General features: G+C 72.8%; 56 protein-coding genes (1 of these 56 only partly in view). 32 read left to right on the forward strand and 24 right to left on the reverse strand.

Annotated features, from left to right (window positions below):
• Window positions 1-269 precede the first annotated feature (269 nt).
• The 7 genes from ACZ6CV_RS27025 (at window position 270) to ACZ6CV_RS27055 (ending at window position 7049) form a co-directional block, all read left to right on the forward strand.
• Window positions 270-1082: a SagB/ThcOx family dehydrogenase gene (locus ACZ6CV_RS27025; protein WP_469253246.1), complete on the forward strand. Its 813-nt coding sequence runs from the start codon at window positions 270-272 to the stop codon at window positions 1080-1082.
• Between the two features lie 62 nt (window positions 1083-1144).
• Window positions 1145-2179, forward strand: a complete 1035-nt coding sequence (locus tag ACZ6CV_RS27030; RefSeq protein ID WP_469253247.1) for a TOMM precursor leader peptide-binding protein — start codon at window positions 1145-1147, stop codon at window positions 2177-2179.
• Entirely contained in the window at window positions 2179-3507 is a 1329-nt protein-coding gene (locus tag ACZ6CV_RS27035) for a YcaO-like family protein (protein WP_469253248.1), read from the forward strand. The genes ACZ6CV_RS27030 and ACZ6CV_RS27035 overlap by 1 nt, the downstream gene beginning before the upstream one ends.
• Window positions 3482-4282, forward strand: a complete 801-nt coding sequence (locus ACZ6CV_RS27040; protein WP_469253249.1) for a CPBP family glutamic-type intramembrane protease — start codon at window positions 3482-3484, stop codon at window positions 4280-4282. Before ACZ6CV_RS27035 ends, ACZ6CV_RS27040 begins: the two co-directional genes overlap by 26 nt.
• The gene (locus tag ACZ6CV_RS27045; protein ID WP_469253250.1) at window positions 4279-5154 is read left to right on the forward strand and encodes a CPBP family glutamic-type intramembrane protease; all 876 of its coding nucleotides are present in this window, start codon (window positions 4279-4281) and stop codon (window positions 5152-5154) included. Before ACZ6CV_RS27040 ends, ACZ6CV_RS27045 begins: the two co-directional genes overlap by 4 nt.
• Window positions 5151-6221 carry an LLM class flavin-dependent oxidoreductase gene (locus ACZ6CV_RS27050; protein ID WP_362370228.1) on the forward strand — a complete coding sequence of 357 codons (1071 nt, stop codon included), beginning with the start codon at window positions 5151-5153 and terminating at the stop codon, window positions 6219-6221. Before ACZ6CV_RS27045 ends, ACZ6CV_RS27050 begins: the two co-directional genes overlap by 4 nt.
• Before the next feature lie 117 nt (window positions 6222-6338).
• Window positions 6339-7049, forward strand: a complete 711-nt coding sequence (locus ACZ6CV_RS27055; RefSeq protein ID WP_469253251.1) for a TetR/AcrR family transcriptional regulator — start codon at window positions 6339-6341, stop codon at window positions 7047-7049.
• Window positions 7050-7077: 28 nt separating this feature from the next.
• Here the strand turns inward: ACZ6CV_RS27055 and ACZ6CV_RS27060 are convergent, their stop codons facing one another.
• The 6 genes from ACZ6CV_RS27060 to ACZ6CV_RS27085 form a co-directional block, all read right to left on the reverse strand.
• Window positions 7078-7236, reverse strand: coding sequence for a hypothetical protein (locus ACZ6CV_RS27060; protein ID WP_362370222.1), 159 nt, complete (start codon window positions 7234-7236; stop codon window positions 7078-7080).
• A gap of 47 nt (window positions 7237-7283) precedes the next feature.
• Window positions 7284-8342 (reverse strand): methyltransferase, encoded by a 1059-nt coding sequence (locus tag ACZ6CV_RS27065; protein WP_469253252.1) that lies wholly within the window; start codon window positions 8340-8342, stop codon window positions 7284-7286.
• A gap of 179 nt (window positions 8343-8521) precedes the next feature.
• Window positions 8522-10573 carry an ABC transporter ATP-binding protein gene (locus tag ACZ6CV_RS27070; protein WP_469253253.1) on the reverse strand — a complete coding sequence of 684 codons (2052 nt, stop codon included), beginning with the start codon at window positions 10571-10573 and terminating at the stop codon, window positions 8522-8524.
• A gap of 16 nt (window positions 10574-10589) precedes the next feature.
• Window positions 10590-11495, reverse strand: a complete 906-nt coding sequence (locus ACZ6CV_RS27075) for an ABC transporter permease (RefSeq protein ID WP_469253254.1) — start codon at window positions 11493-11495, stop codon at window positions 10590-10592.
• Entirely contained in the window at window positions 11492-12451 is a 960-nt protein-coding gene (locus tag ACZ6CV_RS27080; protein ID WP_469253255.1) for an ABC transporter permease, read from the reverse strand. The genes ACZ6CV_RS27075 and ACZ6CV_RS27080 overlap by 4 nt, the downstream gene beginning before the upstream one ends.
• Window positions 12448-14289, reverse strand: coding sequence for a peptide ABC transporter substrate-binding protein (locus ACZ6CV_RS27085; RefSeq protein ID WP_469253256.1), 1842 nt, complete (start codon window positions 14287-14289; stop codon window positions 12448-12450). Before ACZ6CV_RS27085 ends, ACZ6CV_RS27080 begins: the two co-directional genes overlap by 4 nt.
• 205 nt (window positions 14290-14494) lie before the next feature.
• Between ACZ6CV_RS27085 and ACZ6CV_RS27090 the strand changes: the two genes are divergently transcribed.
• The 4 genes from ACZ6CV_RS27090 (at window position 14495) to ACZ6CV_RS27105 (ending at window position 18652) form a co-directional block, all read left to right on the forward strand.
• On the forward strand, window positions 14495-15691 hold the full coding sequence (locus tag ACZ6CV_RS27090) for an ROK family protein (protein ID WP_469253257.1): 1197 nt from the start codon (window positions 14495-14497) through the stop codon (window positions 15689-15691).
• Window positions 15688-17262: a M81 family metallopeptidase gene (locus ACZ6CV_RS27095; protein WP_469253258.1), complete on the forward strand. Its 1575-nt coding sequence runs from the start codon at window positions 15688-15690 to the stop codon at window positions 17260-17262. Before ACZ6CV_RS27090 ends, ACZ6CV_RS27095 begins: the two co-directional genes overlap by 4 nt.
• A gap of 78 nt (window positions 17263-17340) precedes the next feature.
• Window positions 17341-18177, forward strand: a complete 837-nt coding sequence (locus ACZ6CV_RS27100) for a transporter substrate-binding domain-containing protein (protein WP_469253259.1) — start codon at window positions 17341-17343, stop codon at window positions 18175-18177.
• Between the two features lie 91 nt (window positions 18178-18268).
• A complete protein-coding gene (locus ACZ6CV_RS27105) occupies window positions 18269-18652 on the forward strand; it encodes a VOC family protein (protein ID WP_362370197.1) in 384 nt (127 codons plus the stop codon).
• Between the two features lie 7 nt (window positions 18653-18659).
• Here ACZ6CV_RS27105 and ACZ6CV_RS27110 read toward each other — a convergent pair whose 3' ends face one another.
• Complete coding sequence (locus ACZ6CV_RS27110; RefSeq protein WP_362370194.1) at window positions 18660-18989, reverse strand: hypothetical protein; 330 nt, start codon at window positions 18987-18989, stop codon at window positions 18660-18662.
• Window positions 18990-19107: 118 nt separating this feature from the next.
• Complete coding sequence (locus ACZ6CV_RS27115) at window positions 19108-20187, reverse strand: NADH:flavin oxidoreductase/NADH oxidase (RefSeq protein WP_469253260.1); 1080 nt, start codon at window positions 20185-20187, stop codon at window positions 19108-19110.
• Window positions 20188-20338: 151 nt separating this feature from the next.
• On the opposite strand from ACZ6CV_RS27115, the gene ACZ6CV_RS27120 reads away from it, so the two are divergent.
• Window positions 20339-20713, forward strand: a complete 375-nt coding sequence (locus ACZ6CV_RS27120; RefSeq protein WP_355813211.1) for an ArsR/SmtB family transcription factor — start codon at window positions 20339-20341, stop codon at window positions 20711-20713.
• Window positions 20714-20773: 60 nt separating this feature from the next.
• Here ACZ6CV_RS27120 and ACZ6CV_RS27125 read toward each other — a convergent pair whose 3' ends face one another.
• A complete protein-coding gene (locus tag ACZ6CV_RS27125) occupies window positions 20774-22138 on the reverse strand; it encodes an FAD-dependent oxidoreductase (protein ID WP_469253261.1) in 1365 nt (454 codons plus the stop codon).
• Between the two features lie 69 nt (window positions 22139-22207).
• Between ACZ6CV_RS27125 and ACZ6CV_RS27130 the strand changes: the two genes are divergently transcribed.
• Window positions 22208-22498, forward strand: coding sequence for a DUF6214 family protein (locus tag ACZ6CV_RS27130; protein ID WP_469253262.1), 291 nt, complete (start codon window positions 22208-22210; stop codon window positions 22496-22498).
• Between the two features lie 42 nt (window positions 22499-22540).
• Here ACZ6CV_RS27130 and ACZ6CV_RS27135 read toward each other — a convergent pair whose 3' ends face one another.
• Window positions 22541-23200: a DUF305 domain-containing protein gene (locus ACZ6CV_RS27135; RefSeq protein ID WP_469253263.1), complete on the reverse strand. Its 660-nt coding sequence runs from the start codon at window positions 23198-23200 to the stop codon at window positions 22541-22543.
• Window positions 23201-23376: 176 nt separating this feature from the next.
• Here ACZ6CV_RS27135 and ACZ6CV_RS27140 point away from each other — a divergent pair, with 176 nt between their 5' ends.
• Complete coding sequence (locus ACZ6CV_RS27140; protein ID WP_469253264.1) at window positions 23377-24879, forward strand: LVIVD repeat-containing protein; 1503 nt, start codon at window positions 23377-23379, stop codon at window positions 24877-24879.
• Here ACZ6CV_RS27140 and ACZ6CV_RS27145 read toward each other — a convergent pair.
• The 4 genes from ACZ6CV_RS27145 to ACZ6CV_RS27160 form a co-directional block, all read right to left on the reverse strand.
• Window positions 24876-25508, reverse strand: a complete 633-nt coding sequence (locus tag ACZ6CV_RS27145; RefSeq protein WP_469253265.1) for a TetR/AcrR family transcriptional regulator — start codon at window positions 25506-25508, stop codon at window positions 24876-24878. The genes ACZ6CV_RS27140 and ACZ6CV_RS27145 overlap by 4 nt on opposite strands.
• Before the next feature lie 183 nt (window positions 25509-25691).
• Complete coding sequence (locus ACZ6CV_RS27150; protein WP_469253266.1) at window positions 25692-26387, reverse strand: HAD family hydrolase; 696 nt, start codon at window positions 26385-26387, stop codon at window positions 25692-25694.
• Between the two features lie 37 nt (window positions 26388-26424).
• A complete protein-coding gene (locus ACZ6CV_RS27155) occupies window positions 26425-27135 on the reverse strand; it encodes a phosphatase PAP2 family protein (protein ID WP_469253267.1) in 711 nt (236 codons plus the stop codon).
• A gap of 70 nt (window positions 27136-27205) precedes the next feature.
• Window positions 27206-28141 (reverse strand): M56 family metallopeptidase, encoded by a 936-nt coding sequence (locus tag ACZ6CV_RS27160; protein WP_362370168.1) that lies wholly within the window; start codon window positions 28139-28141, stop codon window positions 27206-27208.
• A 143-nt stretch (window positions 28142-28284) separates the two neighbouring features.
• On the opposite strand from ACZ6CV_RS27160, the gene ACZ6CV_RS27165 reads away from it, so the two are divergent.
• Window positions 28285-28923: an HAD family hydrolase gene (locus ACZ6CV_RS27165; protein ID WP_469253545.1), complete on the forward strand. Its 639-nt coding sequence runs from the start codon at window positions 28285-28287 to the stop codon at window positions 28921-28923.
• 43 nt (window positions 28924-28966) lie between these two features.
• On the opposite strand, the gene ACZ6CV_RS27170 is transcribed toward ACZ6CV_RS27165, so the two are convergent.
• Complete coding sequence (locus ACZ6CV_RS27170; protein WP_469253268.1) at window positions 28967-29539, reverse strand: DUF5134 domain-containing protein; 573 nt, start codon at window positions 29537-29539, stop codon at window positions 28967-28969.
• Between the two features lie 198 nt (window positions 29540-29737).
• Between ACZ6CV_RS27170 and ACZ6CV_RS27175 the strand changes: the two genes are divergently transcribed.
• Both ACZ6CV_RS27175 and ACZ6CV_RS27180 read left to right on the forward strand, forming a co-directional pair.
• Window positions 29738-31504: an FUSC family protein gene (locus tag ACZ6CV_RS27175; protein WP_469253546.1), complete on the forward strand. Its 1767-nt coding sequence runs from the start codon at window positions 29738-29740 to the stop codon at window positions 31502-31504.
• A complete protein-coding gene (locus ACZ6CV_RS27180; protein ID WP_362370159.1) occupies window positions 31501-32037 on the forward strand; it encodes a MarR family winged helix-turn-helix transcriptional regulator in 537 nt (178 codons plus the stop codon). The genes ACZ6CV_RS27175 and ACZ6CV_RS27180 overlap by 4 nt, the downstream gene beginning before the upstream one ends.
• 68 nt (window positions 32038-32105) lie before the next feature.
• Here ACZ6CV_RS27180 and ACZ6CV_RS27185 read toward each other — a convergent pair whose 3' ends face one another.
• On the reverse strand, window positions 32106-33161 hold the full coding sequence (locus ACZ6CV_RS27185) for an SIS domain-containing protein (protein WP_469253269.1): 1056 nt from the start codon (window positions 33159-33161) through the stop codon (window positions 32106-32108).
• 53 nt (window positions 33162-33214) lie between these two features.
• Window positions 33215-34525: a PTS transporter subunit EIIC gene (locus tag ACZ6CV_RS27190; RefSeq protein ID WP_469253270.1), complete on the reverse strand. Its 1311-nt coding sequence runs from the start codon at window positions 34523-34525 to the stop codon at window positions 33215-33217.
• 231 nt (window positions 34526-34756) lie between these two features.
• Between ACZ6CV_RS27190 and ACZ6CV_RS27195 the strand changes: the two genes are divergently transcribed.
• Window positions 34757-35515 carry a GntR family transcriptional regulator gene (locus tag ACZ6CV_RS27195; protein ID WP_355813152.1) on the forward strand — a complete coding sequence of 253 codons (759 nt, stop codon included), beginning with the start codon at window positions 34757-34759 and terminating at the stop codon, window positions 35513-35515.
• An 86-nt stretch (window positions 35516-35601) separates the two neighbouring features.
• Here the strand turns inward: ACZ6CV_RS27195 and ACZ6CV_RS27200 are convergent, their stop codons facing one another.
• Complete coding sequence (locus tag ACZ6CV_RS27200) at window positions 35602-36951, reverse strand: NAD(P)/FAD-dependent oxidoreductase (RefSeq protein WP_469253271.1); 1350 nt, start codon at window positions 36949-36951, stop codon at window positions 35602-35604.
• A gap of 221 nt (window positions 36952-37172) precedes the next feature.
• On the reverse strand, window positions 37173-37565 hold the full coding sequence (locus ACZ6CV_RS27205; RefSeq protein WP_469253272.1) for a VOC family protein: 393 nt from the start codon (window positions 37563-37565) through the stop codon (window positions 37173-37175).
• Between the two features lie 80 nt (window positions 37566-37645).
• Between ACZ6CV_RS27205 and ACZ6CV_RS27210 the strand changes: the two genes are divergently transcribed.
• The gene (locus tag ACZ6CV_RS27210; protein WP_469253273.1) at window positions 37646-38197 is read left to right on the forward strand and encodes a GNAT family N-acetyltransferase; all 552 of its coding nucleotides are present in this window, start codon (window positions 37646-37648) and stop codon (window positions 38195-38197) included.
• A 9-nt stretch (window positions 38198-38206) separates the two neighbouring features.
• Here ACZ6CV_RS27210 and ACZ6CV_RS27215 read toward each other — a convergent pair whose 3' ends face one another.
• The 3 genes from ACZ6CV_RS27215 to ACZ6CV_RS27225 form a co-directional block, all read right to left on the reverse strand.
• Window positions 38207-38890, reverse strand: coding sequence for a glycerophosphodiester phosphodiesterase (locus tag ACZ6CV_RS27215; protein WP_469253274.1), 684 nt, complete (start codon window positions 38888-38890; stop codon window positions 38207-38209).
• 77 nt (window positions 38891-38967) lie between these two features.
• Window positions 38968-39093: a hypothetical protein gene (locus ACZ6CV_RS27220; protein ID WP_355813138.1), complete on the reverse strand. Its 126-nt coding sequence runs from the start codon at window positions 39091-39093 to the stop codon at window positions 38968-38970.
• Between the two features lie 77 nt (window positions 39094-39170).
• On the reverse strand, window positions 39171-40004 hold the full coding sequence (locus ACZ6CV_RS27225) for a helix-turn-helix transcriptional regulator (RefSeq protein WP_469253275.1): 834 nt from the start codon (window positions 40002-40004) through the stop codon (window positions 39171-39173).
• A 300-nt stretch (window positions 40005-40304) separates the two neighbouring features.
• Between ACZ6CV_RS27225 and ACZ6CV_RS27230 the strand changes: the two genes are divergently transcribed.
• Both ACZ6CV_RS27230 and ACZ6CV_RS27235 read left to right on the forward strand, forming a co-directional pair.
• Complete coding sequence (locus tag ACZ6CV_RS27230) at window positions 40305-40544, forward strand: hypothetical protein (RefSeq protein WP_469253276.1); 240 nt, start codon at window positions 40305-40307, stop codon at window positions 40542-40544.
• A complete protein-coding gene (locus ACZ6CV_RS27235; protein WP_469253277.1) occupies window positions 40541-41950 on the forward strand; it encodes an MFS transporter in 1410 nt (469 codons plus the stop codon). Before ACZ6CV_RS27230 ends, ACZ6CV_RS27235 begins: the two co-directional genes overlap by 4 nt.
• Before the next feature lie 57 nt (window positions 41951-42007).
• Here ACZ6CV_RS27235 and ACZ6CV_RS27240 read toward each other — a convergent pair whose 3' ends face one another.
• Window positions 42008-43558, reverse strand: a complete 1551-nt coding sequence (locus ACZ6CV_RS27240) for a phosphatase PAP2 family protein (RefSeq protein ID WP_469253278.1) — start codon at window positions 43556-43558, stop codon at window positions 42008-42010.
• Between the two features lie 133 nt (window positions 43559-43691).
• Between ACZ6CV_RS27240 and ACZ6CV_RS27245 the strand changes: the two genes are divergently transcribed.
• From ACZ6CV_RS27245 to ACZ6CV_RS27275, 7 genes are all read left to right on the forward strand, one after another.
• Window positions 43692-44069, forward strand: a complete 378-nt coding sequence (locus tag ACZ6CV_RS27245; protein ID WP_469253279.1) for a DUF488 domain-containing protein — start codon at window positions 43692-43694, stop codon at window positions 44067-44069.
• A 109-nt stretch (window positions 44070-44178) separates the two neighbouring features.
• Window positions 44179-44973 carry an SDR family NAD(P)-dependent oxidoreductase gene (locus ACZ6CV_RS27250; RefSeq protein ID WP_469253280.1) on the forward strand — a complete coding sequence of 265 codons (795 nt, stop codon included), beginning with the start codon at window positions 44179-44181 and terminating at the stop codon, window positions 44971-44973.
• A 202-nt stretch (window positions 44974-45175) separates the two neighbouring features.
• A complete protein-coding gene (locus ACZ6CV_RS27255; RefSeq protein WP_469253281.1) occupies window positions 45176-46192 on the forward strand; it encodes an alpha/beta fold hydrolase in 1017 nt (338 codons plus the stop codon).
• A gap of 74 nt (window positions 46193-46266) precedes the next feature.
• Window positions 46267-46755 (forward strand): hypothetical protein, encoded by a 489-nt coding sequence (locus ACZ6CV_RS27260; RefSeq protein WP_469253282.1) that lies wholly within the window; start codon window positions 46267-46269, stop codon window positions 46753-46755.
• Window positions 46752-47300 (forward strand): cysteine hydrolase family protein, encoded by a 549-nt coding sequence (locus ACZ6CV_RS27265; protein ID WP_469253283.1) that lies wholly within the window; start codon window positions 46752-46754, stop codon window positions 47298-47300. Before ACZ6CV_RS27260 ends, ACZ6CV_RS27265 begins: the two co-directional genes overlap by 4 nt.
• A 132-nt stretch (window positions 47301-47432) precedes the next feature.
• On the forward strand, window positions 47433-48221 hold the full coding sequence (locus ACZ6CV_RS27270; RefSeq protein WP_469253284.1) for a formylglycine-generating enzyme family protein: 789 nt from the start codon (window positions 47433-47435) through the stop codon (window positions 48219-48221).
• Window positions 48222-48743: 522 nt separating this feature from the next.
• Window positions 48744-49073 carry an alpha/beta hydrolase family protein gene (locus ACZ6CV_RS27275; RefSeq protein ID WP_469253285.1) on the forward strand — a complete coding sequence of 110 codons (330 nt, stop codon included), beginning with the start codon at window positions 48744-48746 and terminating at the stop codon, window positions 49071-49073.
• 53 nt (window positions 49074-49126) lie between these two features.
• On the opposite strand, the gene ACZ6CV_RS27280 is transcribed toward ACZ6CV_RS27275, so the two are convergent.
• Window positions 49127-49924: a helix-turn-helix domain-containing protein gene (locus ACZ6CV_RS27280; protein ID WP_469253286.1), complete on the reverse strand. Its 798-nt coding sequence runs from the start codon at window positions 49922-49924 to the stop codon at window positions 49127-49129.
• A 426-nt stretch (window positions 49925-50350) separates the two neighbouring features.
• Here ACZ6CV_RS27280 and ACZ6CV_RS27285 point away from each other — a divergent pair, with 426 nt between their 5' ends.
• The 4 genes from ACZ6CV_RS27285 to ACZ6CV_RS27300 all read left to right on the forward strand — a co-directional run.
• Window positions 50351-52096 (forward strand): dihydroxyacetone kinase family protein, encoded by a 1746-nt coding sequence (locus ACZ6CV_RS27285; RefSeq protein WP_469253287.1) that lies wholly within the window; start codon window positions 50351-50353, stop codon window positions 52094-52096.
• Window positions 52097-52152: 56 nt separating this feature from the next.
• The gene (locus ACZ6CV_RS27290) at window positions 52153-53148 is read left to right on the forward strand and encodes a bifunctional helix-turn-helix transcriptional regulator/GNAT family N-acetyltransferase (protein WP_469253288.1); all 996 of its coding nucleotides are present in this window, start codon (window positions 52153-52155) and stop codon (window positions 53146-53148) included.
• 72 nt (window positions 53149-53220) lie between these two features.
• A complete protein-coding gene (locus ACZ6CV_RS27295) occupies window positions 53221-53814 on the forward strand; it encodes a TetR/AcrR family transcriptional regulator (protein WP_469253289.1) in 594 nt (197 codons plus the stop codon).
• Window positions 53815-53910: 96 nt separating this feature from the next.
• A protein-coding gene (locus ACZ6CV_RS27300; protein WP_469253290.1) for a GDSL-type esterase/lipase family protein crosses the window boundary here: on the forward strand, window positions 53911-54651 show its 5' portion. 462 nt of this gene lie beyond the right edge of the window; the window shows 741 of its 1203 coding nt (coding positions 1-741); the start codon lies at window positions 53911-53913; the stop codon falls past the right edge of the window.

Below are 54651 nucleotides of genomic sequence, written 5' to 3' on the forward strand. Positions count from 1 at the left end.
TTTTTTTTTTTTGGTGGCTGATCGCTCCCCAGAACTCCCCCGGCCCTTTCTTTCCCCCCCCCCCCCCCCCCCCCCCCCCCCCCCGGTCCCGCTCCCCACTTCGGTGACGACGGAACGTCGCACACGACGGCGAATGAATGCAAGGAGCGAATTACATGAGCGATGCGGATACCCCTGCGGATTCGCGTCTTGTTCAGGCTTCGGTGGCCGCGAGCGCCTATCGGACGATGAGCCCGCATGTGCAGGGTGTCGGCCTGCAAACAAATTCCATGCGCTTCGAGAATCTTTCGTCGGACGCCGCCGAACGGCTCGCGGAAGAGTTCTTGATTGCCACCAGAATGCGACGCTGGGACCGTTCGTCCCTGCTCTCCATCGGCTATTACTTCTCCGATGTCATGGCGGTCGTCCAGTCCCGCCAGGGCCGCCTGCCGCGGCAGGGCGCCCCACGCACTCCGCTGCCCGAGGGCACGGACACCACGGCACCGCTCGACCACGCCGTCTTCAGCCGGCGCAGCGGCCGTGACTTCTCCGGCGCCCCCGTACCCTTCGACGACCTCGCCACCGTCCTCCGCTTCGCGGGGTGCGTCACGGCCGAGGCCGACATCGAGCTCGCCGACGGCTCGCCCCTGACCATGGGCTTCCGTACCGTTCCCAGCGCGGGCGGCCTCTACCCCGTCGAACTCTGGCTCGCCGCCCTGAACGTCGACGGCCTCGAACGGGGCCTGCACCGCCACCTGCCCGTCGAGGACGCCCTCGCCACCGTGGCGGGGCCGGACGCCCTCGCCCCGCTGCTCGCCTCCTTCGACCCGCAGGACGGCTCGATCGACTTCGAGCGGGCGGCAGCCGTCCTCCTGCTCGTCGGCAACCCCTGGCGCTCCATGCGCAAGTACGGCCCCCGCGGCATGCGTTCGATGTTCCACGAGGCCGGCGGCATCGCCCAGAACGCGCACCTGGCCGCCACCGGACTCGGCCTGAACAGCGTGGACTTCTCCGGCTTCTACGACGACGAGGCGCACGCGGCGCTGCACCTCGACGGAGTGCACCGGACGCTGCTGCACACCGTGCTGCTCGGCGCGGGCTGACCACCCGCACAACCGACCCCGGGCCCCCGGCTCCCGGGCTCCCGTGAAGAGAGGCCCTTTGCATGTCAGACAACCGGCAGCCCCGCGTGCGCCGTTCGTTCTCGGTCGTCGGCCACAGCCCCGACGTGGTCGAGCTGCGCACCGGCGTGTGGAACGCCAAGTCGTACACCCTCACCGACGACTCCCGCTCCGGCAAACTCTTCAACCTCGTCAGCGGACTCGACGGGACGCTCTCCCGGCGCGACCTCGCCAAGCGCGAAGGCGTCTCCCGCGTAGAGGTCGAGGCGCTCGTCGACCACCTCTACGGTCTCGACGCCATCGAGGAGGGCCCGAGCAGCGCCCTCGACGCCTACCTCGACACCATGGCCACCCTCGGCGGCCGCGGCCAGACACCGGTCGCCGAGGGTGTCGTCCTGCTCGGCGACACCGAACTCGCCGAGCGCACCGCCGCGTTACTGCCCCACGACGTGGCCGGCGACGTCCTGATACCCGGCCCCGACCACCCGGTGCGCGCCCGCCTCGACGCCCTCGCCCCCGCCGTGCTCCACGACGGCCTGGCCTTCGACGAGGCCGTCGAGATCCTCGCCCCGTGGCGCGGCCGGTATCTGCTGCTCGCCGAGAGGACCGTCGACCCGGTCCGCGCCCAGGTCCTCAACCGGCTCACCCGTGCCGCCGGGATCAGCTGGACGTACGCCGCCGTCGACGGGCCGTTCCTCTTCGTCGGGCCCACCATGGTGGCCGGACGGTCCGCGTGCTTCGAGTGCTTCGAGACGCGCGTGACGATGAACCTCCGGGAGAGCGCGGGCTATCAGCGCTACAAGGAGGCCCTCGTGCGCTCCGCGGTACACGCCGGCGCCCCGCCCGTCTACGGCCCGGTGCAGGCGCTGCTCTGCTCGCACCTCGCCCTGGAGGCGACCAACTACCTCAGCTGCGGCTCGACGTTCACCATCGAGCAGGTCCTCGGCTGCTACCTGCCGAGCATGGAGATCTCCTACCAGAGCGTGCTGCCGCTGCCCGGCTGCCCCGGCTGCGGCCCGGTGCCCGAACGGGACGACGAGACGCTCCACTTCGACCCGCGCACCTGGCTGGAGGACTGATGCGGCTCACGGTCCACCAGGACGAGAACACCCGCGTCCACCGGCTGCGCCGCCGCATGCACGGGCCGCTGTGCGGGCTCACCACGTCCATGGGGTTCCTCACCCGCTACCCGGGCGGGCCGCGGCTCCTGGTGGGCACCGCCGACATGACGGGCGTGCACGTCCGCCAGGACCAGCCGCCGCCCAAGGCGGGCAGCTACCACATCGGCGGCTACGGCATCTTCCCGTTCGAGAGCCACATCCGCTCGCTGGCAGAGACCTTGGAGCGCTACTCCGGTTACGCGGCCGCCCTGGACGGCAGGTTCACGGCGCGGCACGCCCCGTACTCCCAACTCGCCGCCGAAGGCGAACCGTTGCTGCCGCGCTCCGCCTTCGAGCTCTTCACCGAGGAGCAGTACGCGCGCGACGGCTTCCCCTTCTCGCCCTTCGACCCGGACGCCGCGTCGGGCTGGGTGCGGGTCGGCTCGCTCGTCGACGGCGAACCCTGCTGGGTGCCCGCACAGCGCTTCCTCCTCGGCTACGTGCGCGAGCGCGAGGAGCCCTGGACGCTGCCCGCCGTCACCACCGGCACCGCCACCCACACCACCCCACAAGCCGCCCTGCGCGCGGCACTTGAGGAGGTCGTGCAGGTCGACGCGGCGATGGGGCACTGGTACGGGCACACCGACTCCGTCCTGATCCGCCCCGACGAACGCACCCGGCACGTCGACGGCATCGTCGACACGTACTTCCCGGCGGGTGCTCCGCGCCCCGAGTTCCACGCGCTGCCCAGCCCCGACCTGCCCGGCTTCACCATCGCCTGTCTGCTGCGCCAGCCCCCGGGTCTGGTCCCGGAGGTGGCGATCGGCCTCGGCAGCGGCGCCTCGCTCGCCCGCGCCATGTACCGGGCCCTGCTGGAGGCGGCGGGCGTGCAGTGGCTCGCGGCATGGGTGGCCGTCGAGCAGGCCGTCGAGGGCACGCCCGCGGACGCCGACATCTACGACCTCGAAGGCAACGTCGGCCTGTACGCGACGTCCAACGGCGCCCGGACCGTCGAACGCCGCTTCGCCGCCCACACCGAGCGGCCCGCCTCCGACCTGCCACCGGACGACGACCGCCCCGTCAAGGAGGCGGTGCGCACCCTCGTCGACGCCTTCCGGCTCTCCGGGAAACAGCTCTACTTCGGCGACCTGACCACCTGCGACCTGCGGGCCCTCGGGTTCCATGCGATGCGCGTGTGGTCCCCGGACACCGTGAGCCTCCCCCTGCCCAGCGCCGTACCCGCCGCCCATCCGCGCTTCGCCGACTACGGGGGCTTCACCGATGACGTCCCTCATCCATATCCCTGAGCTGCGCGACACGGCACTGACCGCACTCGTCCTGTGCGCGCTCAGCGCCCTGGCGCTCGCCTCCCACCTGCACGTCCGCTTCTTCGACCGTCGCGGGGTGCACACGCTCCAGGTGTACGCGGCCGTGCTCGCCGCCGTGACCGGGCTCGGCCTGCTCGTGCTCGGCCCCGGCGCGCTCGGCCACGGCCCCGCCTGGGGGCTGCCGGCCGGCCTGGCCCTCGGCGCGGCGGCCGCGCCCCTGGTGGCCGCCGCCGACACGGCGGTCACCCGGCGTCTCGGGCGCCGCGCCGTCGCACGGCCGGCGCCGCCCGCCGCGCCGCCCGCACCCCGCACCCGCGGCACCCGCGCGGTCGGCCCCGCCGCCCGGCTCGCCGGGGCCGCGCCGCCGACGGCGACCGAGCGGCGCTGGACGGCGAACCGCCGCGACAGCGACGTGGCGCTGCCGCTGGCGTGGCTGGTGGCCGTCGGCGCCCTGGAGGAGTGTGTCTTCCGGGGCGCGCTCACCGGCGTGGCGCTGACCCAAGGCGCCCTGGCCGTACGGGCGTTGCTGCTCGTCCTCGCCACGGCGGCGTTCGCTCTCTCGCACATCTTCTTCGGCTGGGCCCAGGTGGCCGCGAAGCTCCCGCTGTCGCTGACCGCGCTCGCCCTCACCCTCCTGACCGGCAACGTCCTGGGCGCGGTCGTCACCCACGCCCTGTTCAACGCCCGCATATGGCGCTACCAGAACACGGTGCGCCCCTCCGGACCCGCCCGCCCCCGGCCGGCCCGCTCATGAGCGCCGCGGCCCAACTGCCCTGGGCGGTCACGGGTGGTGTGCTGGTGGGTGTGGTCGCGTCGGCCTACGGGGTGCTCGCCCCGTGGCTCGCGGGACGGCTCTCGGGAGGGGGCGCCGGAGCGGGCGCCCGGCTCGCGCCGGGCCGGGCCCGTTCGGTGGCCGGAGCGGTCGCCGGGGCCCTGGTCATCGCCGTGGCTCTCGCGCTCGGCGTGCTCCCGGGGGACCTGGGGCTCGGCGGGCTCAGCGGCGTCGACGCGGCGCTGGTGGTCCTCGGACTCGCCCTGGGCTGTGGCGAGTTCGCCGCCGCCGCCTTCCTCGCGGGACTCGCCGCGGACATCGGCGCAGGATTGCGCCACACCGCCGCGGGGCGTGCCGCCCGGCGCCTCGGCGACACCCTGCGCGGCCCCCGCTCCCGGCCGAAGACGGACCCGGCCAGGACGGCCGCCCGGGAGAGCCGCGCCCCACGCCCCGCCTCCGCCGCGGGGCAGACCCACTGGCTCGGCCTCGCGCGCGGGCACGCCGCCGACGAGGCACGCGCACGCGTGAGCGGACCCGGCGCCCGCTGGGCCGTCGCCGCGCTCGCCCTTGCCGTGGCGGGGGAGGAGACCGCCTTCCGGCCGGCACTCATCGAAGCGCTGCGCGGATCGGGCGCGGTGGCCGCCGTCGCCGTGGCGGTCCTCGCGCACGCCGCCCTCCGCGTGCGCGGCGCCCCCAAGGGTCGCCGCCTCACCCCGGAGAGCTGGGTGCCCGCCCTCCTCGTACCGGCCGTCCACGCCGTCCTGTACTGGCGCACCGGGACGCTCGTGCCGCTGCTCGCCGCCGACGCCGCCTTTCTCGCGCTGCTCATCCCGACCGAGAGGAAACGACCATGAAACACGGCATCTCGCTGCTCCCCGACTGCAGGCCGGCGACGCGCGGCGCCCAGGAGTACTACCAGGACGTGCTGCGGATCTCCCGGCTCGCGGACGAGGCCGGCCTCGACTACGTGAAGATGACCGAGCACTACCTCAAGGACTACGGCGGCTACTGTCCCAGCCCGCTGACCTTCCTCGCCGCCGTCGCCGCCCAGACCGAGCGGATCGGCCTGATGACCGGCTGCGTCCTGCCCGCCTTCCACCACCCCATCCAGCTCGCCGCGCACACCGCGATGGTCGACGCCATCAGCGGCGGCCGCCTGGAGGTCGGGTTCGCGCGGGCCTGGATGCCGTACGAGTTCGCGGCGTTCGGGGTGTCCATGGACGAGAGCCGCGACCGGTTCAACGACACCATCGCGGCCGTCCTGCGGCTGTGGACCGAGGAGAAGGTCAGCGAGGACAGCCCGTTCTTCTCCTTCCGGGACGCGACCTCGCTGCCGCGCCCCGTCCAGCGCCCGCACCCGCCCGTGTGGGGCGCGGCGGTCCGCTCCCGGCAGAGCTTCGCCTGGCTCGCCGAACAGGGCTTCGGGCTCCTGGTGACGCCCCCGCCGCGGCAGCAGGACCTCGCGGGCGTACGGGATCTGGTGGAGGTCTACCTCGACACCTTCGAGGACGTGCACGGCTCCGGCCCCGAGGCGCCGCGCCCCCGCGTCGCCGTCTCCATCCCGCTGTACGTCGCCGAGACCGACGACGAGGCGTACGCCACCGCCGACCCGCTGCTGCGCGAGTACCTGACGGTGTGGGCCGAGGCCGCCGAGGCCTGGATGCACACCTCGTCCAAGGACTATCCGACGTACTCCCAGATGGCCCTGACCCTGCGCAACCTCGACATCGCGGACTTCCGCAGCCTCGGCACCGCCGTCGTCGGCTCACCCGCCACCGTCCTCGCCCGCGCCACCGAACTGCGGGACTTCCTGTCCGTCGACACGTTCCTGTGGCAGGTGGACTTCGGCGGCCAGGACGGCGCGACGATGGAACGCAGCTTCCGGCTCTTCCGGGACGAGGTGCTGCCGCACCTGAGGTGAGGACCGGGTGAAGGTGCCGGGCGGGGTGGCGGGACGTACGTCCGGCCACCCCGTTCCTCTAACATGGTTAGAGAACATCAGCGGACCGGGAGACCGGGAACCAGAGGGGGTCGGCGCATGCCAGGCCAGCGAGCCGCCAACACGGCCCGGCGCCAGCCGAGACCGTCCATCACGCTGGAGGCCGTCACCGCGGCGGCGCAGCGCACGCTCCAGCGGGACGGCCTCGACGCCCTGTCGATGCGCCGCCTCGCGGACGAACTGTCCATCCAGGCGCCCTCGTTGTACTGGTACGTCCGCAACAAGGACGAGCTGCTCGACCTGCTCGCCGACTCCCTCCTCGCCGATCTGCGCCTCGACGTCCATGTGCCCGCCGACGACGGCGACTGGCAGACCGGGCTGCGCGAGATGATGCAGGAGTACCGCAAGTACCTGCTGTCCAAGCGGGACTCGGGCCGGGTCCTCGCGGGCCGGCTGCAGCTGGGGCCGCACTTCCTGCGGCACGCGGAGGTCATCCTCGGCGTGGTGCGCGGCGCCGGCTTCGACGACCAGGACACCGCGGACTCGCTCTACTCCCTGACGCAGTACGTGCAGGGCTTCGTGCTGCACGAGACGTCGCCGCTCTCCGCGGACGTGGCGCGCGGCGCCGATCCCATGGAGTTCCTCGAGGCGGCGCGGGAGCGGCTCGCCGGCCTGTCGGCGCAGGAGTATCCGAACGTGGTCGCGGTCGGCGCCCGGCTGGCGCGCCCCGACATCGAGGCGCGCTTCAACTACGGCCTGGACCGGCTGCTCGACGGCCTGCGGGACCGGCTCGCGGGACGCGACTCCTAGCCGCGGCTCCTAGCCGCGGCTCCGGCTTCTAACTGTTGCCGTTCTGCCGGGCGTCCCGTTCGGCTTGCTCGCGCTGCTGGCGCTCGCGGTTGCGGGCCTGCTCCTCGTCCTGCTTCTTCTGCAGGACACGCTGCCGGGCGCGGTTGCGGGCCCGTTCCACGGGGTCGCCCTTCCACGGTGCTCGCATGGGAGTTGCCTCCTTGAGGTCGGGATGGATGCGGTACGGGGAATGGATCAGGTCGACTCCGCGGGCCGGGCGATCAGCACCGACTGGGGCGGTGTCGCGGGCAGGACGCGCTCCAGCGTGAAGCCCGCGCGGCGCAGCAGGTCGCGCCACTCGTCCTCGCCGCGCTCGCGTCCGTCGTTGTCGGCGAGCATCTCGATGTCGATGAGCTTGGCCCAGTGGAAGCCGTTGCCCGGCGGCACGACGGCCTCGATGACGAAGAGCCGGGCGCCGTCGCCGCCCGCCTCACGGACCTTGCGGAGCACGGTGAGGGCGGTGGCGTCGTCGAAGCAGTGCAGCATGTTCTTGATGAGGTACGCGTCGCCGCCCGCCGGGACGTCCCCGGTCGCGTCGCCCGCCACCAGGCGCACCCGGTCCGCGAGGCCGAGCCGGTCGAGCCGCTCGCGGGCCAGGTCGATGACGTGCGGCCGTTCGACCAGGACGCCGGTGCTCCCGGGGGCGTGGGCGAGCAGCGTGCCGAGCAACTCGCCGTCCCCGCCGCCGAGATCGACGAGCGTGCCGTACGCGCCGAAGTCGAGGGCGGGCGCGAGTTCGGCGGCGAGCTCCGAGGTGAGCTCGCCCATCGCGCTCTCGTACACCGACCGGAAGGCGACGTTCTTGTCGAGGTGCTCGAAGAGCGGCATGCCGTGGGCGGCCTCGAAGGCGGGGCACCCGGTGCGCACGGTGTCCAGGAGCCGGCCGAAGGAGTCCCACATCGGGCCCTCGGTGAGCATGAGCACCCAGTTGCGGATGGGAGTCGGGGTGTCCTTGCGCAGACAGTCGGCCATCGGCGTCAGCCCGAACCGCCCGTCGGCGAGCTCCTCGAAGACGCCCACCGAGGCCGTGGCGCGCAGGCAGCGGTGCAGCGCGGGGGCGTGCGCGCCGACGGCCGAGGCGATCTCCGCGACGGGGAGCGGACCTTCGGCGAGGACGTCCGCGACGCCCAGCGAGGTGAGCACGGAGAGGGGCTGGGACACCCACTTCGCCGCGGCGAGGGAGAGCACCCTGGCGTGCGGCGGGTCGTACGGGCCTCCGGGGAGGCCGATCGGAGCGGATGCCTCGGCAGTCACGTAACCCCCTGGGGACGGCGCCCTGACCGTGCCCCGCGGACCGGCGAGGCACGCTGCCTAACACTGTTAGGTGGTACCCAGGCTAGCACCGCGGCCGGATCGAGGCGAGGCCCCGGACGGGAGGCCGTCCGCACGCAAGGTCATCCGTGGGCCGGCTGCAAGGTCATCCGTGGGCCGGCTCAGCCCCGGGCGAGGTCCGCCTCCGGCACGCGCTCCGGGGGGAAGTGGCAGGCCACCTGGTGTCCCTCGCCGTTCGGTGTGCGGGCCTCCGGTTCGGTCGTGGCGCACACGTCCTGCGCGAGCGGGCAGCGGGTGCGGAAGCGGCAGCCCGACGGGGGCTTCGCCGCGGACGGGGTCTCGCCCTCCAGGGGGGTGCGTGCGGCACCGGTGGCCGCCTCGGGGTCGGGCAGGTTGACCGTGTCCAGGAGTCCGCGTGTGTAGGGGTGCAGCGGATGCGCGTACACGCGCTCGGCCGGACCCGATTCGACGAGCTTGCCCAGGTACATCACGCCGACGGTGTCCGCCAGATGGCGCACGACGGCCAGGTCGTGCGAGATGAACAGATACGTCAGGCCGCGCTCGCGCTGCAGATCGCGCATCAGGTTGAGGATCTGCGCCTGTACGGACACGTCGAGCGCGGACACCGGTTCGTCCGCCACGACCAGGTCCGGTGAGAGCGTCAACGCCCGCGCCAGGCCGAGGCGTTGGCGTTGGCCGCCGGAGAACTCGTGCGGGTAGCGGTGCACCGCGCCGCGCGGAAGCCCGACGGCGTCGAGGAGTTCGGCGACGAGCTTCTCGCGCTCCGCGCGGTCGCCGACGCCCTGGATGACGAGCGGCTCGCGCAGGATCTCGCCGACCCGCATGCGCGGGTCCATCGCGGCGGTGGAGTCCTGGAACATCAGCTGGACGCGGCGTCGGTGCGCGCGCCGCTGCGCCCGCGACATCCGCGCCGGGTCGGCGCCGTCGAACCGCACCGCGCCGCCGGTCGGCTCCTCCAGGCCCGCGACGATCCGCCCGAGCGTCGTCTTGCCGCAGCCGGACTCGCCGACCATGCCGAACGTCTCGCCCCTGCGGACGGTGAGCGACACCCCGCCGACCGCGCTGACGGTGCCCCGGCTGCGCGAGAAAGCGCCGCCCTTGAGCGGGAACTCCTTGACCAGCGTGTCGAGTTCGAGGAGTACGTCACCGGGGGCGCCGGTGGCCGGCACGGGCGGGGGCAGCACCACGTCGTCCTCGGACGCGACGACGTCCGGCACCGGGTGGAAGCACGCGAACCGGTGCTCCGCGCCCTGCACCGGGTCGGCCACGAGCTGCGGCTCCTCGGCGCGGCAGGCGTCGGTGGCGAAGGTGCAGCGCGGCGCGAAACGGCAGCCGGCCGGGGGTACCGCCAGGTTCGGCGGCAGGCCCGGAATGGTGTGCAGTTCGGTGCCCCGGTCGGCGGCGCGTTCGGGCAGCGCGGCGAACAGCGCCTCGGTGTAGCGGTGGCGCGGGCGCGCGAACAGACCGCGTACGTCGGACTCTTCGGCGACCTTGCCCGCGTACATCACCGCGACCCGGTCCACCCGGTTGGCGATGACGCCCAGGTCGTGGGTGACCAGGATCATCGCCATGCCGAGGCGGGTGCGCAGGTCGTCGATCAGCTCCAGGATCTGGTGCTGTGTCGTCACGTCGAGGGCGGTCGTCGGCTCGTCCGCGATCAGCAGCTTCGGCTCGCAGACCAGCGCCATGGCGATCGCCACGCGCTGGCGCATGCCGCCGGACAGCTGGTGCGGGTAGGCCTTCATGCGCTCGGCGGGCTGGGGCATGCCGACCAGGCGCAGCATCTCCTGGGCGCGCGCCCAGGCCTCCTTCCTGCCGATGCCGGGGCGGTGCAGGAGCAGCGGCTCCGCCACCTGCGCGCCGATGGTCATCGTGGGATTGAGGGAGGTCAGCGGGTCCTGGAAGACCATGCCGATGGTGTTGCCGCGGACGTCCTGGAGGACGGGGGCGGCCGCGGTGGCGAGGTCCTGGCCGTCGAACAGGACGCGCCCGGCGGTGATCTCGCCGCCCGGCGGCAGCAGTCCGAGAACGCTGAGCGCGGTCATCGTCTTGCCGCAGCCGGACTCGCCGACGACGCCCAGGGCCTCGCCGGGGGCGAGGGACAGGCAGACGCCGTCGAGGGCGTGGACGGTGCGCTCGCGCGAGGCGATGTCGACGCGCAGGTCCTCGATGGAGAGCAGGGGCTCGGTCATCTTCTCGTCTCTCCTGTTACTTCCGCAGCCGTACGTCGAACGCGTCCCGCAGCCCGTCGCCGATGAAGTTGAACGCGGCGACGACCAGCACGATCGCGATGCCCGGCGGGAAGATCAGCCACCAGTAGCCGTTCTGCGTGTAGGTGATGCCGGCCGACAGCATCGATCCCCAGTCGGCCGAGGGCGGCGGGATGCTCAGGCCGAGGAACGCGAGATAGCTGACGTAGAGGATCGCGTCGGCGATCTGGAAGGTGCAGTTGACGATGACCGTGCCGATCGCGTTCGGCACGATGTGCTGGAAAACGGCGCGGGTGCCGCCACCGCCCATCATCCGCATGGCCTGCACGTACTCGCGGTCGCGCAGCGAGAGCGCCTCGCCGCGCACCAGCCGGGCGGGGGACAGCCACGCCACCGCCGCGATGATCACGACGAGGACGCCCTTGCTGGGGGTGATGATCGCGGCCACCACGACGAGCAGGAACATCGCGGGGATGGCGAGCGCGGCGTCCGTGATCCGCATCATCGCGGCGTCCACCCAGCCGCCGAAGTAGCCGGATATCGCGCCGTAGACGGTGCCGAAGAGGGTGGCGAGGAGGCCGGCCGCCAGACCGATCTCCAGGGAGGTCTGCCCGGCGACCATCAGCCGGCCGACCATGTCGTAGCCGAGGTCGGTGGTGCCGAGGAGGTGGTCGGAGCTGCCCGGTGACAGGTTCGCCTGCGCGAGGTCGGTGTGGATCTGCTCGGTGTCGTACACCAGCGGCCCGAGATAGCTGAACGCGAGCAGCAGGAGCAGCACCACCACGCCCGTCAGGGCGAGTTTGTTGCCGGTGAAGACCCGGAGGGTGCGGCGGGCCAGCGAGGGCGTGGCCTGCGCGGCGTCCTCATGGCCCGGCGCGGTGACAGGGGTGACCGTGGTACTCATGCCACGCTCCGTATCCGGGGGTCGAGGACGGCGTACAGGACATCGGTGAGCAGCGAGCCGACGACGGTGGCGACACCGACGACGAGCGTCACGCCGAGCAGGACGGGGAAGTCGGATCCCTGCGCCGCGTTCCAGAACAGCAGCCCCATGCCCGGGTAGTTGAACATCGACTCGACGACGAGGGCGCCGCTGAAGAGGGTCGGGAGGTAGAGACCGAGGAGCGTGGCGAGCGGGATCAGCGCGTTGCGCAGGACGTGCCGGACCATGATCCGGCGGCTCGACTGGCCCTTGGCCATCGCGGTGCGGACGAATTCCTCGCTGAGGTTGTCCAGCACCGCCGAGCGCATGTAGCGGCTGAACATCGCGATGATGCCGAACGCCATCGTGACCACCGGAAGGACCAACCCGGTGAAGTCTCCGAGGAGTTGGCCGATCGTCTCGCCCTGCGGCGCCTCCGCCGGGAAGACCGGAAGGACCTGCGCGAACAGGATGATCATGATGAGGCCGAGGAAGAACACCGGCGTGGCGTACATCAGGAAGGCGAGGCCCGTGAGCGCGTAGTCGGACGCCTTGCCGCGCCGGACGGCCTGCAGCAGGCCCAGCGGCACCGCGATGACGACCGCGAGCGCGGTGGAGAGGACCGTCAGGAGCAGCGTCTTCGGCAGCCGCTGCTTCAGCAGGTCGAAGACGGGCGAGTTGAGCTTGAAGGACTCGCCGAGGTCCCCGGTGAGCAGCCGCTTCACATACATCGCGTACTGCATCGGCAGCGAACGGTCGTATCCCTGCTGGTGGTTGAAGTGCTCGATCTGCTGGGGCGTGCCCTTCGGGCCGAGGATCGCGCGCGCCGGGCCGCCCGGCAGCAGATGCAGCAGCACGAAGACGATGACCGACACCAGGAAGAGGACGACGATCGCCTGGAGGAGGCGCTTGACCAGAAAGCCGGTGAAGCCGGTCACTTCTCGGCTCCCTTCTTCTTGACGTAGTACCAGTGCTGGGGCGCGAACGTGACGGTCGGGTTCTGCGAGACGCCGCGCAGGTCGTTGCGGATCACCGACACCTGGTACGCCGGGTTGGGCATCCACATCACGGGCAGCTGCTCCGCGAGGTACTCGCCGTACTCGTGCACGGCCTTCATGTCGGGGGAGTACTGCACGCCCCGGATGATGCGGTCCGCCTTCTTGTCGCTGTAGTTGCCGAAGTTGGCGGAGGCGCCCGTGGAGAAGAGCTGCTCGCCGCTGGGGTTGAGTGGGTAGTACCAGCTGCCGGCGGTCCCGAAGAACGACATGTCCCAGTCGCAGCCGGGGTCCTTGGCCTTGCACGGCACGGAGTTGCCGAGCACCGAGTTCAGCGGCTGCTGGCGCACGGTCAGGTCGATGCCGGCCTTGGAGAGCGACGACTTGAGCTCCTGCATCATGTTCGTCGTCTCGGTCGAACCGGACTGGGAGAGCAGGGTCAGTTTCAGCGGGGTGTTCCGCCCGATGCCTTTGCCGCACCGGTCCGGTCCGGTGCCGGGGCGCACGCAGCGCGCGGTGCCGTCCTCGATCCGCCAACCGTGCCGCGTCAGCAGCGACTTGGCCTTGGCGACGGAGAACGGATACGGGTTCTCCGCCATCTCCGGTGAGAGGTACTGGCTCTTGGGCGTCACCGGCACCGGGCCGAGCGTCGGTGTCGCGCTGCCCTGCCAGATGACGTCGCTCATCGCCTTCTGGTCGACGAGGTGCTGCATGGCCTGGCGGATGTAGAGCTGGTCCATCGTCGAACCGCCGTGGGAGGAGTTGAAGTTGTAGACGATGTACGTCGCCGCCCAGCCCTCCCACGGATCGACCCGGTACCCCTTGCCCTCGAACTTCTCCTTCTGTGCCATCACCGACGGCGGGATGTAGCCGTAGTCGACACCGCCGGACCGCAGCACGTTGTACTCGGAGTCGGCCGTCGTGAACGGCTTGAAGACCACCTTGTCCAGGTGCGGGCGCTCCGCCTTCGGGCCGGTGAACTTCTCGTTCGGCACGATGGTGACCTGGCCGCTGTCACGCCAGCCGGCAAGCTTCCAGGGCCCGTTGACCGTCTTCCAGAGCGGGTCGGAGGCGTACGAGCCGAGGCTCTTGGCGTGCTGGGTCAGCCGGGTGAAGACGGCCTTGGCGCCCGCGGGCGTACGGTCCCAGTCGCCGACCTTCCCGCCGTCGGTCCTCGCGTCCCAGGCGTGCTGGGGCAGCGCCCTCAGCAGGGTGAGCTGGTTGGCCGTGAACCAGTCCGGGTTGTACGCGCGGGTCAGGTGGAGCCGCACCGTGTGGTCGTCGAGCGTCTCGAACCGCTTGACGTTGTCCGGCATCGTCCCGACCGAATAACTGCCCCAGTCCGCCTTGTTGGCCTTGACCAGGTGGAACCAGAACTCCAGGTCGCGGGCGGTGACCGGCTTCCCGTCGGACCACTTGACGCCCTCGCGCAGCGGCACCGTCACGGTCTTGTTGCCGTCGCTGTACTTGGGCTCCAGGCCGAGCGTGCTGGGGCCGTGCGTGGTCAGCTCGCCCTTCGCCTTGTCCTGCACGGCGTCGTAGACCGGCATGAAGAGCAGCGACTGGATTCCGTAGTTGTACGAGGCGCCGTAACCGGGCGCGCCGATCGGGAAGATCCAGTTGGGCGTGGCGGCCGGCGGCAGCGCCATCGTCGCCGTGCCGCCCTCGACGGGCGTGCCGCCGGTGGGGCCCATGTCGATGCTGCCGCCCTCGCGGGTGCAGCCGGCGAGGGCCGCCGCGAGGACGAGCAGCGCGGCCGCCGCGGACCTGAGTGAGCGCATGGCGATGGGCCTCCAAGGGGGACGGGGCCGGCCCGTGCCGGAGAACGACGGGGCGGCGCCCGAACGCTAGGCCGCCGGTGAAAAACAAGTCAATAGCTTCATTCGGCAAGAAGTGGAAAACCGGGGAGGGCTGGTCAACTTGGTTCGGTCCGACTTAGTGTTCGTCCTGTTGTCGAACGAACATGTCGAAGCAACTGGGGGCGCCATGACCGGAACACCACTCGGGGAGCCGGGATCGGCGCAGCACATCGTGCATCTGGTCTCCTCGGGCGCGGCCACGTCCCGGGCGGACCTCGTGCGCGAACTGGGCCTCGCCCCCTCGACGGTCTCCCTGCGGGTGCAGGAACTCGTCGACGCCGGGCTGCTCTCCGAGTCCGGCGAGGGCGCATCGCGCGGCGGGCGAAGGCCCCGGCTGCTGCGCGTGGCCCCGCAGGGCGGCGTCGCCCTCGCTGCGGACCTCGGCAGCCATCACGCGCGGCTCGGCGTCGTCGACCTCGGCGGCGAGGTCACCGACGCCGTCGACCTGCCGCACGACATCACCGCCGGGCCCGAGTCCGCCGTCGACTGGCTCTGCGGACAGGCCGAGGAGTTCGTGGCCCGCCGACGCGCCGAGGGCCGCACGGTGCGCGCGTTCGGCGTCGCCTTCCCCGGCCCCGTACAGCCCGCCACCGGCCGCGTCCTCAGCCCGTCCCGCATGCCCGGCTGGCACCGCTACCCGCTGCGCGACGTCCTCGCCGAGCGGCTCGGCATCCCCGTCACGGTCGACAACGACGCCACGATGATGGCCGTGGGCGAGCACCGCGTGGCCCGCCCCGGACTCGACCACCTCGTCGTCGTCAAGGCCGGGCGCGGCATCGGCAGCGGCGTCATCTCGGCAGGCAGGCCGCACGACGGCGCGAACGGCAGCGCGGGCGACATCAGTCACGTCCGCGTCGACGCGGCGGGCGACCGCCCGTGCAGCTGCGGCAACATCGGCTGCCTGGAGACCGTCGCGAGCGGCGCCGCCCTCATCCGCGAACTCGCCCTGCAGGGCGTCGAGGTGCACGACACCGCCGACCTGCTGCGGCTCGTGGCGGACGGCGACCCGCAGGCCACCACCCTCGTCCGCACCGCGGGACGGCACATCGGCACCGTCCTGTCCGTCGTCGTCAACTTCTTCAACCCGCAGGCCGTGGCCCTCGGCGGCGTCCTCGCCACCGCCGAACCCCTGGTGGCCGCCGTGCGCGGCGTCCTCTACGAACGCTGCCTGCCGCTCGCCACCGCCGACCTGGAGATCACCACCACCGTCACCGGCGCCGACGCGGGCCTGCTCGGCGCCGGCCTCACCGCCCTGCGCCACCACCTCCCGACCGCCCCGGCCGGCCACGCCCCCGCCCACCAGGAAGAGAGCGCACCCGCATGACCCCCTCCGCACACCCCCGCCGCCTGCGCATCGGCATCGGCGGCATCGGCATCGAGTCGTCCACGTTCTGCCCGCACCGCTCCACCACGGACGACTTCCGCCAGACCCGCGGCCAACAGCTCCTCGACCGCTACACCTGGACGCGCGCGGACTGCGACCTCGCCGCGACCGTCGAATGGGTTCCCCTGCTGCACGCGACCTCCCTGCCCGGCGGCCCGGTGGAGGCCGAGTCGTACCTGATCCTCAAGGACGAACTCGTCGCGCGCATCCGGGAAGCGGGACCGCTCGACGGCCTCGTGTACGACATCCACGGCGCGATGAGCGTCGTCGGCCTCACCGACGCCGAGGCCGACCTGACGGAGGCGGTCCGCGCCGCACTCGACGCGGTCGGCACCCCGGACGGCACCGGCCGCCCCATGATCTCCACCGCCATGGACCTGCACGGCAACGTCTCACGCCGCTTCGCCGACCCCGTCGACCTCCTCACCGCGCACCGCCTCGCCCCGCACGAGGACGCCTGGGAGACCCGCGAGCGCGCCGCCCGCAACCTCGTGCGCTGCCTCCTCGACGGCACCCGCCCGCACCGCGCCTGGGTCCAGGTGCCCGTCCTGCTCCCCGGCGAGAAGACCAGCACCCGCCTGGAGCCCGCGGCGTCCCTCTACGCGTCGCTCGCCGAGATCGAGCGGCGGCCCGGCATCCTCGACGCCGCGATGTGGGTCGGCTACGCCTGGGCCGACGAGCCGCGCTGCAAGGCCGCCATCGTCGTCACCGGCGAGGACGCCGAACTCGCCGCCGCCGAGGCCGAGAAGCTCGCCCGCCGGTACTGGGACGCCCGCCGCGACTTCGTCTTCGTCGGCCCGACCGGCACCGCCGAGGAGTGCGTGGAGCGCGCGGTGGCCTCACCGAAGCGGCCTTTCCTGATCAGCGACTCGGGCGACAACCCGACGGCGGGCGGCGCGGGCGACCTCGCGTACATGCTCGGCAAGCTCCTGGAGAACGACGCGATCCGCTCCGGCGAGGTCACCGCCGTCCACCCCGGCATCACCGACCCGGTCGCCGTCGCGCGCTGCTTCGAGGCGGGCGTGGGCGCGGAGGTGACGCTGAGCGTCGGCGGCAAGGTGGACGCGCACCACGGCGGACCGTACGAACTGACCGGCACCGTCGTCGCGTTGCAGCGCGCCGCCGACCAGAAGGACCGTGCGGAGGGCGGCGCGTACGACCGCGGCGTCGACATGGCGGCCGTGCGCCGCGGCGGCCTCACGGTCATCCTGGTCGAGCGCCGCAAGCCGTTCCACACCCTGGCCGACTTCCTGGGCCCCGCCGAGGGCGGCCTCGGCATCGACCCCCGTACGTACGACATCGTGGCCGTGAAGATCGGTTACCTGGAGCCCGAGCTGTACGACATGGCGGCCGACTGGCTGCTCGCCCTGACGCCGGGCGGCGTCGACCAGGACCTGCTGCGCCTCGGCCATCACCGGGTGGAGCGGCCCCTGTACCCGTTCGACGAGGACGCGTACGCCGGCGGGGAGCCGGACCTGACCCCGGCCTTCCTCACGCCGCTCGCTCCGTGAGAAGGGGGTTCATCCGCGGATGAGGGTCTGCGAGGGTGATCTCCCCAGCCGTCCGCCCCCACCGCAGAGGAGCCCCCTGTGAAGCGTGCCGCCACCCTGTCCGCCCTGGTCTGCCTGCTGGCCGTCACGGCCGCCGCACCCGCCGCTCCCTCCGCTTCCTCCGCGGCGGGCGCGCGGCCGGACCGTGCGGCCCGCCAGCACGGCAGCCTCCTGGACTCCGTCCCGAAGAAGGGGATCCTGAAGGTCTGCACGACCGGTGACTACGCCCCCTTCACCAAGCGGGACCCCGCCGACGGCACGTACCGCGGTGTCGACATCTCGATGGCGCGCGACCTGGCGAAGAGCCTCGGCGCGAAGCCGAGGTTCGTGGCCACGACCTGGGCGAAGCTGACCGGGGACGTGGCGGCGCGGCGGTGCGACATCGGCGTCGGCGGTGTCTCCATCACCCTGCCGCGCGCCCGGCAGGTCGCCTTCAGCGAGCCGACGCGCGAGGACGGCAAGACCCCGATCGTGCGCTGCGCGGACAAGGAGAAGTTCGGCGCGGGCACACTGAAGGACATCGACAAGCCCGGCACGACGGTCGTCGTCAACCCCGGCGGCACGAACGAGGAGTTCGCCCGCGCCCACATCGAGCGGGCGACGATCAAGCTGCACCCGGAGAACACCACGATCTTCCAGGAGATCGTCGACGGCCGGGCGGACGTGATGATGACGGACGCGAGCGAGACGCGCTACCAGTCGAAGATCCACCCCGAACTCTGCTCCCTCCACCCCGACAAGCCCTTCACCTTCTCGGAGAAGGCATACGCGACACCGCGCGGCGACGACGAGTTCACGGCGTACGTGGACCAGTTCGTCCACCTGGCCACACACGACGGCACGTACGCACGGTACGAGGGTGAGTGGATGAAGTGAGGGTGAGTGGATGAAGTGAGGCGGGCCGGCGGCCACAAGTGGCGGGAACCGCGCGCCGTTTGGAGGGGGCGGTGCGGGGGATCCGGTTCGTATGACCGTTCACAAGAACACCGTGCTCGTACTGGACTGCTCGGAGCCCGAGCGGCTCGCCGAGTTCTATGCCGGACTGCTGGGCGCCGAGACGCGGTTGAGCAAGGACCCGGACTACGTCGAGGTCACCAATGACAGCGGGGTCTGCCTCGCGGTGCACCGGGAGCGCGACTACATCCCGCCGAGCTGGCCCCGGCCCGAGGACTCGCAGCAGGCGCATCTGCGGATCATGGTGGCGCGCGACGACATGGACGAGGCGGAGCGCGAGGCGATCGGCCTCGGCGCGCGTCCCGTCGACACCAAGGACAACAGCGGGCCGCGCGACACCCGGACCTACTCCGACCCGATGGGCCACTCCTTCACCCTGGCGGCCATTCCCGAGTGACGGTGGCTCACGGGTCGTTCGGGACGCGGTCCGTCCACGGGCACAGCAGGCGCAGCACGCCGACCAGCGTGAGCGCCCACAGCCCGGCGAAGGCCCAGACGATGCCTGGCGTGGAGGTGCGGAGCCCGATGACGAGCAGCGTGCCGCTCAGCACGGCGAGGAACGCCACGGTGAGCGGGTGCGGCGTATGCGTCAGTACGGCCCGCACGTGACGCCGCAGACGGGGGAGCCCACACCGCAGCTGCCAGCGGATCCGAAAGGCCCGGTCGAGCCGGAGTGAGTCCTCCAGCTCGCTCAGTACGCGTTGCTCGTGCTCCGGAAGTCGCTCCGCGGTCATGGCCCGCCCTCCCGCGCCGCATGGGATCCGACCGTATCGGATGAGGTTCGGCGAACGGGTGCCCCGCGCCGCCCGGGGCTAACCGGGCGGCGACGCGGCATTCGGCGTGCGGCAGCCGTCAGACGGAGCGGTGGTACTGGTCCGGCACGTGCACCTCGGCGCCGAGCTCGCGTCCCGCGCGCCGCGCCCACGACGGGTCCCGCAGGAGCTCCCGGCCCAGCAGGACGGCGTCGGCCTCGCCGTTGGCGAGGATCTTCTCGGCCTGGGCCACCTCGGTGATCAGGCCGACCGCGGCGACCGGCAGGGCCGTCTCGGCCTTCACCCGCGCCGCGAACGGCACCTGGTAGCCGGGCTCGACGGGGATCCTGACGCCCGAGGCGTTGCCGCCCGTGGAGACGTCGAGCAGGTCGACGCCGTGCTCCTTGAGCGTGTCGGCGAAGCGGACGGTCTCGTCCGCCGTCCAGCCCGCCTCGTCCAGCCAGTCGGTGGCGGAGATGCGGAAGAACAGCGGCTTGTCCTGCGGCCACACCGCCCGCACCGCGTCGACGACTTCGAGCGCGAGGCGGGTGCGGTTCTCGTACGAGCCGCCGTACACGTCGGTGCGCTTGTTGCTGTGCGGCGAGAGGAACTCGCCGATCAGGTAGCCGTGGGCGCCGTGCAGCTCGGCGACCTCGAACCCGGCGTCCAGCGCGCGCCGCGCGGCCTCGGCGAACTGGCCGACGACCTCGCGGATCTCCTCGACGGTGAGCTCCGCGGGGACGGGGTGCCCCTCGGCGAAGGCGACCGCGCTCGGGGCGAGGGGCTGCCAGCCGCCCTCGTCCGTCCCGATCGGGGCGCCGCCCTTCCACGGGCGCTCGGTGGACGCCTTGCGGCCGGCGTGGGCGAGCTGAATGGCCGGCACGGTGCCCTGGCTCTTCAGGAAGTCCGTGGTGCGACGGAACGCGCGGGCCTGGGTGTCGTTCCAGATCCCCAGGTCGTACGGGCTGATCCGGCCCTCGGGGCTCACGGCGGTGGCCTCGACGATGATCAGGCCCGTGCCGCCGGCGGCCCGCGCCGCGTAGTGCGCGAAGTGCCAGTCCTGCGGGACCCCGGCCTCGGGCCCGTCGGGCGCCGCCGAGTACTGGCACATCGGAGGCATCCAGATCCGGTTCGGGATCGTCAGGGATCGCAGGGTGTACGGCTCGAACAGCGCGCTCACGGCGGGCTCCATTCGCTCACGACGACGGAAGTACTCGTCGTACGATAACCCTCGTAGTACGTCACCTGTCAAACTACGGTGACTCTCGTACAATGGAGCCCAGGGAACGTCCGGGCGGGGCCCCGGGCGCACAGGACGAAGTGGAGCCGCCATGACGACCGCCGCCGCGACAGGCAGCGCGAGCAGCAGGACGCTCGCCCATCCCGGGCCCGACGAGGTCCGCCTGGAAGGGGTGCTGCACGCCTTCGCCGACCCGATGCGGATGCGGGTGGTGCGGGAACTGGCCCGCGAGGAGGGGGCGGACGGGCTCTCCTGTTCGTACTTCGACCTGCCCGTCACCAAGTCCACCTGTACGCACCACTTCCGGGTGCTGCGCGAGAGTGGGGTAATCCGGCAGCTCTACCGGGGCACCGCGAAGCTGAACGTGCTGCGCCGCGACGACCTGGACGCGCTCTTCCCCGGCCTCCTCGACAGCGTCCTCGCCGCGGCCGCCCGCCAGGACGAGCGGCTGGCGGCCGGGGGCTGAGTCGGGCCAGGGGCCGGCCCGCGATAGGGGCGAGCGGGCAGGTCGGGCGGTCGTACGGCGCTACGGAGTACGCGTCGCCGCCGCCCGCAGCCCCTCCCAGTCCGGGATCTTGACCACGCCGCGCCCCAGCGTGTGTCCGAGCTCCGCCTCCGCGCGCTCGATCGCCAGCCAGCCCGGCCACTCGACCGGCCCGAGCCCCGCCGCGCGCAGCCCCGCCAGGGGGTCCGCGGCGACCTGCCGCGCCGCCAGCGCGGGGGCGTCGTCCAGCAGGGACGTCACCGTCTCCTTGGAGCACGGGCGGTTGGTGCCGATGACGCCGGTCGGGCCCCGCTTGATCCAGCCGGCCACGTACTCACCGGGTGACGGCACCCCCTCACGCAGCACCCGGCCCGCCGCGTGCGGCACCGTGCCGCGCTCCGCGTCGAACGGCAGCCCCTCGATCGGCACCCCGCGATAGCCGACCGAGCGCAGCACGAGCTGGGCCGGGACGTCCTCGTACTGCCCCGACCCCGTCACCCCGCCCCGGCCGTCCGGCAGCGTGCGCTCGAACCGGACCGCGCCGACATGCCCCTGTGCGCCCGCCGTCAGCGAGGCCGGCCGCAGGAAGAAGCGCAGCCTGATCCGCCGGGCGAGACCCTGCGGCGGACGGTCGGCCCAGCCGCGCAGCACCTCGACGTTGCGGCGGCTCGCGGCGGGCAGCCCTGACGGGTCGCCGTACGCCGGATCGAGCGCCAACTCCGCCGGATCCACCACGACTTCGGTGTCCGGGAGGGCGCCGAGCTCGCGCAGCTCCTTGGTGGTGAACCGCGCCTGCGAGGGCCCGCGCCGCCCCACCACGGACACCTCGCGCACCCGGCTGTCCGCGAGCACGCCGAGCGCCGCGTCCGGCATGTCGGTGGGGAGCAGTTCGGCGGCGCCGCGCACCAGCATCCGGGCGACGTCCACCGCCACGTTGCCGACGCCGATGACGACGGCGGACTCCACGTCCCGGACGAAGCCGGCCCGCGCGCCCCGGTCCGTCATCGCGTCCGGATGCGCGCTGTACCAGGAGACGAACTCGGTCGCCGAGTAACTGCCCGGCAAGTCCTCGCCGGGCACCCCGAGCCCGCGGTCCGCCGCCGCGCCGACGCAGTACACCACCGCGTGGTAGAGGTCGAGCAGCCGGGCCGGGGGCAGCGCTCCGGGGCCGATCTCGACGGAGCCGAGGAAGCGGACGCGCTCGTGTTCGAGGACCGTGCGCAGATTGTTCTGCAGCGACTTGATCTTCTCGTGGTCCGGCGCCACTCCGTAGCGGACCAGGCCGTACGGGCAGGGCAGGCGGTCGAGCACGTCGACCCGCACCCCCGGCACCCGGTCCTGCTGGACGAGGGACTGCGCGGCGTACACCCCGCTGGGGCCCGAACCCACGACGGCGACCTGCAGCACGGTGGCGCTCCTTCCGCGAGGCGACCTCGGGACGGTTTCAGGATCGCACCGTCGCCCTGCGCTGTCAGGGTGCCGCGGGGCCCGGTCCCGGGATCCGTCGGGCGGACCGAGCCGACGCAGCCGGGCGACCCCCGGGAGGACGTCCCCGCCACCCGGCACGCGCGCCCCTCGTGGCCGCGCGGCAGCTCCGGGCGCCGCGTCGTCGCCGACGCCTACCGTGCCGCGCAGCGAGAGGGGCGGGACCCGGTGCTCACCGTGATGGGCGCGGCCGGCCGCAGCCGCCGCAAGTCGCTCAGGCTGATCGCGGGAGCGCGCGACGCGGGCTTCCTGTCCCCGCGCCACAACCGCCGGAGCCGTTAGACCGACCGGAACCGGAAGGCTGTCCCGCGGCGCCGCACGCCGTCACTCCATGTCCCGCATCCGGCTGATCTCGCTCGACTGCTGCGCCACCACGTCGTTCGCCATCTCCTCGACCTGGATGTTGTTGCCGTCCGAGAGCACGTCCGTGGCCATGGTGAGCGCCCCGCTGTGGTGCGTGATCATCAGCTTCAGGAAGAGTTCGTCGAACGCCTTGCCCCGGGCGGCGCGCAACTGCTTCAGCTGCGCCTCGCTCGCCATCCCCGGCATCGTCCCGTGGTCGTGGCCGACGTGTTCGCGCGGGCCGCCGTGGTTCTTGAGCCAGCCCTTCATCGCCCCGATCTCCGGACGCTGCGCTGAACTGATGCGTGACGCAAGGCGTTTGACGCGGTTCGACCCGGCGCGCTCCGGAGCGAGTCCGGTCATCTTCAGCGCCTGGCCGTGGTGCACGATCATCATCTGCGTGTAGGTGAAGTCGGCCGCGTTGGGGGAGTCGTCCTCGGACCGCTTCTCCGCGGCGTCCTTCGCGGACATCGTCGCCGCGGTCTCGCCCGGCTTGCCCGGCACGATCACCGAAGGCCCGGGCGCCGCCTGCCGCTTGGCCTCCGGTCCGTCCTTGCCGCCCGCGTCCGCGTCGCATCCCGCGAGGACGAGAACGGCTGCCGTGAGGAGCGCGCCGACGGCGGACGTACGACGACTGAGCACAGCGACCTCCGGTGACACACAGGCGACTTGGGGTCCGTATGAGCACGTTGCCGCGCGTGAACGACCGGAAACTCTCGTCACGAGTCCGTTTCCTTCTGTTGATCTGTGCATGATGAGCACGATACTGCGGGTGTCCGTGAACCGTTCGACTGCGAACGGCGACAAGGGAGGACGCAGTGACCCTGTTGAACAACCCCCGAACGCGGCGCAGACGCCTGGGAGTCGGCGCGGCGGCGGCCGGCCTGCTGGCCGCGCTGCTCACCGCGGCGCCCGCGGGAGCCACCCCCGACCCCGGCGACTCTCCCGCCGCCCCGAAGAGCGTCTCCAAGAGCGATGCCGACGGGACGAAGAAGGCCATCCGGCGCGGCGAGATACCGGCGCCGGACGAGATCGTCCACTCGGGCAACATCGAGCACCTGGCCAACATCCCCAAGGACGCGCTGCCCGGCCTGAACACCGACATCGCGTTCCAGGGGAAGTACGCCTTCGCCGGCAACTACGACGGCTTCCGCATCTACGACATCAGCAACCCCAAGGCGCCCAGGACGGTCTCCCAGGTCCTGTGCCCCGGCTCGCAGAACGACGTCTCCGTCGCCGGGAACCTGCTCTTCCTCTCCACCGACTCCTCGCGCAGCGACAACTCCTGCAACAGCACCACGCAGCCCGCCACGGAGAAGTCCTCCTGGGAGGGCATGAAGATCTTCGACATCAGCGACAAGGCGAACCCCCGGTACGTCTCGGCCGTCGAGACCGCCTGCGGCTCGCACACGCACACGCTGGTGCCGCAGAAGCGCAACGTCTACATCTACGTCTCCTCGTACTCCCCGAACGCGACGTTCCCGGACTGCCGGCCGCCGCACGACGGGATCTCCGTCATCAAGGTGCCGCGCAAGGCCCCGCAGAAGGCCGCGGTCGTGAACTTCCCCGTGCTCTTCCCCGGTGAGGGCCCCGACGGCGGCGGCAACCCCGGTGGCCCCACCAACCCGGGCGTCTCCAAGACCACCGGCTGCCACGACATCACCGTGCTGCCGTCCGAGGATCTCGCGGCGGGTGCCTGCATGGGCGACGGCATCCTCTTCTCCATCAAGGACCCGGAGAACCCGCGGGTCATCGACCAGGTGCAGGACAACGCCAACTTCGCGTTCTGGCACTCGGCGACCTTCAATCAGAAGGCCGACAAGGTCGTCTTCACCGACGAACTCGGCGGCGGCTCCGCGGCCACCTGCAACGCGGCCACCGGCCCCGACCGCGGCGCCAACGGCATCTACGACATCAAGGGCAAGGGCGACAAGCGCAAGCTGGTCTTCCGGAGCTACTTCAAGATCCCGCGCCACCAGGCGGATACCGAGAACTGCGTGGCCCACAACGGCTCGCTGATCCCGGTCAGGGGCAAGGACCTCATGGTGCAGGCCTGGTACCAGGGCGGCGTCTCCGTCTGGGACTTCACCGACTCCAGGAAGCCCAAGGAGATCGGCTACTTCGAGCGGGGTCCGCTCACCACCGACACGATCACCACGGGCGGCTCGTGGTCCGCGTACTACTACAACGGCCGCGTCTACTCGAACGACATCCAGAAGGGCCTCGACGTCCTGAAGATCAACGACAAGCGGACCGACCCCGCCCAGCGGGTCCGGATGCGCGAGCTCAACGTGCAGACGCAGCCGGACTACTTCGACTAGGGCAGACCCTTCGGAGAAGGCCCGTCGGGCGGTGCGCCGCCCGGCGGGACACCGAGCTCCCAGTCGAGTCCGTACCGCTGGAACAGCTCGGCGCGCAGCCGCACCAGGGGCATCGGCGCCCCCGGGATGAGCAGCGCGAAGACCGCGCCCATCAGCAGGGCGCGCAGCAGCGGATAGTCCTCGTCGGCGTCCGGTGAACCGAACCGCACGACGGTGTCGCGCAGCAGCTCCGCGAGACGCTGCTGCTCGGGGCACTGCACGAAGCCCTCGGCCTGCAGGATGCCCGCCATGTGGGTCCGCATGAGCAGCGGCTCGTCGCAGGCCAGGCCCAGGATCGCGTCGACGGCCCGGGCCAGCCGCTCATGGCCGTCGTCCGTGCGCGGCTCCCGCTCCAGCGCCGCCTCCAGCGTGCGGTGCATGAGCCGGTGCACCGCGGACTGCAGCAACTGCCGCTTGCCGGGGAAGTAGTACGACACCAGACCGCGGGCGGCGCCCGCCCGGTCCGCGATGTGGCCGAGCGTGGTGGCCTCGTAGCCGTGCTCGCCGACCAGCTCCACCGTCGCCTGCAGCAGACGCTCCCGGGAACGTCTGCGCAATTCCTCATTGACCGATGGGCTACGCGGGGACATTCTGTAACTCCTGCGTTGACTGGCTCTGAGCCAATATACTCAGTGACGACCGGGGCGGAGTCTCCAGTGGGATTCCGCGCGGGTCGCGTCGGTCTGGGGCAGGCAGCACCGCGGGGGAGTGTTGCCTGCCCACAGGCCGGTGTGTTCGTAGGGTCGTGCGCGTCACGGGCCCCCTCGTCGGGCTCATCCGACGAGGTCGAGCACCCGGCGCAGGGCGGCCGGGCGCCGCGTCACCGGCAGATGGTCGACGAAGTGCACCGCGCAGCCGAGGCGTGCCGCGCCGGCGTCGGCCCGCCGGTCGTCGCCGACCATCAGCGCCTCCCGCGGATCGACGCCGAGCGCGTCGCAGGCCGCCGCGAAGAGCCCCGGGTCGGGCTTCTGGACGCCGTGTTCGTACGAGAGGACGTAGGCGTCGACGTACCGGTCGAGCCCATGGGCGCGGAAGACGGGCCGCAGATCCCATCCGATGTTGCTGACCACCGCGACCCCGACGCCGCGTTCGCGCAGCGCGCCGAGCACCTCGGCGGCGTCGGCGTAGGGCCGCCACGCGGACGGGGTCATGTGGCGCGCGTACAGGGCGTCGTACAGCCGGGGGTCGGGCAGCGGCACCTGGCGGGCCAGGCCGGTGAACGGCGCCCGGTGCAGCGCGGCGCTGCGGTCGCGGGTGGCCCACGCCTCGGCGAGGTGCGCGGGCACGGCGGCGGGGTGGGCCCCGCCGGGCAGCGCGCCCGCCCGCTCCAGCGCGGCTGCGGCCCGCGCCGACTCGGCCTCGGGGAGCGGCACTTGGAGCTCGGTGAGCACGGCCCGCAGCCAGGCCCCGGCCGATTCGATCCGGAACAGCGTCCCGGAGAAGTCGAAGAGCACGCCCTTGATCGTCATCGAGACCTCCGCAGCGGATGGGCCGGCCGCCGGACGGTCATGTGCCGTCCGTGACGCGCCTGCCGGGACCGTATGTGGCGCCCCTGCCGGGGCCGTACGTGTACGTGGCGACGGCCACCGCCACCGTCAACGCGCCGAGCAGCCACCCGCCGAGCACGTCCGACGGCCAGTGCACGCCCAGCCAGATCCGGGTCAGGCCGACCCCGGCGACCGAGATCACGGCGAGGGTCAGGGCGGTGCGCCACAGGACGGGGCCCACGCCGTGCGTGCGCAGCAGCCACAGCAGGAGACCGCACACCACCATCGCCGTCATCGAGTGCCCCGAGGGGAACGCCGCGAAGTGCGCCGAGTCGACCGGGTCCGGCCAGGACGGCCGAGGCCGGTCCACCGCTGCCTTGAGCCCCTGCTGGAGCACCGAACCCGCGGCGCAGGCGCCGGTGATCCAGAGCGCGAGCCACCACGCGCCGCGCAGCGCCAGCCAGACGACCGCCACCGCGACGAGTGCGCGCATCGCCCAGGGGTCCCACACCCAGTCGGTGAGGATGCGGCTGACGCGGGTGGTGGTGGGGTCGTCGACCGCCCAGCGGTGCGTGGTCCGCGCGATGTCGCCGTCGAGCGAGAGCAGCGGATGCCACTCCAGCGCGACCAGGAGGAGCAGCAGGAGCGAAGGGACGCAGAGGGCCACCGCGGTGCGGGCGGCCCGGGAGCCGGTCGGTCGGGTCGGGGTGTCGGTGGACGGGGGGTGCATGGAGTGATCCTCGCCGACGGAATCGGGGCGGCGGCCATCCCGGGGGCCGGGGCGTGGCGCGTACCCGAGGCTAACCCAGCGCGCGCAGACCCGGCACGAAGGTGACCAGGACGGGGATCACCGGCACGAGCGCCGCCGTCGCCGTCAGCCGCAGCCGGCGGCCCGCGGTCAGCCGGGGGCGGGCGGAGAGCAGCCGGTGCACCCGCTGCGGCACGTGCGCCAGCGGGGCCGGGCAGGGGCCGAAGACGCCGCGGTCCTCGTTGAGTTCCACCAGGGCGAGGGCGATCGTGAGGCGCCCGAAGCGGCGCGACGCGACGTCGTCGGCGGCGAGCTCCACGAGCCGGTGCATCTCGTCGCGGAACGCCGCGAACACCCGTACCTGCGGAAAGCCGACGGCCAGCGCGCCCGAGCAGTGCAGCAACCAGTCGTGCCTGGCCTGTGCGTGGCCTTGCTCGTGCGCGAGCACCGCATCGAGCTGACGGCCCTTCAGGCGACGCAACGCGGCGGTGGTGATGACCAGTTGGGGTGCCTGGCCCGGCAACCACCAGGCGTCCGGGCGCTCGCCCTCCAGCAGGACGAGGGGGTTGCTGCCGGGCTCCTCGCCGGGCAACAGCGGGGAACGCACGAGGAGTTCGGCCCGCCGCTCGGCCCGCCGGGAACGCGCCCGCATGATCTCGCGGGTCAGCATGACCGCCGTCCACACGCCGCCGCAGGCCAGGATCACGGCGGTCGCCGCGGCCCAAGGGCCGGGCGCCTGCAGGGCGTACGCCTCGACCACGGCGTGCGGCGCGGGCGCGAAGACATGGCCGCGCACGGCCTGCCACGCGGCGGCGGCGCTCAGAGTCATGGAGAGCGCGCAGCAGAGCAGGACACCCGCCACCACGCACTGCCAGGCCCACAGCGCGACCACGGGTTCGCGCTCCGGCCAGTCGGCCCGCGCGAGCATCCGGGGGGCCACGACAGCGGTCAGGGCGCCCAGCAGCAACAGTGCGACGGGGACCATCATGCGGCCCAGCCTATGAGGGTTGGGCTACCGGAGGGTATGACCTCCCGCTCCAAGTGACGCACGCCACGGTCGACACGGGTGTACCGCACGTACGAGTGGCGACGCCTGGTGAGGGGGTGCGACGCCGTAATGTGCTGACGGTGATCGAGACCATCGTGTTCGACGTGGGGGAGACCCTCACCAAAGACGACCGCTACTGGGCAGCATGGGCGGACTGGCTGCAGGTGCCGCGCCACACCCTCTCGTCGCTCGTCGGAGCCGTCGTCGCGCAGGGCGGGGACGGCGACGACGCACTGCGGCTCGTCAGCCCGGACATGGACATCGCGTCCGCGTACCACGCACGCGAGACGGCGGGCCGGGGCGAGCACCTGGCCGAGGCCGACCTCTACCAGGACGTGCGCCCCGCACTCGGCGGTCTCCAGAAGCTCGGCGTCCGCGTCGTCGTCGCCGGCAACGCGTCGGCACGCGCCGGGGAACTGCTGCGCGACCTCGACCTGCCCGCCGACCTCGTCGTGACGTCCGGCGACTGGGGCGTGGCCAAGCCGGACCCGGCGTTCTTCGCCCGGGTGCTCGAAGTGGCCCAGGCCGGACCGAGGGAGACGCTGTACGTCGGCGACCACCCCGCCCACGACATCTTCCCCGCCACCCGGGCGGGGCTGCGGACCGCGCACATCCGGCGCGGGCCGTGGGGGCACTACTGGGCGAGCGACCCCGCCGTCGTCGACACGGCCGACTGGCAGGTCGACGCCCTCACGTCGCTGACGGCGCTGGTCGGTCACTGAGGTGCGCTCTTGTGACGCGTGTCGACTCTCCTCGTGACGCCCGCTACAGCGTCAGCAGCATCGCCACCATCCCGATCCCCATCGACAGCCGGCACGCCAGCGCCACCTCGGAGCGGTCCGCCCACCCCAGGACGGCGCCGCCGCCCGCCGCGGAGGCGACCGCCCGAGGGGCGAGCCGGGCGCCCGACCACAGGACGTACGCGGCGAAGTAGAGCAGCAGCGCGCCGGTGAGGACCGGGACGCCGGCGTCCGCGTGACCGGCGTGACCCACATGGCCCGCGTGCGCCCCCGGCGCGGCGGCCATCGCCACCGACATGTAGGCCATGGCGAACGCGCCGACCAGATGGTGGAGGTGGTGGCGGTCGGCGCGGGCCGCCCACCCGGTGTGCAGCACGGCCGCGCCGAACACGACGGCATAGGCCAGCCACGCCCAGCGCGGCGGCGCGAGCACGGCCGCGGGCACGGCCATCACCGCCATCCCGAACCCCATGAGCGCCTCGCCGCCGGCCGTGCGGCGCTGTTCCTCGATCCGGCTGCGCATCCGCAGCAGACAGTAGGCCCCGGTCGCCGCGCACAGCGCGACGAGCAGCCAGGCGGCCTGTGCCGGTCCGTGCACCGCACCCTCCCCCTGTCGACGGTGTCGTCGCTTCGATGCCCAGGCGCGTGCGGCCGTACGCGAGCGCACGGGGGTGCAAGGGGAGCACGGGGGAGCGGGCGGCGCCGTGGGGGCGGTTCCGGGTCCTCGACGGGCGCTTTGGTCGTCCCTCGATATTTTTCGAGTAAAACACTTGCTAACCTTTTGGGTATGAGCAGTATGAGCAGTACGAGCAGTGCCACCCGTGACGACAGCAGTGGGCCCCCGCCCCCCGGCTCCGCCCGCGTCCGCCGCCTCCCGCTCGCCGGTGTGCTGCGCCCGGGCAAGCCGTCCGACATCTGGTTCAAGCCCGCGAGCAGCGTGGTCGTGGCCAATGCCGTACCGAACCTCACGCTGCTCGCCCTCGGCCGGCTCGACCTGGTGATGTACACGATGGCCGGTTCGTTCTGCGCCCTGTACGCCCACAACCTCCCCTACGCCGCGCGCGCCCGGACCCTCGCGCTGGTCGTCGCGGGCATGACCGCGAGCCTCGCCGTGGCCCTGGTCACCGCGTCGCTGACGGGCTCCGCCGCGGTCCTCGTCGCGGTCGGCGCGCTGCTCGCCGCCGCGCAGAAGACGCTCTGCGACGCCACGCGCGTCGGCCCGCCCGGCCATCTGATCTTCACTTTCATCAGCACCGCGACCCTCTTCGCGCCCCAGACGCCCGGCCAGATCCCGGGCCACCTCGCCCTGACCCTCGCGGGCGGCGCCGTCGCCTGGCTGGTCGGCATGGCACCCGCCCTGGTGCGCCCGCACGGACCCGAGCGCCGGGCCACGGCACGCGCGCTGCGGGCCGCAGCGGCGTACGTGGACGTGGCGCGCGCGGAGGCGCCGCAACACGCTGATCCCACCGCGGTCCGCGCCGAGCAGGCCCGTGCCGCCGCGGCCGGGGCCGTGCACGCCGCCTGGCAGTCGCTGCTCGCCACCGGCGCCCTCACCACCGCGGCCCGGCGCGCCCTGGCCCGGCTCGTCGTCCGCGCCGAGGAGGCCATCGCCTCGCCCGGAACGGCGGACGGCGAGGCGCTGCGCGCCTGGGCGGCCGGGCTGCGCGGCACGAGCGCCGTGCCGCGTCCGCGTGACGTACGCCCCGGCGAGGAGGACGAACTCCTCGGCGTGGCGGAGGAGTTGGCCGGGCCGAAGGTGCCGCTGTGGCGGCGGCTCGCGCCCGGCTCCCCGCTGCTGCCCATCGCGCTGCGCACGGCGGTCGGCTGCGCCCTCGCCGGGTACGGCTCGCTCGCCCTCGGTGTGGGCCGCCCCTACTGGGCCCTGGTCACGGCGGCCTCGCTCTATCAGGCCAACGTCACGCTGACCTGGAACCGGGGCGTGCAGCGGGTGGTCGGCAATCTGATCGGGGTGCTCGCCTTCGCCGCGATCGCGCCGTTCGCGCACCTCGGCCACGCCGAGCTCATCGTGTGCTGCCTGGCTCTCGCCTTCGGTGCGGAGGCCCTGATCACCCGCAACTACTGGCTCGGCACCGTGTGCGTGACGCCGATGGCGCTGCTCGTCACCGAGTTCGCGCGGTTCCAGCAGCCCGGCGAGCTGATCCTCGACCGCGTCGTGGACACCCTGGTCGGCGCGGTGCTCGGCGTCGTGGCCGCCGTCCTGGTGACCAACCGGCGCGCCGTCGACCAGATCGAGCACGCCATCGAGGCCACCGACCGGGCCAGGGAGCAGGCCGAGGCGGGCCTCGCCGGGGCCGGCGGGGTCGACCCCGCGCGCCGCCGCCTCACCGCGGCCCTCGTCGAGCTGCGCGCCGCCGCCGACGCGGCCGCCGGAGAGTGGTGGCAGCGCGCCCTGCCCGAACAGCGGGTGCTCGCCGCCGAACGCGCCGGACACCGTACGCTCGCGGCGACGGTCCGCAGGCCGAACGGTCGAGGCGGAGAGAACGGTCAGGGGACGCGGCCACGCGCGCGGGCCGCCGACGCCTGGGAGGGCGCACGAGCATGACGACGGAGAACGGCCCGGTGGTCGGAGCCGGTGGGGACACCGTGGCCGCGGTGGTGCGGCAGTGGCAGACGGTGCGGCCCGACATCGACACCGGGCCCATGGAGGTGATCGGCCGCATCAACCGCTGCGCGGCCCTCCTCCAGCAGGCCGAGGACGCGCCGCTGCGCCGGGCGGGTCTCACGCGCGCCGAGTTCGACCTGCTCGGCGCGTTGCGCCGCACCGGCCACGAACTGACCCCCGGGGAGCTGGCCCGCGAGACCTTCTCGTCCGGGGCCGCGGTCACCAAGCGGCTCAAGGCGCTCCAGGAGCGGGAACTGGTCGAGCGGCGCGCCGACGCGCGGGACCGCAGGGTCGCCCACGTCGGCCTGACCGACGCGGGCCGCGACCTGGTCGACGCGATCCTGCCGGAACAACTCGCCTACGAGACCGTCGTACTGTCGGTCCTCGACGGCGCGGGACAGGGCCAACTGAGCGGCCTCCTCGGAGAGTTGCTGGCGCAGCTGGAGGGGCGCATGGGGGTACGGCGGGGCTGAGGTGCCGTTGGACCAGTTAGAGGCCCGGCGAGGCAGCGCGAAGGAGCGGCCCCACCGGGAGTGACAGGTCAGGCGTGGGTCAGTTCCGGTGAGCCGATGGCGAAGTCGCCGGGGTCGACGCCGCCCTCCTTGGTGTCGTCGTTGGCGAACACGAACGCCTCGATGGGGACGCCGCGTTCGGCGCTCAGCGCGCGGACCAGTTCCTGGGCCACCACCGTCTCGAGGACGACGCGCGGGGCCGGGGCGGTCCGGGGGAGGCGGACCACCGCGAGGTCGTCGGTGGCGGGCACCTCCTCGGCGGTGACCAGGAGCGTGAGGTGACCGGCCCCGGACAGCGAGCGGGCCAGGTCGACCTCGCGGCCGTCGCCGAGGACGACGTGGAGGGTGTTGCCCGCCGACTCCATCTCGCCGTGCAGATAGGTGCGGGTCGTCGAGGCGGCGGCGGGCATCCGCGGCACCTCGCGCAGCAGCAGGGCCGTCTCCTCCGCGGCGGCGCGCGAGGCGCCGCTCGCGACGCAGTCGGCGGCGACGCAGCCGCCGGCCCGGGTGCTCACCGGGGCAATCGCCTCGGCGGCCCGTTCGCGGACCGTCCTCAGCTGCGCGGCGATGCCGTGCCAGGGGTCCTCGCCGCGGCCCGCGATGGCCCCCGCGAGCAGGTCGAGGGCGACCACCGTGCCGGTGAAGCCGACGGTGGAGGCGTACGAGTCGGGCTCGTTGCCCAGGTCGACGCGGAGCTCGGCGAGGTCGCCGAGCGGGGACGGGGTGACGTTCAGGACCGCGAGGGTCGACGCCTCGCCGGCCGCCTTGAACGCGGCGAGCGTCTCGGAGCTGCGGCCGCCCTGCGAGACGCCGAGCAGCAGATCCGTGTCGAAGCCGGTCAGCCCGGTCTCGACCTCGTCGGACTGGGCGCGCTGGGCGGCCACGCCGTGGGCGCGGAGCACCGCGACCGGCACGGCGAGCGCCGCGTACGAGGCGCCGATGCCGGTGAACAGCGGGCGCCGGACCGAGCGCAGGCCGGCCAGGGAGGCGGCGCCGAGCTGGGTGCGCAGGTGGGCGGCGATCCGCTCCAGGGCCTCGGGCTGGGCGTCCTGGCCGGCCTGGAAGGTGATGCGGGATCCGGACATGGGGGTGGTTCCTTTCGGGGCTGCCGCTCGGGTCGGAGGTGGGTCGTCGGGCCTTAGGCCTTGGGCGGCGTGGGGGAGTCCGGGGCGGCCGGGGCGGTGCCGGCCGGCTCGGGGCTCGGTGCGGCGGGGTCGCCGGCGACCGGAGTGGGCTCGTCGGCCGGGTCCTCGATCCGCTCCCGGCCCGGTGTGGGCAGGTCGAACCTGACGATGGCGAACCGGAAGAGCACGTAGTAGAGCGCGGCGAAGACCAGGCCGATGGGGATGAGCAGCCATGGCTTCGTGGCGATGCCGTAGTTGAGGACGTAGTCGATCGCGCCGGACGAGAAGCCGAAGCCGTCCCGGATCCCGAGCGCGTAGCAGACGGCCATCGAGACGCCGAAGAGCACCGCGTGGATCGCGTAGAGGACGGGCGCCACGAACATGAAGCTGAATTCGAGCGGCTCGGTCACACCCGTGACGAAGGAGGTCAGCGCGACCGAGATCATCATGCCCTTGACGACCTTGCGGTTCTCCGGGCGTGCGGTGTGCGCCATCGCGAGGGCCGCGGCGGGCAGCGCGAACATGTAGATGGGGAAGCCGCCGGTCATGAACTGACCCGCGCTCGGGTCGCCGGCGAGGAAGCGGGCGATGTCGCCGTGCGCCTGGGCGCCCGTCTGCGGGTCGGTGAAGCTGCCGGCCTCGAACCACGGGAAGAACGAGAAGAAGTGGTGCATCCCGACCGGGATCAGCGCGCGGATGACCAGGCCGAACAGGCCCGCGCCCCAGGCGCCTGTGCCCACGAGCCACTCGCCGAAGTGGAAGAACCAGCTGCCGACGGTCGGCCAGATGAGACCGAAGGCCGTGCCGATGACGACGCCTGCGAAGGCGCTGAGGATGGGCACCAGTCGGCGGCCGCCGAAGAAGCCCAGCCACTCGGGCAGCTTGGTGCGGCTGAACCGCTGGTAGAGCAGGGCGCAGACCAGGCCCATCACGATGCCGCCGAGCACCTTGGCGTCCAGCGGCTTGCCGTCGACGCCGTGCGGGAAGGCCGGGCTGGCCAGGACGTTCTTGAAGACGATGTAGCCGACGGCGGCGGCGAGGGCCGTCGAGCCGTCCGCCTTCTTGGCGAAGCCGATGGCCACGCCTATCGCGAAGAGCAGCGGCAGATTGTCGAAGACCGCCTGGCCGCCGGAGGACAGGATCATGCCGAACTTCCGGATGACCTCGGGGAACGCCTCGCGGCCGAGGAGGTCGTCCTTGCCGAGGCGCAGCAGGACGGCGGCGGCGGGCAGCACGGCCACGGGCAGCATCAGACTGCGCCCGATGCGCTGCATGACCGCCATGACTCCGCTGCCGGCTCGCTTCTTCGCGGTCGCCGTACTCATCCGTGTTCCTCCGTCGTGCTGGGTCGCGTCGGTGCACTCGCGGCACTCGCGCTGCCCTCACAAGGTAAGCAGTGGTCTGCAACTGGTCAATAGTGGTATTCGCTTGGTCGAGGATTGGGGTCTTGTGCGGGCCGGGTTCGGGTCCTAGGCCCTTTCCGAGCCGGGATCCAGGGCCGGTCCCAGGTGGTAGGCAGTGGTATTGTTGCCCCTCGCTGACCTGGAGGTTCACGCATGCCGGAGCAGGCCCCGTCGGGCCGGGCGCCCCAGCGCGCCAGTGGTGCTCAGCCCCTGTGGTCGCAGGCGGCCGACCTGATCCGCGAGGAGATCGACCGGCGCGGACTGGGCCCCGGAGCCCGGCTGCCCTCCGAACGGGACCTCTGCGCCCGCTTCGACATCTCCCGCGTCACCCTGCGCAAGTCCCTGCTGCACCTCGTCGAGCAGGGGCTGCTCACCGCCTCGCACGGGCGCGGCTGGTTCGTCGCCGAGCCCGTCCCCGCCCGGGAGTGGCCCAACGACCTGGAGTCGTTCACCGCGACCGCCCGCCGCAAGCACATGACACCGGGCTCCCTCGTGCTGCGCCAGGAGGCGGCCGTGGCCTCCCTCGACGACGCCGACCGGCTCGACGTGCCGGCGGGCACCGCGCTGCTGCGGCTCGACCGCGTCCGGCTCCTCGACGACGTCCGCGTCGCCGTCGACCGCACGCTCCTCGTCACCCGGTTCGCGCCCGGCATCGAGGACGCCGACTTCGCCTCCGCCTCCCTCTTCGAGGAACTCCGCTCCCGGGGCGTCGAGTTGGACCGATCCGAAGTGACCATCGAGGCCCGCAACGCCGACCCCGCGCTCGCCGGTCATCTGCGGATCCCGACCGGCTCACCCGTGCTCGCCCTCGACCAGACGATCTACACCCGCGAACAGCGGCCCCTCCTGCTCTCGACCGTCGAGTACAGCGGCGAGCGCTACCGCCTGCGCACGACGTTCCAGCAGAGCTGACCCGCACGGCCCGCGGTCGATGGGCCCGTATCCCACGGGTGAGGGCCCGAGCGTAGTCCGCCCGGGCCCTCGTCCGTCATCACACGTCACACCGAGGCGGCGATCCGTTCGTCGATCTGCTCCTGCGTCAGGTACGCGTCGGTCTTCTCGAAGTCCTTGAGCGTGGCCGGACGCTGGGCCTGGAAGCCGGTCCGTACGTAGTCGTCGCCGGCGAGCGCGTTGAGGCCCCAGTTGGCGGCCGTGCGGAAGCGTGCGGTGACCGTGCGCAGGGCGCCGAGGTGGTAGCCGCGCGCCACGACCTGGGCGGGCAGCCCGGTCAGCTGCACGCCCAGCGGCTTCGACACGGCCTGGATCCCGCCAAGGTCGACGACCAGACCCATGTCCTTGTGCCGGTAGTCGGTGAGGGGGAAGCCGCGCAGCGCGGCCAGGACGTTCTTCGCCGCCGCCCAGCCCTGGCGCATCGCGTGCTGCGCGGTGGGCGGGCAGATCGCGTCGCCGCCCTTGGCGAGGTCCGGCACGGCCGCCGCGTCGCCGAGCGCGAAGACGCCGTCGACCCCGGGCACCGTCAGGTCGGGCCGGACGACGAGCCGGCCCTTGTTCGTCTCGGCGTCCAGCGTCGCGATGAGCGGACTCGGCGCGACGCCCGCCGTCCAGATCAGCGTGCGGCACGGCAGGACCCGGTCGTCGGTGAGGGTGACGGTGTCCTCGGTCGCCTTGGCGACGGACACCCCGAGCGAGACGTGCACCCCGCGGCGCTGCATGATCTCCATCGCCTTCTCGCCGAGCCGTTCGCCGAGCTCCGGCATCAGCTTCGGGGCGACGTCGACCACGTGCCACTTGATCTGCGAGACGTCCAGGCCCGGATAGCGCTTGACCGCCGCGCACGTCAGGCGCTGCAGGTACGCGGCCGTCTCCACGCCCGCGTAACCGCCGCCGACCACCACGAACTGCAGTCGCTGCTCCCGTTCCTCGCGGCTGGAGCTCGCCGCGGCCAGGTCCAGCTGGGAGATGACGTGGTCGCGGATCCAGGCGGCCTCCGCGAGCGTCTTGACGCCCACCGCGTGCTCGGCGACGCCGGGGATGTCGAACTGCCGGGTGACGCTGCCGGGTGTCAGGACCAGGTAGTCGTAGCGCTCCACGACCTCCTCGCCGTTGATCTTCCGTACGACCACGGCCTTGGCCTTCGGATCGATGCCGACGGCGCCGCCCGGCACGATCCTGGTGCGGCGCAGCATCCGGCGCAGCGGCACGGCCACCGACTGTGGCGTGAGCACTCCGGACGCGACGTGCGGCAGCAGGGGCAGATACAGCTGGTGGTCCTGTGGGCTGATCAGCCGCAGCTCCGCCTCGTGGGGCGAGAGCTTCTTCTCCAGCTTGTGAGCGCACTCCATGCCGGCGAAACCGCCGCCGACGATGAGGATCCGGGGAGCTGCCATGTGATGTCTCTCCTGAGCTGTGGGGAGATCGACTTCAGGGCCGTCAGGTCGGTCAAAGCTGTATTTGATCTTCTGCGGACCGTACCCGTGGCCTTGTACCCCTGCATCCCGGATGGATTGCTCGTGTGACGTGCTTCACAGGGCGTGAGCTTCACAGGGTGTGAGGTGTGCGTGGGGTGCCGCGAGGAGGTGCACTCACGCCCTTCCCGTGTCACCGCCCCTCAGGTCCCGGGACGGAAGCGGATCGGATGGTCCTGCGGGACCTCGACGAGGACGATCCTGATCCCGTCCGGATCGGAGATCCACATCTCCACGAGCCCCCACGGCTCACGCTCCGGCGGCCGCAGCACCTCGACGCCGGCGCGGACCAGCTCCTCGTGCGCCGCCCGGACGTCCGCCACCTGGAGCCAGAGCCGCAGCCCCGGCGCGGGAGGCTCCTCGGAGCGGCCGGAGACCTCCAGGAAACCGCCGCCGAGGAAGTAGACCGTGCCGCGCTCGGGGCCCGTGCCGAACTCGCGGTAGACGGCGAGACCGAGCGCCTCTCCGTAGAAGGCGCGGGAGCGCTCCGGATCGTTGGGGCGTACCAGGGTCCTGCTGCTCAGTACATGCACCATGCGGCCGCACCCTAGCGGCTGCGGGCGAAAGGTTAGGCTCGGCTCAGCCACACCGTGCCGAGCATCGGAGAGTCAGCACCATGGACACCGCCCTGCGCCCCACCCCCGGCGAGCTCACCTACCGGGACGCCACCGCCGCCGACGTCGACGCGCTCGTCGCGCTGATCGAGTCGGCGTACCGGGGGGACTCGAGCCGGGCGGGGTGGACCACCGAGGCGGACATCCTCGAAGGGCAGCGGACCGACCCGCAGGGCGTCGCCGCGGTCATCGAGAAGGCCGAGAGCCGTCTCCTCGCCGTCGAGCGGGACGGCGCGCTCGTCGCCTGCTGCCAGCTCGAACACCGCGGCGACCACGCCTACTTCGGGATGTTCGCGGTGAGCCCGGTGCTGCAGGGTGCGGGGCTCGGCAAGGAGATCATCGCCGAGGCCGAGCGCACCGCCCGCGCGACCTGGGACGTCCGCGAGATGCACATGACCGTGATCAACGCCCGCGAGGACCTCATCGCCTGGTACGAGCGCCGCGGCTACCGCCGTACGGGAAAGACGACGCCCTTCCCGTACGGCGACGAGCGCTTCGGCATCCCGCAGCGCGACGACCTGGAGTTCGAACTCCTGGTCAAGGAGCTCGTCTGACACCGGTGGTCAGGCCGTGAAGCGGCCCGTGCGCTTGATCTCGGGATAGTCGGTGGTCGCGCCGTCCAGCTGCAGCGCCCGCACCAGCCGCAGATCGTCCTGGGTGTTCACGACCCAGCCGATGATCCGCAGGTCGGCCTTCCTGGCCCGCTCGACGATCTCCAGCGTCAGCCGCCGGATGTTGAGGACCAGCGTGGTCGCGCCGACGGCGGTGGCGCGGTCCACCACGTCGGTGCCGTAGCGGCTGGCGACGAGCGCGGTGCGCACCCCCGGGACCAGGCGCGCGATCTCCGCGACCGCCTCGTCGTGGAAGGACAGCACCTCGACGCGGGCGACCAGGTCGCGGCGGAGCATGACCTCGGCGAGGGCGCGGGCGGCCGCGACGTCCTTGATCTCCGCCTGCAGCGGCGCCTTCACGGCGTCCAGGACCTCTTCGAAGGTGGGCACCCGCTCGCCGCGGCCCGCGTCGAGCTCGCGCAGTTCGGAGAGGGTCTTCTCGGCGATCGGTCCCTTGCCGTCGGTCGTACGGGCCACGTCGGCGTCGTGCATGACGACCAGGGCGCCGTCCTTGCTCAGATGCAGATCCAGCTCGATGAGATCGAGGCCCGCCGCTTGTGCGGCGACGAAGGAACGCAGGGTGTTCTCGGGCTCGACACCCATGACCCCGCGATGACCGATGGTGAGGAAGTTCAAGATCCACTCGCTTCCGTCGACGGAGGCTCGGCGACCGCGCGACGAGGACGGATGGAGCCGCGCGGCAATGTCGCAGCCTAATGGCCGGGGACGGTGAGGGAACCGTGCGGACGAGGGTGACCGGAACCCTCTGCCCTGGTTCCGGCGATGCCGAGCAGGAGCCCGGTGATCAGGGCGGCGACAAGGACGGCGCGGGTGCTCACGGGTGCGCTGCTCCGGATGGCGGGGACGGCTGACCCCGCCCGTCCTACCGCTCGGGGAGCCACCGGGGCGAGCCGCTTCACCCGCGCGTGGGCGCGTCCTCGGAGGGTTGACGCGGGGGGTGGGGTGGTTGGGGCGGTTGGGGTGTGCGGGGTGGCTGGGGCTGGTGGGGTACGGGGAGCGCGGCGGGCGCCGGATCCGGGGAACTCTCGGGTGCACCCTGTGCCGGCGCCGGGGAAGCCCCGGACGCACCCTGTGCCGGACTCGCGGAAGCCCCCGACGCCCCCGACGTGCCCGACGTGCCCGGCGCCCCCGGCACCGCGAGGTCACCCAGCATCGCCTCCGCCAGCTCCACCTCCGCCACCAGGCGCCGCTCGCTCCAGCGCAGGGCGACCTGAGGGTGGGACCACGCCTCGGTCCCCGTGGCCCGCGCGAGCGCCTCCCGCACCTCCGCCAGTTCACGCTCCATCTGCGCGATGTGCTCCGCGACCAGGGCCCGGAGATGGTCCGGCGCCGTCAGATGCCCGAGCCAGACCCGCAGCAGCAACGGGTGCTTCAGGACGGGAGGCCCGGCGTCCCGGCCGCCGCCCGCCCACGCCGCGAGCGCGGCCCTGCCCTCCTCGGTGATGGCGTACGACCGCTTGGCGCGGGGCTCCTCGGGCCCCGAGCGCCGCGAGGTCGCGTAACCGAGCGCTTCGAGGCGGCGCAGCTCCGCGTAGATCTGACTGATGGCGGGCGACCAGTAGAAGAAGCGGAGCGAGGCGTCGGCCCATTTCTTGAGTTCGTAGCCGGTCCGCTCCCCGGGGAAGGAGAGCAGCCCGAGCACCGCCCAGGCGGTGGGCGGCAACTCCTCGGCCGCACCGCCCTCTTGCTGCGGCGACGTGCTGTGCGAGGTCGTGCGACGGGCTGCCATACGCCGCATTGAACGGAACGGCGCACCTCGGGCGCAAGGCCCCGGGCCACCCGCGGGCGGACGGCAGGGAGCGCTCCTGCTCGTGCCGGCGGGCGGAGGCGCCGCTGTCGCCCCGCGCTGACGTGGCGCACGGACAACCCGTCAGCTGGGCTCCGCGCCCTCGCCCGGACCACCCCCTCGCCTCCGCCCCTAAGGTCTAGACCCGCTCAACATCCTTTTACCCATTCGGCGTTGTTCCGCAGGGGGGCCAGGTGCGAGCGTATGGGGCGTCACCCTCCCCCCTTTCCTGAGGAGTTGCACGTGCCCATACGTGAACAGGTGAACGTCGTCGGCCCCGAGGGCAAGCTCGCCGGTGATCTTCACCTGCCCGACGCCGATGCGGCTGCCGCAGTGGCAGGCGTACCGGTCGCGGGTGCCTGGACGTCCGTGAAGGAGCGGATGTCCGACCGCGGCGACGGTCGGCTGATCGACACCGTGGTCATGACCGCGACCTGGGGTGACGGCAACCAGGCGCTGCCCGCGCAGGTGGCCTGCCGATGACGGCCGACCCCACGGCCAACAGCATCGCGTCACCACCGGTCACACCGCGCGGCGCGCCTCGCGCCGTGCTGGGCGCCGCGCTGCTGGGCTTCTTCCTGATCTCCCTGGACGCCCTGATCGTCACGGTCGCCCTGCCCGACATCGGGCGCGGCCTCGGTACCGGCATGTCCGGCCTGCAGTGGGTGGTGGACGGCTACACACTGATGTTCGCCGCCCTGATGCTCTCCGCGGGCGCGCTGTCCGACCGCATCGGCGCGAAGCGGGCTTTCGGCGGCGGTCTGGTGCTCTTCGCGGTGGCCTCGGCCGCGTGCGGGCTGGCGCCCGGACTCGCGGTGCTCGTCGCGGCCCGGCTGGTGCAGGGTGCGGCGGCCGCGGTGATGATGCCGGCCTCGCTGGCCCTGGTCCGGCAGGGCTTCCCCGAGCAGGCCGAACGAGCGCGCGCGATCGCGCTCTGGACGGTCGGCGGCGCGGTCGCCGTCGCTGCCGGGCCGGTGGTGGGCGGGACCCTCACCGCGTGGGCCGGCTGGCGGTGGATCTTCTATGTCAACCTGCCGGCCGCCCTGCTGGCGCTGGCTCTCCTGGCCCGTGTCCCCGCGTCCCGGCGGCTGCCGGCGCGACTCGACTGGCCCGGACAGGTGACCGCGGTCCTGGCCATGGGCGGGCTCACGTACGGGGTGATCGAGGGAGGAGCCGAGGGCTTCGGACATCCAGGGGTGGTCGCCTCCCTTGCCGTGGCCGCGGCCGCGGCCGTGGGTTTCGTCGTGGCGCAGGCACGGGGCACGCACCCGATGCTGCCGCTGCCGCTGTTCCGGACGCGCGTGGTGGCGGTGTCGTTGGTGGTGGGCTTCATGCTCAATGCCGCCTACTACGGAGGGGTATTCGACTTCAGCCTCTACCTCCAGCAGGAACGCGGCCATACGGCGCTGTACGCGGGTCTGATGTTCATCCCGATGACGGCCCTGGTCGCCGTGGTGAACCTGGCCTCCGCACGCCTCGCCGCCCGGTACGGACCACGCGTCCCGATGATCGTCGGGCAACTGGTCGGCGCGGCGGGCCTGTTGTCCCTGCTCACCGTGGGCACGCACACCCCCGTGTGGAGCGTGGCGGCGCTGATGGTGCCGGTCGGGCTCGGCGGCGCACTCGCGGTACCCGCGTTGACCGCGATGCTCCTCGACGCCGTACCCGCCGACCGCGCGGGCACCGCCGGGGCCGTACTCAACACCGCACGCCAGGTGGGCGGGGCCATTGCCGTGGCCGCCTTCGGAGCGCTGCTGGCCGGCGCGGACACGTTCCTTGCGGGGATGCGCTGGAGCGTGCTGCTCGCCGCGGCAGGGCTACTGGCCGCCGCCGTTGCGACGCTGACTCTGCCACGAGCCGGACGTGCCGTTCACCGCACTCGTCGATGAGCTGACGGCGCTGAGGCGGAGCCGGCTCGGGGCGGATTTCACTGCCACGCCCAGCCGTCAGGCGTGCCCGCCGCGCGGCCCGCGGTTCGCCGCCAGGGTCATGGTGCGGGCCCGCTGCGCGATCTCGTCCAGCGGCGCCGCGGGGCTGTAGACCGTCAGCGCGGCGTTCCGCTTGTCCAGGACCAGGGCGTCCGGGGCGGGCGCGGTCTCTCCGTCATACGCGAGGGACGCCACGTCCTCCAGGCCGCCGAGCCGCACCTCCTCGACCCGCTCGGCGCGAAAGACCCGGGAGCGCCGCAGCGCGCCGCCCAACGCGGAGAGGGCGACGCGGGTACGGGCCAGCGTCGCCTCCGCGTCGACCGTACGCACGTCGAGGAGCCCGTCGTCCATGTGTGGCCGGTGCGCGGGCGCGAGGCCGTCCGGCACGTACCGGCCGTTGCCCGCGAAGAGCAGCCACAGGACGCGGTCGCGGCCGTCGAGCCGGACCCGCAGCGGCGTCGCCGTCCGCAGCACCTCCACGAACGACACGGCCGCCGCCGGCCACTTGCCGATGCGCCCCTCCAGCTTCTCGCGCTTGCGCACCAGATCCGGGTAGAGCCCGATGCTGAAGGTGTTGACGAAGCCGGTGACGTCCGCGCCGTCGCCGTCCCGCACCCGGCCCAGGTCGACGCAGACGGCCTCGCCGCGCCGCACGGCGTGCGCGGTGTCCTCGAAGGTGGGCGTGCCGGCGTCCAGGGCGAAGTGGTTGAGGGTGCCGCCGGGGAACACCGCGAGCGGCAGCCCGGCCGACGCCGCGCGGCGGGCGGTCGCGTTCACCGTGCCGTCGCCGCCGCAGACCCCGAGCACGCCGCCCGACGCGGTCGCCCGTGCCACGGCCTCGTCCAGGACGGCGTCGAGGTCGTCCCCCGGTTCGCGGGCGAGGATCTCGGCCTTCGGCAGCAGCAGCTCCAGGTGCTCGCGGGCGGGCAGCCGCCCCGGAACGCCCTTGCCGGCACCGGAGTTGAGCACCACCACCAGGCCTTCGCCGTCCGGCAGCGCGGGCGCCGTCACCCTGGTCCGCCGGAGCCGGTCGGGTGAGGGGCGCGGCGGCCACCAGTAGCAGGTGACCGCGGCGGCGGCCGCGCCGAGCGCGCACCCCGCGAGCACGTCGCCGGGATAGTGGACGCCCACGTACACCCGCGAGAAGGCCACGGCGGCGGCGAGCGGCGCGACCAGCACGCCGTACCGGGGCGCCTCAAGGGCCACCCCGACGGCGAAGGCGGCGGCCGACGCGGAGTGGCCGGACGGGAACGACGACGTCCACGGATCCTTGGCCAGGCGCCGCACCACGGGGACCGTGTCCAGGCCGGGCCGGTGCCGCCGCACGGCGTACTTGGCCAGGACGTTCGTGGTCAGCGAGGCCAGCGCGAGCGCGCCCGTCCCGCGCCGCGCGGCGCGCCGGGCCGCGGGGCCGCCGAGCGCCGCGACGACCCCCGCGGTGCCGAGCCAGAGCCGCCCGTGGTCGGACGCCGAACTCAGCGGCGGCAGCAACTGCTCGGCGCCCGGCAGCCGCGCCGACGCCACCCGTTCGAACCACCGCCGGTCGATGCTGCCGATGCGTCCCGTCATGGCCTCACTTGATCAGGACGGCCGGGCGGCGGCCCGTGATGCTCGCCCGAACGGGTACGGGCGTTGGCAGCGGCGCGGCACCGCCCGCAGCCTGGGGATGATCCCCGCCGGACGGAGAAACGGAGAGCAGAGGATGACGCCGAGTCGATCCACCGACGTACAGGTCAAGCGCGTCTACGACGAGGCGTCGCCCGACGACGGCACCCGCGTCCTGGTCGACCGGCTGTGGCCGCGAGGGCTCTCCAAGGAGCGGGCGCGGCTCGACGCGTGGGACAAGGAACTCGCCCCGTCCGACGAGCTGCGGCGCTGGTACGGCCACGACCCCGAACGGTACGAGGAGTTCGCCGAGCGCTACCGCCACGAGCTCACCGACGAGGACCGGGCCGCGGCAGTCGACCGGCTGCGGGCCCTGGCGCGCGAGGGCCGGCTGACCCTGCTCACGGCGACGAAGGACCTGCCGCACGGGCACGTGCGCGTGCTCGTCGACGCGTTGCGGCGGGGGAGGGGGTAAGGATGGGGAGGACAGGTAACAGGGGGAGAAGAGGTACGTCAGGTACGCGGAACACCGGACCTGACTCCAGGGGGGCCACACGTCGCCCATACAGCAGGAGGTAAGCACCGTGCTCGTCGACCTTTCCGGAAAGACCGCGCTCGTCACGGGTTCGACCCAGGGCATCGGCGCGGCGATCGCCGTGGGCCTGGCCAGGGCCGGCGCCCGGGTGGCGGTCAACGGACGGTCCCGCGAATCCGTGGACGCCGCCGTGGACCGGCTGGGGAGCGAGTGCGGCGGCGCCGAGTTCCTCGCGGCGCCCGGGGACATCGCGACCGACGAGGGAGCGGCGCAGGTCTTCGACGCCGTGCCGCGGGCCGACATCCTCGTCAACAACCTCGGCGTCTTCGGCGCGGAACCCGCCCTCGACATCACCGACGACGAGTGGCGGCGCTACTTCGAGGTCAACGTCCTGACCGCGGTGCGCATGATCCGCCACTACCTGCCCGGCATGAAGGACCGCTCCTGGGGGCGGATCCAGAACATCGCCAGCGACTCGGCGCTCGTCACGCCCGCCGAGATGATCCACTACGGCATGTCGAAGACCGCGCTGCTCGCAGTCGCGCGGGGCTTCGCGAAGGAGGCGGCGGGCACGGGCGTCACCGTCAACTCCGTGATCGCGGGCCCGACGCACACCGGCGGCGTGGAGGACTTCGTCTACGAACTGGTCGACCGCGCGCTGCCCTGGGAGGAGGCGCAGCGGGAGTTCATGACCAAGCACCGCCCCCAGTCCCTGATCCAGCGGCTCATCGAGCCCGAGGAGATCGCGAACATGGTCGTCTACCTCAGCTCACCGCTGGCGTCGGCCACGACGGGCGGTGCGGTGCGGGTCGACGGCGGGTACGTGGACTCGATCGTTCCTTAAGGCGTGGGGGGTGTGAAGCGGGGGGGCGTAGGGCGCGCGGCGTTTGCCGGATCGGCAACGAACGTCGCCCCGTCGCGGGCGCGCGCCGGATGATCGTGGCCGGAGCGGGTGCCCGACCGGCGGTCGGATCGCGACCGCTCGCCGGAGCCCGTTCGTCGCGGCCGCTCGCCGGAGCCGTTCGCCGGAACCCCCAGGAGGGTCCATGTCCACGCCCCTGCCGCAGTCCCCGCCCCCGGCCCCGCCCGCCGGGGACCGCGCCACGCACCGCCTCGTCGCGTCACCCGCGGGCCGCACCCACCTGGTGGAGCAGGGCGCGGGCCCACTCGTCCTCCTCGTCCACGGATTCCCCGAGTCCTGGTACTCCTGGCGCCACCAGTTGCCGGTGCTCGCGGCGGCGGGGTACCGCGCGGTCGCCGTCGACGTACGCGGCTATGGCAGGTCGTCGCGGCCCGCGGGGGCGGACGCGTACCGGATGCTCGACCTCGTCGAGGACAACGCCGCCGTGGTGCGCGCGCTCGGCGCCGAGACCGCGGTGATCGTCGGCCACGACTGGGGCGCGACCATCGCCGCGCACTCCGCTCTCGTACGGCCGGACGTCTTCCGCGCGGTGGGCATGTTGAGCGTTCCCTATACGCCGCCGGGCGGCCCGCGCCCCGGGGAGGTGTTCGCGGGGATGGGCGGCGAAGAGGAGTTCTACGTCTCGTACTTCCAGGAGCCGGGGCGCGCCGAGGCCGAGATCGAGCCCGACGTCCGGGGCTGGCTGGCCGGCTTCTACGCCGCGCTCTCCGCGGACACCATGCCCGAACCGGGCGCGCCGGACCCGCACTTCGTGCGCCGAGGCGGCCGACTGCGGGACCGGTTCCCCGTGGGCCCGCTGCCCGGCTGGCTCGACGAGCGCGATCTCGACGTCTACGCCGGGGAGTTCGAGCGGACCGGCCTGACCGGAGCGCTCAACCGCTACCGCGCCATGGACCGCGATTGGGCGGACCTCACCCCTGGTTACGCGGGCGCCCCCGTCACCCAGCCGTCCCTGTTCGTCGGCGGCGGCCTGGACGCCTCCACGATCTGGCTCGCCGACGCGATCAAGGCCTTCCCGGACACCCTGCCAGGGCTGCGCTCCTCGCACGTCCTGGACGGCTGCGGCCACTGGGTCCAGCAGGAACGCCCCGAGGAGGTCAACCGGCTCCTGACCGAGTGGCTCGCGGGGCTGCCGGGCTGACCGCGCCGACCGCTCAGACCGACCCGTCGTAGGGTGGCGGCCGGGCGGGGGATTCCGGGCGGCGGGGGGTTGGTGTGAGCGACGGGCGGCGTGGGGTCCGCAGGGTGGTGGCGGTCGTGCTGTGGCTGGTGGCCGTGACGGCCTTCGCGGTGCCGCTGCGGCACGCCCTCCTCGCCACGCACACCTACGTCTCCGGGTACTGGGCGACGGTCACCGACGGCGACGACCTCGACCACTTCGCGTGGAAGGACCCGCGCGGCCGTACGATGCGCGGCGCCATCCAGGGCGTCCCGGAGGACGGCGTCTGGGACGAGGAGGGGGAGGGCACGAGCGACATCACCGGTGAACGCGTCTGGGTGTCGCGGCACGGCGACGCCCACATCGGCGAGTCGCCGGTCGAGAAGGACATGGTCATCGGGTGCGCGGGGCGGGCGCCGTCGTCGCCGTCGTGCTGTTGGTGCTGCGCGCGCGACACCGGGCGCTCACCTGAGCTTGCACGGCCTGAATTACCGTGCCGCAACGGAAACTTGAAGCAGACACCGTCCTATAGTGACCGCCCATGACCACCGCATTGATCATCGGCGACATCCAGCGAGGCATCACCGGCACCTACCCCTTCACCCGGGCCGTCGTGTCACCGCTCACCCAACTGCTGCCACGCGCCCGCGAGTCCGGCGCCCTCGTGGTCTTCGTGCACTTCGCCTTCCGGGGCAACGGGGCCGACGTACCCCCGGACAACGCGTTGCTCAGGACCTTCTTCGAAGCCGGTGACGCCTTCCACGAAGGGTCGGCCGGTACGGAGCTCGCGCTGCCGGTCGCCGACGAGGATGTCGTCGTACTGAAGCGCCGCGCCAGCGCGTTCGCCGGCACGGACCTCGACCTCGTGCTCCGCGCCCGCGGCGTCACCACCCTCGCCGTCGCCGGTGTCGCGACCAGCGCCATGGTGGCGGCCACGTGTTACGACGCGGCGGACCGCGGCTACAACGTCACGGTGCTGCGCGACGGTTGCGCCGACGGCGACCAGTCGATGCACGACTTCTTCATGGACGCCGTGTTCCCGAGCCGGGGCTTCGAGGTCGTCACCTGCGCGGGATGGCGGCAAGGGTAGCGACGGGAACCCGGGGCCGGCCCTGGTCCCAAGGTCCCTGCCGGGATGGGCCCTTCGGCCGATGCCGCCCGCATCGCCGGAAGTGATCATCGAAGTGATCACGAAGGCGGATGTACGGCGCAGGAGAAGCGGGTGGGGCGAGTGGAGCAGGTGGACTGGGTCGACATCCCGGCCGGGACGCTGCGCAGGGGCACGCCGGCCGAGGAGTTGGCGGCGGTGGCCCGCCGCTACGCGGACACCGGGGTGCCGGCGAAGTGGTACCTGAAGGAGGAGCCGCGCGCGGAGGTGCACGTCCCGGCCTTCCGGATCGCCTGTACGCAGGTCACGGTCGACCAGTGGGCCCGGTTCGCGGCGGCCACCGACCGGCCGGCGCCCCGGGGGCCGGGGGACCACCCGGTCGTCGGGGTGACTTGGGAGGCGGCGAACGCGTACTGCCGGTGGCTCGGTGAACGGCTCGGCCTCGACGTACGGCTGCCCACGGAGGACGAGTGGGAGCGCGCCGCACGGGGCGACGACGGACGGGAGTTCCCGTGGGGCGACGCATACCGCACCGGCCTGGCCAACCTCGTCGACCTCGGCATCGGTACGACGACGCCCGTCGGTTCGTTCCCCGAGGGGGCCAGTCCGTTCGGTGTGCTGGACATGGCGGGCAACGCCGACGAGTGGACCTCCACGCCCTACGCCCCCTACCCCGATGCGCCCGCCGAGGTGCCGCTCACCGAGGACTGGGCGTTCGACCGCCACGTCACCCGGGGCGGCGCGTACCGCCACGACCGGGACCTGGCCCGCTGCGCCCGCCGGCACGGCGCGTACGAGCAGGACCTCGAAGCGATCGGCGTGGGCTTCCGCCTGGCGGCACCGGTCCTGGTCCCGGCACCGGCACCCGCCCCGGCACCGACCGCGCGCCCGGCCGGGCGGTGACCCACGGACACCGCTTCGCCCAATACATCGAGCATGACCTCGACGCCGTGATCGCGGGCCTGCTGTCTCAAGTGCGCCTCCGCAGCGGGCATTTCACCCTCCCGCGCCATTCCAACCGTGGTACCGCAGGGGTTTGTCAGGTCGAGTGTCGAACGGGGTGGCAGGGGCCGCGGCTGCCGGGCTCGTGGTGGTCACCCTGCGCGGAATGCGGGCGTCGTCCGTGGCGCGTGTCGCCTTGGACGACGCGCTCGGCGTCGGGACGGGGACGCACCGCCGACCGCCGCTGGCACGCCTCCTGCTCCGGCCCGTCTTTCGCCGTCGCCGTGACGTCAGGCGGGTGAGCAACCTCAGCTACGGGGACGCAGGGCCGTCGCAACCTCCTCGACGTCTACCACCACCGCTCACCCCCCGAGGGAGGCTCCGTACTGATCCACTTTCATGGGGGCCACTACGACCAGGGTCGCAGCACTCACCCCCAATGAACCGGCCTACCAGCCCGGATTCGAGGAGGCGGACACCTCCGTGACCACCGCCGTCGTACTCAACGGTTTTCTCGCGGAGTACTTCGACGGCGACCCGGCGACCTCGCCGGTGAATCTCGTCCGGACGGACGCACCACCGTTCCTCATCGCGCACGGGGACCTGGACGAGCTGGTGGACACGGAGAACCCCAGGGCTCTTGTCACCGCTCTGGAATCGGTCTCCGCCTCGCCGGTCGTGTACGTCGAACTACCGGGTGCCCACCACGCTTTCGACCTCTTCCATTCCTTCCGGTTCGAGGCGCTCATCGGCGATGTCGAGGACTTCGCCACGTGGGTGACGGCCCGGGAGAGCCGGCCCAAGAGCTTGTGACACGGGCGTCACCGGCTGTGACGTCTCCACGCCAAGTGGACCGGACCCCGACGTCAGGGGAACGTGACGGCCGGGTCCACCGGGGTCAGGACCAGCCAGCGCAGCGCCGCGTCGTCGTAGCGGCCGTACGTCGTGACGCGCACGTCGACCGGGTCGGGCGCGACCAGCGGGAAATACATGGGGTGCGGGCCGTCGTCCGCGGCCTCGCGGTCGTCGGCGGTACGGTCCCAGAGCTCGGCGACGCCCGGCGCGCGCCGCACCGTCCGCACCACCTCGTCGAGCCGCTCGTCGTCCGGCCTGCGCTGCCAGGCGAGGCGCAGCCGGGCGAGGAGCGGGACGGCCCACCGGGTGTCCCAGTCGCGCAGCTGGTACCGGGCCTCCGGGGAGAACGCCCAGATCATGACGTTCGCGTCGGCACGCGCCAGCCACGGACAGTGCCGCGCCGCCACGGCGTTGACGGCGAGCACGTCCCAGGCCTGGTCGCAGATCCAGCTCACCCGGCGCAGCCCGTGCAGTAGCTCCAACATCGCGGCGTCGGGCCGGGCCGCCTCGGTCCTCCCGCTCGGCGGTTCGTGGCCGGTGCCGCGGTGCAGCGTGGCCGCCTGACGCGGGGTGAGATCCAGGATGCGGGCGATGCCGGCGATCATCTCGCGCGCGTACCCGCGGTCCTCGCCCCGCTCCAGGGCGCGGTACCAACGCTCGGAGACACCGAGGAGCAGCGCCATGTCGAGCTGGGTGAGATAGCTGCGGTGGCCGCGGAACGGTACGGGGCCGGGCAGCGACCCCGGGTCCCGCGCCATCCGCCAGGAGCGCAGCATCCGTCCCAGATCCTCGCGTCGCGCGTCCGGCACCTGTAAAGACCTCGCAAAGAAGGGGCTGTCGTACGGAGGGTCCGCGCGCCCTCCGCGGATCACCACCCGGGCCGGGGCACGGTGTCAGCCTCGCACACGGGGCGGTGGGCCGGAACGCGGGAGTGCCGGTACCGCGGGGTGCCGACCTTTGGCCGGGACGGGCGGCCATGGTGAGCGCCGGGGCCACCGCCGACCGGCCGCGCCGGCAGGGTCGGAACTCTCGCGTGCCGGGTGCCCGGCCCGGAAGGGGGCTCCGGGTGCCGGGTCCGGCCTGGGGAGGAACTCTTGAGTTCCGGGTACCGACCTCGGGAACCCTTGGGTCCCGGGTACCGACCTCGGGAACTCGTGAGTCCCGCTTGTCACCCTCGTAAGAGAAGCCGCCTCGACCACCGCCCCACCTCGTCAACCGCACACCCCGGAGATCCGATGAGCCACTTCCTGCCGGAGAACGACGCCGTGCTGACCGCCGCCCGAGGGCTGGCCCAGGCGCACGCCGGACTGATCGAGGTGAACAGCAGCCCCCTCTACCTGCGGGCCCGCGACGCCGACCCCGCCCGCACGGTCGCCCTCGTCTCGGGCGGCGGCTCCGGGCACGAGCCCCTGCACACCGGGCTGCTGGGGCGCGGCGGCCTGGACGCCGTCTGTCCCGGCGAGATCTTCGCCTCCCCGCACAACCGGCAGATCTACGAGGCGAGCGCCGCGGCCGCCAAGCGCGACGGCGTCCTGCACATCGTGAAGAACTACACCGGCGACGTCATCAACTTCCAGATCGCGGCGGAGCGGCTGCGCCACGACGGAATCCCGGTCGCCACGGTCCTGGTCGAGGACGACCTGGCCACCGACAGCGCGGACAGCGCCACCGGCCGCCGGGGAACCGCCGCCACCGTCGTCGTCGAGAAGCTCCTCGGCGCCGCAGCCGACCGCGGCGCGACCCTGGAGGAGCTCGCCGACCTGGGCCGGCGCGTCGTGGAGCGGTCCCGCAGCATCGCCGTCGCCGCCCGCGCCCAGACCTCGCCCACCACCCTGGCCCCCGCCTTCGCGCTCGACCAGGACACCCTCGACTACGGCGTCGGCATCCACGGGGAGCGCGGCATCCGCACCATCGCCCGCCCCGCCACCGGCGACCTCGTCCGGCGCATGACCGACGACCTCCTGGACGCCCTGCCGGAGGGCCCCGACGAGGTGCTCGCCCTCGTCAACGGCCTCGGCGCCACCACCGAGCTGGAGCTCAACGCGATCGCCGTCCTGCTCGGCGACGAGCTCACCGCCCGGGGCCTGCGGCCGGTCCTGGTCGTCCCCGGCACCTTCACCGCGGCCCTGGACATGGCCGGCTTCTCGCTCACCCTCACCCGCCTCGAAGAGGGATGGGCCGAGCTGTGGACGACCCCCACCCGCACCCCGCTCGTCCTGCCGCGCCCCTCCCGCACCCCGGACCGGCCCGAGGCGACCACGCCGACGGCCACGCAGGGGACGGCCACGCAGGCGACGGCCTCTCCGGTACGTACGCCCCGTACGGGCGGCAAGGCCGGCGACCGCGCTCTGCTCGACCGGTACGCGCTCACCGTCACGCAGGTGCGCGACAACCTCACCAAGCTCGACCAGCTCGTCGGCGACGGCGACTTCGGCGACAACCTCGCCGGCGGCGTCCGGCGCGCGGTGAAGCTGGCCGACGAAACGGGAGCCGACGGTACGACCGCCCTCGCCGAGGCGTTCCTCAACGACGTCGGCGGCACCAGTGGCCCGCTCTTCGGGCTCTTCTTCCAGCACTTGGCCGCCGCCTCGCCCGCCGAGGGCGGGACCCCTTCGGTCGCCGCGCTCGCGGAGGCCGCCGCCGCCGGGCACGCCGCCATCCACCGGGTGGGCGGCGCGGTCCCCGGTGACTGCACGCTCGTCGACGCCCTCGCGCCCGCCGCCGAGTCGCTGGCCGCGTCGCGGGACGCGGAGACGGAGGCCCCGCTCACCGAGGCCGCCCAGGCTGCCATCCGCGGCGCCCTGGCCACCGCGTCCCTGCGCCCCCGGCGCGGCCGCGCGAGCTATGTCGGCGACCACGCCCTCGGCGTTCCGGACCCCGGCGCCCTCGCCGTGGCGCTGCTCTTCATGGCGCTCGCGGACATCCATGAACCCGCCACGGCCCCGCGCCTGCCCGCGCCCGGCCACATCACCGTGCCCTGACGGCCCCCGGGGCGGCTCACTGGCTCCCGGATCCATTCTCTGACTAAAGTCAGAGAATGGATCCACAGGCGGGACAGAAGCAGGGGCAGGCGCAGGGGCAGGTCGAGCAGGTGCGGCGGTTCAACCGCACCGTCACCGAACGCGTGGGGGTGCTGCACGACCGCTATCTCGGCCGCGACCGCCCCATCGGTGAGGCCCGGCTGTTGTGGGAGATCGGCGAGCGGGCCACCGAAGACGGCCGCGGGTACGGGGATGGGCACGGCCACGGGCGCGGGCACGACGTCCGACGGCTGCGCGAGCGCCTCGGGCTCGACTCCGGTTACGTCAGCCGGCTGTTGCGCGCCCTGGAGGCCGACGGGCTGGTGGTGGTCGAGCCGCACCCCGGGGACCGCAGGGTCCGCACCGTACGGCTGACCGACGTCGGCCGCCGCGAACGCGCCCTGCTCGACGAGCGCAGCGACGAGCTCGCGGGCTCGCTCCTGGAGCCGCTCAACGCGTCGCAGCGGACCCGGCTCGTCGCCGCCATGGCCGAGGTCGACCGTCTGCTCACCGCGGGGACGGTCACGCTGGACACCGTCGACCCCGACCATCCCGACGCCCGGCGCTGTCTGCGGTCGTACTTCACCGAACTGCAGGAGCGCTTCGACACCGGCTTCGACCCCGCGCAGAGCCTGTTGCCCGACGCGGGCAGCCTGCGGCCACCGCGCGGACTCTTCCTCGTCGCCCGGGCGCACGGCGAAGCGCTCGGCTGCGCCGGCCTCAAGCTGCCAGCCGACTCCCCGGCGGAGATCAAGCGGATGTGGGTCGCGCCCGCGGCGCGCGGCCTGGGCCTCGGCCGCCGCTTCCTCACCGAACTGGAGGCGCTGGCCGTCCGGCACGGACGCGATCTCCTGCGCCTCGACACCAACAAGGCGCTGGCGGCGGCCATCGGCCTCTACCACTCCTGCGGCTTCGAGGAGGTGCCCGCCTTCAACGACGAGCCGTACGCCCACCACTGGTTCGAGAAGCGGATCGGGACCGGGGCAGGGGAGCCGTACGAGCAGTCAAGCTAAACCAGAACCCCTCTTGCCTAAACCCTTTAGGTAAATGCATACTCTGTTAAGCAGAACGAGTGAGGGGTTCCCATGGTGCGCGTAGGACTGACCACGGAGCGGCTGGTCCGGGCCGGGGCGGAGCTGGCCGACGAGGTCGGCTTCGACCAGGTGACCGTGTCGGCGCTCGCCCGGCGCTTCGACGTCAAGGTCGCGAGCCTCTACTCGCACGTCAAGAACTCCCAGGACCTCAAGACCGGCATCGCCCTGCTCGCCCTGGCGGAACTCGCCGACCGGGGCAGCGAGGCGCTGGCCGGGCGCGCCGGCAAGGACGCCCTGGCGGCGCTGGCCAACGTCTACCGTGACTACGCCCGCGAGCATCCCGGCCGGTACGCCGCGGCGCAGATGCGGCTCACCCCGGAGGCGGCCGCGGCCAGTGCGGGCGGCCGGCACGCGGAGATGACCCGGGCGATCCTGCGCGGGTACGACCTGACGGAACCGGACCAGACGCACGCGGTCCGGCTGCTCGGCAGCGTCTTCCACGGCTACGTGAGCCTGGAACTGGGCGGCGGGTTCAGCCACAGCGCCCCCGACTCGCAGGAGACCTGGATCCGCGTCATCGACGCGCTCGACGCCCTGCTCCGCAACTGGCCCGCCCCCTCCGCCGAGCGCTCGCCCGCCCCGTGACCGGGCCCCTTCGTCACGGGCCCGCCGCGTGACCGGCCGCCTCGGTCGGCCCACGCCCGGCACCTACCCCTTCACATTGATCAACAGGTTGAGGCAATGGACACCGCAATGAACACCGCGAACACCGATCGGCAATGGACCACCACACCCGTCACCGCCGACCTCCTGCGCGGCGCCCTCGACGTCGAGCGCACCGAGCACGGCGTGCTGCCGCACCGGCTGCCCACGTGGGCCCGCGCGCAGAACACCGACGGACAGCTGGCCATGGCCGAGTCCCAGCCCTCCGGCGTACGCCTGGTGTTCCGTACCGGCGCCACTACCATCGAGCTCGACACGCTGCCCACGAAGCGCTCCTACACGGGGGCCCCGCCGCGCCCCGACGGCCACTACGACCTGCTCGTCGACGGACGCCCGGCCGGACAGCTGAGCGCGACCGGCGGCCACGTCCTGACCATCGACCTGACCACCGGCACCACCGAGCGCACCGAGGGACAGCCCTGCACCCTCCGCTTCGCCGAGCTGCCGGAGGGCGTGAAGGACGTCGAGATCTGGCTGCCGCACAACGAGACCACCGAACTCATCGCCCTGCGCACCGACGCCCCCGTCGAACCGGCCCGGGACCCGGGACGCAAGATCTGGCTGCACCACGGCAGTTCGATCAGCCACGGCTCCGACGCGGCGAGCCCCACCACCACCTGGCCCGCGCTCGCCGCCACGCTGGGCGGGGTGGAGCTGATCAACCTGGGCCTGGCCGGCAGCGCCCTGCTCGACCCGTTCACGGCGCGCACGCTCCGGGACACCCCGGCAGACCTGATCAGCGTCAAGATGGGCATCAAT

This window comes from Streptomyces sp. NPDC041713 (assembly GCF_055591085.1).

Bases quoted from the DNA above. Each gene is read 5' to 3' on its own strand.
- ACZ6CV_RS27085 (WP_469253256.1), bottom strand. From the start codon at position 14,289: ATGCGCTCACTCAGGTCCGCGGCGGCCGCGCTGCTCGTCCTCGCGGCG.
- ACZ6CV_RS27035 (WP_469253248.1), top strand. From the start codon at position 2,179: ATGCGGCTCACGGTCCACCAGGACGAGAACACCCGCGTCCACCGGCTG.
- ACZ6CV_RS27040 (WP_469253249.1), top strand. From the start codon at position 3,482: ATGACGTCCCTCATCCATATCCCTGAGCTGCGCGACACGGCACTGACC.
- ACZ6CV_RS27095 (WP_469253258.1), top strand. From the start codon at position 15,688: ATGACCCCCTCCGCACACCCCCGCCGCCTGCGCATCGGCATCGGCGGC.
- ACZ6CV_RS27070 (WP_469253253.1), bottom strand. From the start codon at position 10,573: ATGACCGAGCCCCTGCTCTCCATCGAGGACCTGCGCGTCGACATCGCC.
- ACZ6CV_RS27075 (WP_469253254.1), bottom strand. From the start codon at position 11,495: ATGAGTACCACGGTCACCCCTGTCACCGCGCCGGGCCATGAGGACGCC.
- ACZ6CV_RS27205 (WP_469253272.1), bottom strand. From the start codon at position 37,565: ATGGTGCATGTACTGAGCAGCAGGACCCTGGTACGCCCCAACGATCCG.
- ACZ6CV_RS27145 (WP_469253265.1), bottom strand. From the start codon at position 25,508: ATGTCCCCGCGTAGCCCATCGGTCAATGAGGAATTGCGCAGACGTTCC.
- ACZ6CV_RS27235 (WP_469253277.1), top strand. From the start codon at position 40,541: ATGACGGCCGACCCCACGGCCAACAGCATCGCGTCACCACCGGTCACA.
- ACZ6CV_RS27120 (WP_355813211.1), top strand. From the start codon at position 20,339: ATGACGACCGCCGCCGCGACAGGCAGCGCGAGCAGCAGGACGCTCGCC.
- ACZ6CV_RS27090 (WP_469253257.1), top strand. From the start codon at position 14,495: ATGACCGGAACACCACTCGGGGAGCCGGGATCGGCGCAGCACATCGTG.
- ACZ6CV_RS27185 (WP_469253269.1), bottom strand. From the start codon at position 33,161: ATGTCCGGATCCCGCATCACCTTCCAGGCCGGCCAGGACGCCCAGCCC.
- ACZ6CV_RS27150 (WP_469253266.1), bottom strand. From the start codon at position 26,387: ATGACGATCAAGGGCGTGCTCTTCGACTTCTCCGGGACGCTGTTCCGG.
- ACZ6CV_RS27290 (WP_469253288.1), top strand. From the start codon at position 52,153: ATGGATCCACAGGCGGGACAGAAGCAGGGGCAGGCGCAGGGGCAGGTC.
- ACZ6CV_RS27225 (WP_469253275.1), bottom strand. From the start codon at position 40,004: ATGGCAGCCCGTCGCACGACCTCGCACAGCACGTCGCCGCAGCAAGAG.
- ACZ6CV_RS27175 (WP_469253546.1), top strand. From the start codon at position 29,738: ATGAGCAGTACGAGCAGTGCCACCCGTGACGACAGCAGTGGGCCCCCG.
- ACZ6CV_RS27160 (WP_362370168.1), bottom strand. From the start codon at position 28,141: ATGATGGTCCCCGTCGCACTGTTGCTGCTGGGCGCCCTGACCGCTGTC.
- ACZ6CV_RS27155 (WP_469253267.1), bottom strand. From the start codon at position 27,135: ATGCACCCCCCGTCCACCGACACCCCGACCCGACCGACCGGCTCCCGG.
- ACZ6CV_RS27265 (WP_469253283.1), top strand. From the start codon at position 46,752: ATGACCACCGCATTGATCATCGGCGACATCCAGCGAGGCATCACCGGC.
- ACZ6CV_RS27180 (WP_362370159.1), top strand. From the start codon at position 31,501: ATGACGACGGAGAACGGCCCGGTGGTCGGAGCCGGTGGGGACACCGTG.
- ACZ6CV_RS27025 (WP_469253246.1), top strand. From the start codon at position 270: ATGCGCTTCGAGAATCTTTCGTCGGACGCCGCCGAACGGCTCGCGGAA.
- ACZ6CV_RS27060 (WP_362370222.1), bottom strand. From the start codon at position 7,236: ATGCGAGCACCGTGGAAGGGCGACCCCGTGGAACGGGCCCGCAACCGC.
- ACZ6CV_RS27210 (WP_469253273.1), top strand. From the start codon at position 37,646: ATGGACACCGCCCTGCGCCCCACCCCCGGCGAGCTCACCTACCGGGAC.
- ACZ6CV_RS27030 (WP_469253247.1), top strand. From the start codon at position 1,145: ATGTCAGACAACCGGCAGCCCCGCGTGCGCCGTTCGTTCTCGGTCGTC.
- ACZ6CV_RS27245 (WP_469253279.1), top strand. From the start codon at position 43,692: ATGACGCCGAGTCGATCCACCGACGTACAGGTCAAGCGCGTCTACGAC.
- ACZ6CV_RS27055 (WP_469253251.1), top strand. From the start codon at position 6,339: ATGCCAGGCCAGCGAGCCGCCAACACGGCCCGGCGCCAGCCGAGACCG.
- ACZ6CV_RS27240 (WP_469253278.1), bottom strand. From the start codon at position 43,558: ATGACGGGACGCATCGGCAGCATCGACCGGCGGTGGTTCGAACGGGTG.
- ACZ6CV_RS27105 (WP_362370197.1), top strand. From the start codon at position 18,269: ATGACCGTTCACAAGAACACCGTGCTCGTACTGGACTGCTCGGAGCCC.
- ACZ6CV_RS27110 (WP_362370194.1), bottom strand. From the start codon at position 18,989: ATGACCGCGGAGCGACTTCCGGAGCACGAGCAACGCGTACTGAGCGAG.
- ACZ6CV_RS27200 (WP_469253271.1), bottom strand. From the start codon at position 36,951: ATGGCAGCTCCCCGGATCCTCATCGTCGGCGGCGGTTTCGCCGGCATG.
- ACZ6CV_RS27050 (WP_362370228.1), top strand. From the start codon at position 5,151: ATGAAACACGGCATCTCGCTGCTCCCCGACTGCAGGCCGGCGACGCGC.
- ACZ6CV_RS27295 (WP_469253289.1), top strand. From the start codon at position 53,221: ATGGTGCGCGTAGGACTGACCACGGAGCGGCTGGTCCGGGCCGGGGCG.
- ACZ6CV_RS27285 (WP_469253287.1), top strand. From the start codon at position 50,351: ATGAGCCACTTCCTGCCGGAGAACGACGCCGTGCTGACCGCCGCCCGA.
- ACZ6CV_RS27255 (WP_469253281.1), top strand. From the start codon at position 45,176: ATGTCCACGCCCCTGCCGCAGTCCCCGCCCCCGGCCCCGCCCGCCGGG.
- ACZ6CV_RS27045 (WP_469253250.1), top strand. From the start codon at position 4,279: ATGAGCGCCGCGGCCCAACTGCCCTGGGCGGTCACGGGTGGTGTGCTG.
- ACZ6CV_RS27195 (WP_355813152.1), top strand. From the start codon at position 34,757: ATGCCGGAGCAGGCCCCGTCGGGCCGGGCGCCCCAGCGCGCCAGTGGT.
- ACZ6CV_RS27190 (WP_469253270.1), bottom strand. From the start codon at position 34,525: ATGAGTACGGCGACCGCGAAGAAGCGAGCCGGCAGCGGAGTCATGGCG.